Genomic DNA, 49,196 nt, shown 5'->3' on the forward strand with positions numbered 1-49,196 from the left:
CTCAGAAACCATCAAAGCCGTCAAAAAACAAGTTGCCCAAATCCAAGATGAAGTTAGCCAAAAGGCTTTATTGGAAAAATCTCAACAACTAGAAGCCGACTTCACCACAGGAAAACTGAAAGTAGCCGTATTCGGCACCGGTAGCGCAGGAAAAACATCCCTTGTAAATGCTTTAATGGGAGAAATGGTAGGGGAAATTCAAGCTAGTATCGGCACTACCACCGAGGGAGTCACCCACTCTCTAAAACTTCCTTCGGCTAACAGAGAAATACTCATCACCGATACCCCAGGCATATTAGAAATGGGCGCCCCGGGGGAAATTCGAGAGCAATTGGCACGGGAGTTAGCCACGGAAGCCGATTTATTGTTATTTGTTTGTGATAATGATTTGAGGGCTTCGGAGTTTAAACCCTTGGAGGCTTTAGCAACCATTGGTAAAAAATCCCTATTGATTTTTAATAAAATTGATTTATATTCGGAAGAAGAGCAGGAAATTATTTTAGGTAATCTTCAACAGAGGGTAGCGAGGTTTATTCCTAGTAATGATGTTATTAAAGCCTGTGCTAACCCTCAACCTGTACAGTTTTCGGCCGATGAAATGATTCGTCCTGATGTGGAAGTAAATGCTGTTATCAAAAGGTTAGCGGCTATCTGTCGGGCAGAGGGGGATGATTTATTAGCGGATAATATTTTATTGCAGTCTCAAAGGTTAGGGGAGGAAGCGAGAAGATTAATTGCCCAACAGCGCACCAGGGAAGCCGATAAAATCATCAGTCGTTATCAATGGATTGGGGCGGGGGTAATTGCCTGTACGCCTGTACCAGTGGTGGATATGTTGGCAGCGGCGGCCGTCAATGCTCAGATGGTGGTAGAAATTGGGCAGGTTTATGGTTGCGAAATTAATAGTGATCGTGGACGAGATTTAGCGGTATCTTTGGGTAAAACCCTCGTTAGTTTGGGGGTGGTTAAGGGCGCTGTGGAATTGGTGGCTAGGGCGCTACAATTAACCCTCGCTACCTATGTGGTGGGGAAGGGAATTCAGGGGGTGAGTGCGGCTTATCTGACTCGCATTGCTGGTAAAAGTTTTGTAGAATATTTTAGCCATGATCAAGATTGGGGTGATGGTGGTATCACAGAAGTAGTACAACGACAGTTTAAACTTAGTCGTAAGGATGAGTTTATTAAGGCTTTTGTCCAAGATGCGATCGCACGGGTAATCGAGCCGATAAAGGATACCCTTGAGGAAAATTTTGATGATGGTTACCAAGAGGAAAGTAATGACGGTTATTTTGACGATGATGGATGGGGCGATGGTGGTAAAAAAGATGATTGGTGGTAATTCAAGCCACAATTTCCCCATGGTTTTTACCCTGTCTGAAAAATTTCAGGTAAGATTGAAAGGGTAAATAAAATATTATGCTAAATACAAAAATTAGAAAAAACTATGTCTAGTGTCAGTTATTTGATTGTGAATACCGTTGTTAATTTTATTCAACTATATCTAGTGTTAATCTTCGTTAGAATCCTCTTAAGTTGGTTTCAGACGGCAGAATGGGCAGGAAAAGTTATCTCCTTTTTAGCACCAATTACCGACCCTTATCTTAATATTTTCCGCTCAATCATACCCCCCTTAGGAGGTATTGATTTTTCAGCGATTTTAGCTATTTTCGTCTTACAACTCATCCCCGGGCTGTTAACTTCCTTAGTGCGCACTGGCGGTGGTTTCTAGTAGGAATTAATTTTATTTTGACCTTTGAGTTTTTCAGTGAGGTTAAAAGGAGGGATAAACTTTACTAGAAAATCCTGTGGCTTTAAACTGCTTTAGTTTGAGGGGGGTAGGTTGATTGGAAGGCACACTAATTCTTAACTCAAACTCATTTACCCCAGGAAGTACTTCTGGTAATGCCCCTAAACGGGTTCGATTTTGTAGGGCTGGTTCGTTATTGGCATCATATACCCTACCAAATACATCGGCATCATAGAGGGTTTTTCCTGATGTGTTGTTGGTTTTTCCCGTGATGAGGTAACAGGTGGCAGGTAAGGCACTCCCCCCGCTAGTGACGCTCCCTTCTCCTACCCCTTCTGGGCAGTCTTTATAACCGATGTCGGTAATTTTTATTTGGATTAAGGCTTCCGCTGGACTAGGGGCGATCGCACTTCCCACTAAACAAAAAATGGTAATGGTGAAAATAATGAAAAGTTTTTTTAACATAAATGTTTTTAAATTAAGGTGAATATCAACTTCATCATAACTCTTGTGGAAAATTAGTATAAAGCCATCAAATTTTCAAATCTAGTAAACCTTCTTCCTTAAGTTTCGGGTTAAAACGCACCTCAAAAGTTACTCCCCGCTTATCTAACTCCTTTTTGATTACTTCTTCATATCTACGGGCTACTTTTTTGAGTAGTTTAATTTTTCCCAATTCATCCAAAGAATTATACTGCTGTATATCTTCCTCGGTCATGGTATTTTTAGCATCAATGGGCTGACTCCATAAATATTCTTCCCCTTCATTTCCTAGAGGAATCGAGCCATTTTCTTCTAACCATCGTTGTTTGATGTCCGTGAGAATACTCCGACTAGGACGGGTAATGAGGTAACATTTTAACCAATAACATCGTTGGGGTTGCCGAATGAGGTGTTGTTTTAAACTCAATAACAAATTACGAGAATAACCTACATATTCTAGTTTTTTACCATTATCAAAAATTGCATATACCCCTATTTTTCCTCCTAATTCATCATTTATATCTCCTTTTTCGTTTAAATAAGGAAGATAATCAAGATCATTTAATGTAACTTTTTCAGGATTAATAGTCATGTTTAAAAATAATAAAAAATCAGTTTTTAGCTTAACAAATTGCCAAACCAAAAACTGATCAATGCCATGGATAAATATTACTTGTTCATTTGAGATGCAATATCCTTAAAGGGTTTAAGACTACCCCCGGGGCGACGACGAGGCGTGGGGACATTATTACTGATATATTTTCCCGCAAAGGTTTCACTTTCTGAGATTACCCCATCACCATTATCAGGATTGGGGGTGCTATAGTTTTTAATGGCTTTTACCCAGTCAGGTTGGTCGTTGGAGGTGTTAGCACTGGGGGCGGGGCTTTTTTGAGCTTGTTTGGGGGTGTTAGAGGCTTCTTTTTCGGAGGATTGAGCTACGGGGGTTTCAGGAGCTTGATCTTTTACTTCTACTTCTAAAAAGTATTTTGGTTGACCTTTTTTTTTCGATAAAATCTTTTTTAATACCATAATTGCGTTAGATATATTTTGTTGAAAATTGATGATTTATGATTGATCTATGGGTGGGTTTATCCACTGGTAAAAATATATCAGAATATGACACAATCTACAATTTGATCATCAGATGATAGTTAGCTCTTAAGGGTTATTACCCTATAAGTAATTATACGCAGATATTGTCTAAAAACCTATTAGCTAATTGACAATAAATCCAAGATAATTGATAATAAACAACGACCATAAAAGGGGTAAATTTAGGAGTAATCTTTTCATGGCTTTTGGGGATGAAGTAAAAATAGTTTTGGTGGAAACCGCAGGGGAGCGTAATATCGGTTCTATTGCAAGGGTGATGAAAAATATGGGTTTAGGCTCTTTGGTGTTGGTGAATCCTCGCTGTGATCATTTGTCTGAAGATGCTACCATTATGGCGGTTCATGCCACGGAGATTTTGAAGGGAGCTTTGGTGGTGGATACCTTGCCAGAGGCTCTTAAGGATTGTCAAAGGGCGATCGCCACTACTGCCCGTCCTCGAGGTATTCCCACTAAATTAGAAACCCCTAGGGAAGCATTACCATGGTTAGTGGAAAAAAATACTTCTTCAGCGTTAATTTTTGGCCCAGAGGATAGGGGGTTAAGTAATCAAGAGTTGAGTTATGCCCAAAGATTTATATGTATTCCCAGTAATCCTGAATATCCCTCCCTTAATCTTGCCCAAGCAGTGGGGGTGTGTGCCTATGAGTTGTATCAGTATTATCACAGTCAAACCATTGAGCCAGAGAGTGAAGAATTAACCCCCGAATTAGCATCCCTGGAGGCGCTCGAAGGGTATTATCAACACCTTGAATCTGTGTTGTTGAAAATCAATTATCTCTATCCTCACACTGCACCTACTAAGATGGAAAAGTTTCGTCGTTTAATTAACCGTAGTAAACTACAACCCCAAGAAGTAGCTATGTTAAGGGGTATTCTTCGTCAAGCAGAATGGGCGATCGCCCATAAACCAGAACAAGAGTAGATTTCAAAGCACCGTCAAACCCCCATAAAAAAACCGACATTACTGCCGGTAAAATCTTTGTTGTCATATAATCTTGAGGAAACCTTTGCAACGATTATCCAAGTCGTCTTTAGATTTCTTTACATACAATTGTAACAAAAAGTACATAATTTGCCAATGTAGTTGTCATCATTTCCTCAAAATGTACGCAATAAACAAAAAAGATTAAGGGAAAAATTACCCCAAATTATTTTCAGGATCAAGACTAACAGAACTTCGAGGACTAGAGATCATATTTTCCTTACTACCATTAGAAGGCATATTCCGAGGCTTATTAACTAGCAAAGACTTATCATCAGGGCTAACAATTCCCCCAGAAATTAAGATTTTAAAAGCATCCTCAATGGAAATAGGGATAGTCTTAACCTCATCCTCCGGGGCGATGACATACCAACCAGAAGTAGGATTAGGGGTAGTAGGTACAAATACACTGAGCATCGTTGTGGGAAAATCTCCCTGAATTACAGTGCTCACCTTTCCTGTGACAAATCCCATTGTCCATAAACCCTTACGAGGATATTCTACCAATACCACTCGCCGAAACTTCGTTTGAGAATCTTGGAATAAGGTTTCCAAAATTTGTTTTAAGGTTTTATACACCGAACCTGCTAGGGGAATAGCCTGAAGAATGCGCTCCCCCACATCGAGCAACCACCTTCCCGCAATATTACGGGCCATCAACCCAATAATGAGAATAAACACCAAAGGGACGGTTAAACCGACCACAAAATTGAGAAAATTGGTCAAAATGGGGTTAAATCCATCAAAAGGGTTGATTTGTTTCGGTACTCTGGTAAGAAATTTAATCGCCCAATTAGCCATGAGATAGCTAAGCCAAATGGTTGTGGCTAAAGGAATAACCACCAATAGACCTGCGATTAAATCATTTTTTAAGTCTTGTTTTATGCGTTCTAACACAAACTACCTACTTATTTTTTGAGGGTTATCATAAATGATGGTATGAATCCATTATTGATCTTCCATTATCTACTCTTGCTCATACAGTGTCAACTAGAGGACTTTTTCGGACTTGCCCCCATAAAACCTTTAATCCCTAACCAACCTAATACGATATAACCCACTGATAACATAAAACTATTTATGCCTGTGCGCAGGGTTTGTCGTAGGGCTTGGGTTTGCGCCCTTTGTTTCTCTTGTCTTTGTAAATCCCTTAATTCGGTTTGTAAACGGGTGCGAGTTTCTTCTAGTCTGGTTTCTAGTTCGCTGGGGGTTTGGGATAATTGTAATAATTCTTGTAATTGATCTCTTTGGGAAGTGATGGCTTGTAATTCTTCGGGGCTTAGTTGTCTTCCTTGAATATTTCCCCCATTATTAATTACCTGGTTTCTTTGTTCAATTTCCCCTTGGATTTGTTGAGGATTACGGGCGATCGCATCTAGCTGTTCAATAAAACCCTGAATCTCATCCTCTTGAGCCGTCGCCCTTTGATCAATTTCTTGGATAAACTGAGCGCTCACACTACTAATATTACTCAAATGGATAGGTACAAGGAGTAAAAAAAGTAACCCCAATAAACTAGAAATAATAAACACAGGTAATCTGACCGCCTTTTGTGGTTGACCTGCATTGGGAATATTATCAGTAATCCACCATCCCAAAATTAATAATACCACCGCCAACAATGGCACTACTCCCCGATCTACCAAAGTATTCGTAAAATTAATTTGCCAGTTTCTGTCCGCAAGTTGAAGGGGAATAGCTAAAAATAAAAAGTCAATTAAAGCCGAGACTAAAATAATAAAGCCCACTAACTTAATTCCGAGTGCAGTAAAAGTTGAAGTAATTTTCATAAAAGTTTACGTAAGTATTTTTTAAATCAGCTAATATTATCATGACAGAGTATCCATCGCCATGGCAGAAAAAGCAAAGATTTACTAACCCTCTCAGAGCCAAAATAACCATGGTTTATACCTAGAGAAAATGACCCAAAATCAGAGTATTTCTTCAAAATATCGATGGAAAAGTAGTTTATGGACTAGGGTAAAAAAAATCATCTAAAAAAAGAACAATCTTTGATATATTTGCTAATATTAGTAAGTTCAATTCTAACCGAGAATAGATGTATGTTAGCTCCTGATAGACCCTCTCCACGGCAACAACTAAGTACAGTACCCCGAAAAAATCCCCTAGGTCACCAAAAAACTCAAGTTTCTGCCCGTAGAAATAATATTGCCAGTGGACAGAGGTTTAAAAACAGGCCTAAATCAGTAGTTAATCCCGTGGTTTTGACACCCCAAAAAGTAACTATTCCCTTTTGGCTCAAATGTTTTAACTTCATTACCCATACATCCACAGGATTATCCATCGCCACTGTCGTCGGTTGTTTCGTGGTTTATGCCATAACCGTGTCCGCCCCAAAGGAATGGACGAAAAGATATAGGAATTTACAAGATTTACAAAAGAGAGAAAGACAACTTACCTTTAATGATGAGGTTTTAAAAAATCAACTTGCCCAAGAAGCAAGGGAAGCTAATTCAGGATTAGTTAGCCCCGATTTAAGTCAACCCCCTATCTTTTTACCTAAAGTAGATGTTGATACCTTAGAAAAAGAACAAACCCCCACTTCTTCCCCTAAAAAGATTGAACCAATTTTCCCCATTGCCTATTAGTCTGATTTATATGGTATGAAATTTTTAAAGCCCACTTTCCTCAATGCCCTAGATTCCTACTCCTTGAGAAAAAAAAATTCTGGCAAAGTTAAGCCTAGAGTTAGAAGAGGTAGTTCTACCGTTACTAAATCTTGGGGAAATATTGCCCGAATTCTCCTCGTATGGTTGGTATTAATGTCAGGTATCATAGCCCTTAGCTATCGTTTATATCATTTACAGATTGTACAAGGCGAAAAATATTTTAATCGGGCTCAAGCTCAACAACAAACTAATCTAAGACCATATGTGCCGAGACGATCTATTATGGATGCTAATGGTAATGTGGTGGCGGCGGATCAGTTAGTTTATGATGTTTATGCCCATCGTATTCTCCTTGGTGAAAGTGTAGAAAATGTGGCAAGGGCTTTGGTGGAGGTAATTCCCAATGGGGATTTGAATGATCTGATTCAAAAAATTAATGGTCAGGAAACAGGGGTATTAATTGCCCGTGGTTTGAGTGAAGGTGAGGCAGATAGAATCGAGGCTCTTGATATTGTTGGGGTTGATTTGGATCAACGCTATGATCGTTATTATCCCCAAGATGATTTATTGGCGGATATTCTTGGCTATGTGGATATGGATCACAATGGTCAGGCGGGGATAGAATATAGCGGTGAGGATTTATTAGAGCGAGATTTATTTTCCCCTGAGGTGCGGAGTATGCTTCGGGTAAGACGTAATGCCCATGGGGCTATTATTCCTGCTAGTTTACCTGAAAAGGCAACGGATTTAGATGATTTGAGTCTTAAGTTAACGGTGGATTTACGTTTGCAAAGGGCTGTGCGCGATCGCCTCAGGGTACAGATGGAGCAGTTTAAGGCAAAAAAAGGAGCGGTGATTGTCTTAGATGCTCAAACGGGGGGGATATTAGCCTTAGCTTGTGAACCGACTTATAATCCTAATCGTTATTTTAACTATGATTTCGCCCTGTTTAAAAATTGGTCTGTTACTGATACCTATGAACCAGGTTCAACCTTTAAACCCATTAACGTGGCGATCGCCCTTGATGAAGGGGTAATTAACCCTAATTCCTACGTTTCCGATCCAGCCCAAGTCACCATCGACGGCTGGCCCATTGCCAATGCTTCCCGTACGGGTTTAGGTACTGTTACCATTACTAAAGCCTTGGATGTATCTAGTAATACTGCCATGATTGATATGATGCGTCGTATTCCCCGAGAGCGATATTTTCAAAGATTAGAGGAGTTAGGTATCAATCGGCCCATGGGCTTAGACTTACCCTTTGAGGGGGTGGGTTTCCTCAAATCTAAACAGGTATTTACTGCCCGAGACATTGAAATGGCAGTTTCTTCCTTCGGTCAAGGTTTATCTTTAACCCCCATGAAATTAGTACAAATTCACGGGGCGATCGCCAATGGCGGTAAATTGATCACCCCCCACGTAGTCGAAGGGTTAGTGGATGCTAACGGAGATATTCAAGTATTGCCCGACATCCAAGAAACTCAAGTTTTTAAAGAAAGTTCCGCCGATGCAGTAGTTAAAATGATGGAATCAGTGGTAGAAAACGGTACAGGGGCAGTGGCTAAAATCGAAAATTACAACATCGGTGGTAAAACGGGTACAGCTCAAAAACATGATGGTCAAGGTCGCTATTCACCCACCGCCAGAATTACCAGTTTTGTCAGTATTTTACCCACGGATAACCCCCGTTACGTGGTACTTGCGGTAATAGATGAACCCCAAGGGGATAGTCTTTTTGGCTCTACCGTAGCCGGCCCCATCGTCAAGGATGTGATCCAATCTTTGATTCGTCTTAAGGGCATTCCCCCTAGTCAGTAAATTGAATTAATATTAAATTTGATGTTTATGCCCCTTGCAATGAATTACAAGGCTAACCGTTTATCATTCAATAAATTGAACTAAGGTTTACTATTATCCACCGTGTAACCATTGATAATAAACAATAATTATCTTTTGTCTGTTACCTATTCCCCGTGGTTGATGAGTGAAGGTTCATCATGGTTATCGAGCAAAGTCGAGATGCCCTGTTCCCCACTCTAATTAATATATTGTTGAAACAGGATTTAGTATTATTGCCTCTATTGCTATAATATGCTTACAATACTCAAGAAAGTGACTCTCCTAGAGCTTAGTTTTTACCTCTAACCTTGAGGAATCAAAAAGCTAAGTTATTGAGGTTGGGCGCAAAGTCAACAGATTATATTGTTAAGGATAGATATTGTGGCGTTTAAAATTGGTTTATTAGGACTAGGTACTGTCGGAACTGGTACTGCAGAAATTATATATAATCCCCAAGGAAGACATCCCCTCCTGAATGACATTACCATTGCCAAAATAGGGGTTAAATCTTTAGAAAAGCAACGAACTATTGATATTCCCCCCGAAGTTCTCACCACAGATTTAGAATCCATTGTCACCGATCCCCATATCGATCTTGTTGTGGAGTTAATTGGTGGCTTAGAACCCGCCCGAACTCTTATTTTAAAGGCGATCGCCTCAGGGAAGCACGTTGTCACCGCTAATAAGGCAGTTATTGCCCGTTATGGTCAAGAAATATTTGAAGCGGCTAAAAAAGCTAAAGTATATGTCTTATTAGAAGCCGCCGTAGGTGGCGGTATTCCCATTGTTGAACCTTTAAAACAATCCTTAGGGGCAAACCGCCTAGAAACCATTATCGGTATTGTTAATGGTACAACTAACTATATCCTCACGGAAATGACAGAGAAAGGCTCAGATTTTGGAGAAGTATTACAAGAAGCCCAAGCCCTTGGTTATGCAGAAGCCGATCCCACCGCTGATGTGGAAGGTTATGATGCCGCCGATAAAATATCCATCCTAGCTTCCCTCGCCTTTGATCGTCAAATTAAAAGAGAGGATGTTTATAGTGAAGGTATTACCTCCATTACTAGCTCCGACATCGATTATGCTGATAAACTAGGTTATGTGATCAAACTATTGGCGATCGCCCAGAAACCAAGGCAAAATCAGGAAAATTTAGAATTAAGAGTACATCCTACCCTCGTGGAAAAATCTCATCCCCTCGCCAACGTTAATGGGGTATTCAACGCTATTCTGGTGGAAGGACAACCCCTCGGACAAGTGATGTTCTATGGACCGGGTGCAGGTTCTGGACCCACCGCTAGCGCTGTTGTTGCTGATATTCTTAATATTGTTGGAGTCTTACAAAGTAACCATGGAGCTAATTCCCTAGATCCCCTCCTCAGTAGCTCCCCCTCAAAAATAGCTCCCATTGCCCCCATCGATGATGTTTCCACCCGTTTTTATGCCCGTTTCCTCTGTGCTGACGTACCTGGGGTAATTGGTCATTTAGGCACTGTTTTTGGTGATTTTGGCGTTAGTCTTGCTTCAGTGGTACAAATTGGTTTTCAAGATAACTTAGCTGAAATTGTCGTAGTTACCCACCAAGTCAAAGAAGGTAGTTTTCACAGTGCGATCAAAAAAATACAAGAGTTAGAGGCCATTAAAAAAATCCCCAGTATGATTAGAGTTTTATAAAAATTTTAACTAATATGAAATCTAAAAAAAATTGCTATAAATAGAACTCGGCTGGGATGTAATTTTAGAGGCTTTATTTGTCGCAAACATTTAAGTATTTCATCTAATTTAACTAAAAAAATTTGAGTAAACGTTGATGGAAAACAACAAAAGAAATATTACTTCAAGATTTTGTTAATTATGTTGTTAATGTTTTTTCATTAATTATCAACTAGCCTACTTTGTATTATTTCGTGCCGTGTAAATTACACGGCTAATTGGTTGTTTTTAATAGATTTAGAGGTTATTCGCTATCCTTCTCGATAATTCCTCCCCCCAAGAGCATATCTCCATGGTATAAAACCGCTGCCTGTCCGGGGGTAATACCAAATTGAGGCTCAGGGAATATTAACCTTACCCTATTATCATCAAGGGGAATTACATTTACTAACTCAGGAGTACTACGATAACGAATTTTTGCTTCGGCTTGAATGGGTGCAGAAGGTTGCGCAATGGATACCCAATTCATCCGTTTAACCGTACATTCTTTTTTTCCTCCTTCATCACGGGTAGCCACTATGACACGATTCATTACCGTGTCTAACTGAACAACGTACAAAGGTTCAGAATAAGCTACTCCTAAGCCCTTTCTCTGCCCAATGGTGTAATGATGAACCCCTTCATGTTCCCCTAAAATATTGCCCTTAAGATCAACTATTTCCCCTTGTTTGGGTTGAATATATTGATCTAAAAAATTTTTCATTGAGCCATGGGCTTCTATCAAACACAAATCTTGACTTTCAGGTTTTTCAGCGGTACTTAAATTAAATTTATTTGCCATCTCCCTGGTTTGGGCTTTAGTTTGATTACCGAGGGGAAATACTAAATGAGCTAATAATTCTTGGGTTAAGTCGTAAAGAAAATAGGATTGATCTTTATTACCGTCAACGGCTTTGAGGAGTTGAAAACGATCGCCCTTACTATCATATTGAATCCTAGCATAATGTCCCGTGGCAATCTTATCAATACCAAGGGTTTCCTTTGCATAAGCTAACATCGGTGGAAACTTTACCGTGCGATTACACTGAGAACAAGGAAGGGGTGTAACACCATCTTCATAACCAGATATTACATAATCAATAATATGGGTTTGAAACAAATCCCGGGTATCCACCACATGATGAGGAATATTCAACTGTTCACATATAGAAGCAGCATCCACCATGCCTTCTGAGCAACATTGTCCCTTACCTTTCATCAACCATAGGGTTAAACCCTCCACATGATAGCCTTGATGGTGCAAGGTTGCCGCCGCAACGGAACTATCTACCCCCCCAGACAAGCCTACAACTACTTTATCCATAATAATTTTAATATAATAATACTTTCTTATAATATAACGCCACTGGTTATGGACATGGGAATATAGCTCACGGTTGATATGATTAGGTTATAGGTGACTGGTTGCAGGTATTCAGGATATGGGGAATAGGGGTGATAATAGTTTAATTATTCAATCTACCTTTAAACTTCATTAATTCATAAAGTTTCACGCCAATTTGATATTCATATTGACTGAGTAAACGTCCATAAATATAACCCGCTTTACCATCAAGAAATCCTAGGCGAATAATATAGAAAAGGACAAAACGTAACAATGGTTTAAAAGGAAGTCTTACCCATATTTTTTTTAAAAAACGTTTTCTTTGAACCGCATCACCAAATAAATTTGCCCCGATGGTGCCTTGTTCATCTTGCCCTGTGAGGAAATTATAATATACCCTAGCTTCCCAATTAGAATAACGATTGTGACGGGCTAACCACTGATATATATCCCTAAAATCAATATGTAACATATCATGGTCTAAATATCCTGCTTTACCGTCAAGAATTACGTGTTCATGAACTTCGTTATCCCCTGTGTTTTTGATGTCCTCGGTGTTCAAATTTTCATAACGCCCTAGTTTGTGTCTGAATAGTCGTAAATTCCAGTCGGGATATTTACCGCCATGTCTAATCCATTTACCTAGGAAAAACACTCTCCTATTCAGATAATATCCTTGATAGGTGTCGTCTTTTATTTTTTCGGCAATTTCTGCCCAAAGTTCGGGGGTAATTCTTTCATCACAATCAACAATTAATACCCAATCATTTTTGAAAGGTAAATTTTCCAATGACCAATTTTTTTTCTTTGGTGATTTGCCATTGTAGTGAAATTGTACGACCTTTGCTCCTTTTGCCTCAGCAATGGCTACGGTGCGATCGCCACTTTGAGAGTCAACCAAAAAAACCTCATCGGCAAGGGCAACGCTATCCATACAAGCCTCAATGTTAAATTCTTCATCCTTAGCCGGAATTAGAACAGAAACGGGGATTTTTTGTTGTTCCACACCCATAAAACAGCCTTATTTGTCTTGATAATTTTCTTCTCACATCTTATCCCAATTTAAATAAAAAACTTTTTTTTTTAGATTTTATTTAAAATAGTTTGCAATAAAATTGGTTTTATACTTATACTTATTGAATAGACTTATCAATAAAGTGTGAAGGAGCTTAAGTTTAAATGTCAAAAATATCATGGAAAAACCTAGGGGCGATCGCCCTTGCATCCTCCCTAACCATTATTATGGGAGAAGAAGCAAAAAGTAACGAAATAATCTTATCAGGAAATAATCAAAATAGTGTTGATTTCTTATCTTCATCAGATAATCAACTAGGACAAGTAACATCAGTAAACCAACTGAGCGACGTATCACCCACCGACTGGGCCTATGAAGCCCTAAGAAGTTTAGTTGAACGTTACGGCTGTATTGTCGGTTATCCCGATCGCACCTTCCGAGGCAACAGAGCCTTGAGCCGTTACGAATTCGCAGCGGGTTTAAACGCCTGTATGCAATCCATTGAAAGATTAATCGGCACTGGTGGCGTTAGCGAAGAAGACATCGCCGCCCTCAGAAGACTAATCAGCGAATTTGAAACCGAACTAGCCGCCCTAGGAGCAAGGGTAGATAACCTAGAAGGTAGAGTTGCATTTCTCGAAGATCATCAATTCTCCACCACCACCAAACTAAGCGGAGAAGTAATCTTCACCCTTGCCAACGCCTTCAACAATAACCCCGATAGTTTCCAAGGTTCAGGGGTAGATAGAGATCAAACCATGTTCGCCAACCGTGTTCGTCTCAACTTTGATACCAGTTTCACAGGCAGAGATCGCCTCCGAGTACGTTTACAAGCAGGAAACTTCGAGCGTTTCGGCAATAGCAATATGTTGCGCTTGGGCCATGATGCTGGTGGAGGTAATAACGTTGAAATTGACGATATATACTATCGTTTCCCTGTCGGTGATAGCATTACAGGGTATGTTGGTACAAGTGCCATGGACATAGACAACATATTTGAGATACATAATCCTTACTTAGAAAGTGGTAGTACAGGTTCATTAACAAGATTTTTACGTAGAGATCCTCTTACTCTGCGAGGACCAGAAGGCGTAGGAGGTGGAGCAAGTATCCAGTTAAGCGATAGCCTTACATTTAACGCCCTTTACCTAGCCACCGATGGTAATAACCCTGAAGATGGTAACGGACTCTTTAACGGTGGTTACAGTGCAGGGGGACAATTAAGTTTTACCCCCTCCGATAACTTTGCCCTCGCCCTTGCCTATTTGAGAACCTATGAACCAGAAAACTCCGTCAATATCGGCAGTAGCACCAGCACCAGCAACACTACCAACCCCTTTGGTGGTCGTCCTACCTCCGCCGACCGTTTTGGAGTACAAGCTAACTTCCGCTTTTCTCCTCGAGTTAACTTAGCTGCCTCTGGGGGTTATGTGTCCGCAGAAAACTTAGATCCTTTTGGCATTATCGGGGTTGACAACACCGCCAGAAGTGATGCTGATTTATGGACATGGGCTGCTAACCTTTCCTTTGTGGATGTAGGAAAAGAAGGCGCCGTCCTTTCCCTGGGTGGTGGTATGCCTCCTCGCTCCGAGTTTGAAAGGGATACTTCCTACATCGTCGAGTTACAATACCGTTATCCTATCAGTCGTAATGTAACTATTACCCCTGGGTTATTTGCCGTATTTAATCCCAACCATGACAGCCGTAATGACACTGTTTATGTGGGTGCTGTGCGTACTACTTTCAAATTCTAAGCTAATGGTTTAAAGATCAATTATGGGGGCGTAGTCAATGATTACGTCTCCTTTTTTTGTCTAATAATAAAAGATTGGGAAAAAACATCCCAAGTTTAAGCAAAAATACTCATCACAGTGTAGAATGTATGATTTAACACCAATAGAATTGAACATATCCGATAACCTGTAAACTAGACACACGAAAAAACCCTAGAAATCATCATGAATAACAACCCCTCAGCAAACAAAACTCCTCACATTGTGATCGTCGGTGGTGGCTTTGCTGGTTTATATGCCGCTAAAGAGTTGGGCAATGCCCCCGTAAAAGTTACCCTAGTGGATAAACGTAATTTTCATTTGTTCCAACCCTTACTCTATCAAGTGGCTACGGGTAGTTTATCCCCTGCCGAAATTTGTTCTCCCTTGCGCCTAGTGGTTGGTAGAAATCCCAATACCCGTGTTGTGTTAGATGAAGTGGTAGATATTGATCCTGACAAAAAACAGGTGATCATGAGAGAGGGTATTTTAGATTATGATAAATTAATTATTGGTACTGGAGTAAGTCATCATTATTTTGGGAATGATCAATGGGAAGAAGAAGCTCCCGGTCTAAAAAGTATTGAAAATGCCCTCGATATTCGTCGCAAAATTTTCCTCGCTTTTGAGGAAGCCGAAAAGGTTTCTTCCCCTGAGGAAAAACAAGAATGGTTAACCTTTGCCATCGTTGGTGGCGGCCCTACGGGAGTTGAATTGGCAGGGGCGATCGCCGAAATTGCCCACAAAATCATCAAAAATGATTTCCAAGAAATTGATACCACCCAAGCAAAAATTCTCCTCATCGAAGGAATGGATCGAGTATTACCCCCCTACTCCCCCGATTTATCCAAAAAAGCCCAAGAATCTTTAGAAGAATTAGGGGTAACAGTGTTAACCCAACGTATGGTAAATAACATTGAAAATAATACCCTAACCATGCGCCATGGAGAAAAAACCGAAGAAATCAAAGCTCGTACTATTCTTTGGGCCGCAGGGGTAAAAGCATCGGGATTAGCTAAAGTTATTGCCGAAAGAACTAACGCCGAAACCGATCGCGCCGGTAGAATTATCGTTGAACCTAATCTCAGTTTACCAGAATGCCCTGATATATATGTAGTGGGAGATTTAGCCCATTTTGCCCACCAAGGAGAAAAACCCCTCCCCGGTATCGCTCCCGTAGCCATGGCACAGGGTAAATACATGGCAAAATCCATTAAGGATGAGATCAAAGGTAAACCTGTCAATGCTTTTCAATATGTGGATAAAGGAAGTTTGGCGGTAATCGGTGATAATCATGCGGTGGTGGATTTAGGATTTGTGAAATTATCTGGCTTGGTGGCTTGGTTGGTTTGGGTATTTGCCCATATCTACTATCTCATTGAGTTTGATAATAAGTTAACGGTAATGCTTCAGTGGGGTTGGAATTATCTTACCCGTGGTAGGGGTGCAAGGTTAATTACTGGGGAAATTACTGAGAAAAATCTTATGACTAAATCTTTTAATAATCCCCATTATTCTTCTACGGAAAATAGCGATGGGAAGATAGAAAAGGAAACTCTCAGGGTTTCTTAGGAAAATATTGGGTGTTAGGTGTACCCCCATCATAGAAAAGATAAGTCTTTACCCTTCCATGGTGAAGGGTTTTTTTATTGTTGTAGAGGATTAAAGATGATACATTAGAGGCTTAGGTTATACTAAATTCTGTTTTATTTGACAAGGTACTGATTATAATGGGGAACAGTTTATATTAGTTTTTAGTTTAATGAACTAATCATTTCTATTTTAAGTCAATCAATAGGTATCTTATTTAAAAAAGATTTGGTATTAAATATATTTTTATAATCTCAACATCAATTTTTTATTCTCTAAAAGTAAATGGTAGATAATAATATTATTAATAATCCTCCTCAAATATCAGAATCTGAAAAACAAGAATTAGTGCGATCGCTCTTACACAAAGAAGGGTGTTGGGTTGATTGGGGCAAAAAATGTCAAATACTGCAAAAAGCAGGAATTAACCCCCAAGAAATTTTCGAGCAAACAGGATTACAAAATAGTCAACAAAACCTTGTCATCGTAGCTTCCCAAGTGTATCAAAGTTTAGTTGATAATCAGGTAGAAGAGAGTACCTTAAAATACTATCAAGGGCCACGTAGCGACGTATTATACGAATTAAGGGTATTAAATCATCAAGAGCGCCAACAAGCCGCCCTCTATTGTGAACAAAAAAAAATGGATGTGGATGGGGCAAAGGAAGTGGCTAAAAATATGAAATTATTTGCCCGTATCTCTCAACCCCCCGAAGGATTCACCAACCATCCTGGAGATACCGTAGCCTATCAGTATTGGAAAAGTGCTAGACAAAAGAAAACCTTAGCTGATAAAACCCGTCTCATTGCCGAAGGTTTGAAATATGCCCATTCTGAAGGGGCGAGAAATAAAATTCAACAACTATTAACCGAAGTTGCCACCGCCGAAACCGTTGGAAAAATGCCCCTTTTACCAATGTATCGCCTAGAAGCAGAAGAACAAATTCCCTGTATTTTGCCGATGGTTGGTACATTTCCCCTAGCCCTATCATCTTTGGAAAATATTCCTTCCCTATGCCCCCAAGGCCCTTTTGATGTGGTGCAAGTTTCCCAATCCATGAATTTGGTTTCTATTCCCACATGGCAACCTGTATTACAAGCCCAAAGCCCCGTGGTAGTAATGGCCACTACCCATGATTTACCCCAACAACAGGATGAAAAAAATGAACCGATTTTAGTGGTGGTAGATGTAGAGGATAGGCAGTGGAGTTCACAATATTATTTTTTAGTGGATAACCATGGAGAAGTGAAGTTTTCTTGGTTACCTACCGAAAATCAAGACAGGATTTTGGGACGGGTATTAGTGATTCTTAAGCCTCGTAAAATTTTAGATGAGAATAACTTAACTCAACCATGGCAAATGGATGATTGATTCACGTTACAATGGTACTATCAGTGGGCTGTTTCCTATAGAAAAAGCAATGACAGCAAAGACAAATAGAAGATTCGTTATTGGTGATGTTCATGGTCATTTTCAGGCTTTACTGGGGTTGTTAAGGGCGATCGCCCCTACTCCAGAAGATGAAATTTATTTTTTGGGAGATTTAATCGATAGGGGGGAAGATAGCGCCAAAGTCGTTAACTTCGTCATGGAAAATAACTATCAATGTATTTTGGGAAATCATGAAGCGATGCTCCTACAATCCTTCACCCCCAAGGGCTTAAATCATATGTCCTTTCAGTCGTGGCTACAAAATGGGGGCTATTCTACCATCACCAGTTATAACAACAAAATTCCCCCAGAACACCTAGAATGGATGCGTCAACTGCCCCTGAATATCGATTTAGGAGACTATTGGTTAGTCCATGCGGGGCTAGATCCCACCAAACCCCCTCAAAAACAAAACTCAGATCAATTCTGTTGGATTAGAAATGAATTCCACAGCATCCCTGAACCCTATTTTAAAGACAAAACTATTATTATCGGTCATACCATTACCTTTACTTTTCCGGGGGTAAAACCGGGGCAAATAGTCCAAGGAAACGGCTGGATAGGTATCGACACAGGGGCTTATCATCACAGCTACGGCAAATTAACTGCCCTAGAATTAAATGAATCCATGGTTTATCAAGTGGATAGTTTTGGAAGACATTTTTCCAGTAAAAAATTGGTCGATGCGGTTTATAAAATTGACCCCCAAAACCTCGCTTTTAGGAAGCCAAAAATATTTTTCTAAATTTACATTAAAACCCCCTTAACAATAGACATCTTATCCCTAATAATAGATCAAGTGTCTATGAGGATAAATGATGAGTTTCTCTATTTTGATTAGTTTTGCCTTGATCCTAACCGCTTATCTCCTAGGTTCGATCCCCACGGGTTATTTAGCGGGACGCATTCTTAAGGGTATTGATATTCGAGAACATGGTTCGGGTTCAACAGGTGCTACAAATGTACTACGTACCGTAGGGAAAGGAGCCGCCATCGGTGTTTTATTGGTGGATCTTGTTAAAGGGATGATGGCGATCGCCCTTATAAAAATGATCACCAATTCCCTAGGGGGAAACGTATTACAGTGGCAAGAATGGTTAGTAATGACCGGAGCGCTCCTAGCCGTATTAGGTCATAGTAAATCCGTATGGCTAAAATTTTCAGGGGGTAAGTCCGCCGCCATCAGTCTTGGGGTTTTGTTCGTAATGAATCCCTTCGTCGGTTTAGGAACATTGGCAACCTTTCTCATAGTCCTATACTTCTCCCGCATCGTTTCTCTTAGTTCCCTCAGCGGTGCGATCGCCGTTAGCGTATTTATGGCCATCTTCAACCCTTCCATCCCCTACCTAACCTTTGCCCTCCTCGCAGGTTTATACGTCATTATCCGTCACCGTACCAACATTCAACGATTAATGGCAGGAAAAGAACCCCGTATAGGTCAAGCTGTAACCCCATAAAATATTCTAAACCTTTTCCACCTACAAAAATGATTTTTTCACACAATGGAGGTCCTCTGTTTTTGATCCTAAAAACCTTGGATTTCCATTTTAATTCAAACTAAAGAAAGATTTTTAATAAAAATTAACACAAAAAAAAGCCCCTTTTCTGTTAAACCTTTAATATAGCCAAAAGATAAAATAAAATCATTGAAACCACTAATATAAAGCCTATCGGTTAATCCTCGAAATTTTTAACAACCTATTTTGTATCAAAAGAAAGTGAAAAGCTCTAGCCCTTTTGATATTTTAAACATAAATCCATAAAAGACCTTTTTTGCCCCTAATTTTCAGGGCAGAAATTCGTTTATCATATAGAAAAGCTGTATAGGTGCAAGTCCATGAGTGAAACTCAAGAATTCCGTCATATATTAGTCATAGAAGACCGTAAAGGAAGAAGAATTTTATCCCTAGAAGAAAATAACTATACCCTAGGGAGAGATTCCAACAATCCCATCGTCATTTACGATTATCAAGTTTCTCGCACCCATGCAACCCTCGTCAAAAAAGAAGACACCCAAGGCAGCACCTATCGCATCGTAGATGGAGACTTGCAAGGAAAAAGAAGCACTAACGGAATCTTAGTTAATGGTCATGCCACTCTTTCCCATGAATTAAAACATGGGGATACCATTCGTTTTGCCAACGAAGCCAAAGCCAACTACTATATAATCGCCACAGAATCAGGCATCGATTTATTTAATCCTGACGACTTAGGAAATCTCAACGCTAGAAGCACCCTCACTAGCCCCACCACTCAAACCATGATTTCCAAGCAAGAAGAACAAGAAAACCCCCAAGATCAAGAAGAATTAATCCGTCTGGCTTCCTTTCCCGAATTATCTCCCCATCCTATCATCGAAGTAGATTGGGACGGTAACATAACCTACCTCAACCCCGCTGCTAGCATCAAATTTGAAAATCTCTACGAAGAAAAATTAAATCATCCTATCCTTTCTGATTTATTAGTAGAATCAAATAACCGTCAGGGTAATCTTTTTTTGCGAGAAGTAAAAATAGGAACGGAAGTATTTGAGCAATATGTTCACTATCTTTCTGAGAAAAAACTAATTAGGAGCTATATTTTTGACTTTACCAAACGAAAACAAGCAGAAGCCCAGTTAAAAGAAAGTGAAGCCCGTTATCGAGCCATTTTACGTCAAACTTCCGAAGGAATTATCCTCGCCTATGCCCATAACAAAAAGATTATCGAAGTAAATGGAGCTTATGCAAAAATGATTGGTTATAGCCCTGAGGAAATCAGGGAAATGACTCTTTATAATCTCATTGCCAGTGATTTACAATTATTTAACCAAGATTTAGCCAGAATTGCTGAGAGGAAACAAGATACCCTTGCCCAATATATTCACCGTTGTAAAGATGGTACTTTGTTAAATTTAGAGTCTAATATCAGTTTAATTAGCTATCAAAATAAAGATATTTTTTCCATTGTTGTTAAAAATGTTCCTGAGGTAAATCAAGGAATTCATAATTCTAATTATCATAATTTTTATGATAGTTTAACTAATTTAGCTAACAAAAGATTATTAGAAAAACAATTAGATATTGCCCTCTCTTCGGCTAAAAGCTATCAACATTTTCTTGGTTTAATTACTCTAGAAATTAAAGGATTAGATAGTTTTAAAAGGGTGAGAGGGGAGGAAGAAACTAATAAGTTTTTGCAAAATTTTGCCCAAACTTTTGAGTCTTGTTTGCGTAGTTTTGATTTAGCAGCTAGATGGGATGAGAATAAATTTATAGCTTTATTTTCCCGTATTCGAGGACCTCGAGATCCTGCCAAAATTGCCAAGAGAATTTCCATGGTTTTTGAGCAGTATATTCAACAACAAAAGGGCAATACTGATTTAGATTTAAATATTAGTATGGTGGTTTATCCTCTCGATGGAGAAACGGCGGAACATCTTTTACAAAGTGCCTTAATTTCTACAGATCAAGGGAATTATGATGAATCTAATGTGGTGAGTTGGAGTGGTTTTAGAATTAGCCCCAAAACCGCTAGTTTGCTGAGGTTGGAAAATCTGATTGGTAGTGCTATTCAGGAAAAGCAGTTTTATCTTTGTTATCAACCCCAATTGAATCTTGCCGATCATAGTTTGATGGGGATGGAAACTCTACTGCGTTGGAATCATCCTGAGTTGGGGAAAATTACCCCGAAACATTTTTTAAGATTGGCCGAGGAGACTGATTTTATGTTGCCTTTGGGGGTTTGGATTTTGCAAACGGCGGCGGCTCAGATGAAACAATGGTCTAATCAGGGTTTATCCACATCTCCTGTGACGGTTAATATTTCTAGTCGTCAGTTTAATCAAGATAGTTTTGTGGATTTGGTAGCGACGATTTTGCGCGAAACTGGTTTACCTCCTCAATTGTTGGAGTTGGAAATCATGGAAAATGCGTTGTTACAAAATCCCACTTTGGCCGCTAGTAGTTTGAAGCAACTTTCTGATTTGAAGGTGCGTTTATGCCTGGATAATTTTGGGGTGGGTGGTTCTTCTTTGGGACATTTACAACAGTTTCCCTTTGATACGGTAAAAATTAGCCCTTCGGTGATTGCGAAGTTAGAGTCTAATCATGGTCTTAAGGCTTTTGTAAGGGCGATCGTGTCCTTTAGTCAAGGTTACAATCAAAGAGTCGTTGCCGTCGGGGTAGAAAAAAATACTCAGTTAGAGCTATTAAAGGGTTTGGATTGTACCCAGATTCAGGGTAATTTCTTCAGTAGTCCTTTAACTTCCCAAGAAGCCACAACATTTTTAGAAAAAGGTGATTTTCACCTCCCTAGATAAACGTATGAAAATAAATTTATGAAATTATTAATACAATAATATTTATTGAGATTAGTTTAAAATCTTAAGATTAGTTTTATACTTTTAGTAACGGGTAAATAATAGTCTTTTATGATTTTATATAACAACTCTTTTATTAACTATGAATAGTGATTACACTGCCACCGTCTTTAATAATAAATTAAGAAGTTTAATTCATGTCTTGGTAATTAAAGATAAAACTTCTCGTAATACAATTGTGTTGGAAGATCAAAGATACACTTTGGGCAGAGATCCGCGTAATAATATTCCTATTAGATCAAAAAAAGTATCCCGTGTTCATGGAACTATTTTGAGGAGAGAAGACGCTCAAAATAAAACTTTTTCTTATTGGTTATTGGACGGGGATTTAATGGGTAATCGTAGCACTAACGGTATATTCATTAATGATAAAAGATGTTTGGTACAAGAATTAAAACATGGCGATTTAATAACCTTGGGCATGGATGTTGAAGGGGAATATCATATCCTGTCGAATGTAGATGAGCTAGAGCTTTTACGAGAAGAAGACTTTGCACCTCCCACAAGGGTATCATCAACTCAAGGGAAAGGAAATGAAGAAGGTAAAAACTATGGCACAGGTGATGAGCGAGAAGATGCCCCCACATTAATCAGTAGTTCGGAAACACTGTTTATTTCTGAACCAACGGTAGAATCTTTTGATGAGAGTATTTCCGAATCGGCTCAAGTTTCTGAGGCACAGTCCGAGGAGTTGAGTAAATTGGCTTCTTTTCCTGAATGGAGTCCTAATCCTATTGTAGAGGTTGATTGGTCGGGGAGAATTACCTATCTTAATCCTGCCGCCGTGACTAAGTTTCCCGGTTTGAGATTAAATGAAACCAATTATGATCATCCTGTTTTAGAAGGGTTGGTTAAGGGTATTAAGAAAAATAGCGGTAGTACCAATCTTTTTGTTCGGGAGGTAAAAATTAAAAATCAAGTTTTTGAACAGTATATTCACTACTTATCTGAGCAAAAATTGGTTCGATCTTATATTTTTGATTTTACGGGTAGGAAGATTACCGCCACCCAAGTCAATGAAAGTGAACAAAGATATAAAACTGTTTTAAATCAAATTCGAGAGGGAATTTTTTTGGTGGATGCCAGTACAAAGAAGGTGCTAGAAGCTAATAGTGCTTTGGCTAATCTTTTGGGTTATCGTCTTGATGATTTACATAGTTTGAGTTTGAATAATTTATTATCTTTTAGTGTGGGGGAGTTAGAACAAAAAGTTGCTGGATGGTTGAGTCATCCTAATTCGGGGGTAGAGGTGTTAGGTTATCGTCGCAAAAATGGTTTTTCTTTGGATTTGGAGTCTAGCTATTCGGTGATTAGTTATGGCGATCAAAAAATAATCTCTTTTACCGTACATCCTGTTTCTGAAAATGTTGAACATCAGACTATAATTCAAGAAGAGGGTTTATTTGATTTAGAAACTAATTTACCTAATCGGCAGTTATTTTTGGAACAGTTAAACACTGCGATCGCCAATAGTTATCGCCTAGAACAACTGTTATGTGTCATTTTCGTTGAATTAGAGCTACAAAAAAACTTAACGGAAAATATAAGTAAAAAAACTCAATCAACCCTATTAGAAGGGTTTTCTAAAAGATTAAGATCATCTTTGCGTAGCGGTGATACCGTAGCCAGATGGCAAGGAAATCAATTTGTCTGTTTATTGCCCCAAGTCAGAAGCGTACGAGACATTGGCAAAGTATGCCATAGAGTCTTAGAAACCCTCAAACCTCCCTTTTTCCTTGAACATCAAAAAATTCATGTGAAAACTAGCATGGGTATTGCGGTTTATGACGATGAAAACAACACCAGAGAAGTAATCTTAACCAACGCTCAAAATGCCCTCAAAAAAAGCCAAGAATCTGGGAGCAATACCTATAAATTTATACAACCCCAAATCCAAGAAGAAATAGAAAGGCTATTAAAGCTAGAAAAACTTTTAAGCTCAGCCTTGGAAAAAAAAGAGTTATGCCTTCACTATCAACCAAGAATCAAGGTAGAAAGTCGGGAAATAACAGGAGTAGAAGCCTTTTTGCGTTGGAATCATCCCGAGTTAGGTTGTATGTATCCCAAGCAATTTTTACCCCTAGCCGAAGAAACAGGATTAATTATGGATATTGGGGAATGGGTGTTAGAAACTGCTTGTTTTCAACATCGAATCTGGTTAAAAAATAACGTTATTCAAAAACCTATTAGCATCAATATTTCTAACTATCAATTTCAACAACCTAACTTCACCAATGTTATCGCCAATGTTTTAGAAAAAACTGATTTACCCTCAGAATTTTTAGAACTAGAAATAACAGAAGAAACCATTGCCCAAGACTTAGAATTAGCACAAAAAACACTCTTACAATTAAAGGAAATGGGCATCAAAATATGTTTAGATGACTTCGGTAAAGGAATGTCTGCCTTAGGTTATCTCAAACAATTTCAGATTGATACCATCAAAATAGATCAAGATATTGTGCAAAACTTAGAAAATAACTCTCAAGATTTAGCAATAGTATCAGCTATAATTGGTGTAGGGAAAAACTTTAACATTGCCGTTGTAGCGGAAGGAATTGAGTCAAAAAAACAATTAGATCTCTTGTTAGAGCTAGGATGTGAAGAAATACAAGGTAACTTGTTGACAGAACCGTTAAAAATGGGTGATACTACCAATTTTCTGGCCAATCCAAATAACAGTTTGACCTTATCATAAATTTATATACTAATCATATTCCCCATTACATGAATAATAAGAAGACCAAATTAAATCATATTCTGGTGGTAGAAGAACTTGGTATTCAAAGAGTCTTTACCCTTGAATCAGAGGTCTATTCTGTGGGGAGACATTCTAGCAGCGATATAAAATTAAACTCTTCCCCTGTATCTCGTCACCATGGCACTCTAATTCGGGATGATTTAGGAAATAATGAATATGCTTATACTCTCATTGATGGAGATTTTAAAGGTCATAGAAGCCAGAATGGTATTTTAGTTAATGGAAAAAAAATAATTCGTCGTCGTCTCCAACATGGGGATCAGATTTTGTTTGGGGGGGAAGAAATTAAAGGGGTATATTATTTAGAATCCCAAGAAGAAGTTAACCGTAATACTGGGCCTAATGATAATTGGCGAGTGGAGAGAAATCGCACCAATACGGCCAGGGAGGAGTTACAAAACACCTTAATTCTTTCTGAACAAAATTTATCGGGTAATTTACAGAGTGATGAGATTAAAAGATTGGCTTCTTTTCCTGAGTTATCTCCCCATCCGATTATTGAGATCGATTTTCAGGGCAAGATTACTTATATGAATCCTTCGGCAAGGTTATCTTTTCCTGATCTATCTGATGATAATCAAAATAACTCTAATCATCCTTTGATGGTGGATGTTGAAATTCCCAAGGATAGGACTAATAGTCAGTTAGAACAAAGGGAGGTTCACGCCCACGATCGCCACTTTGAACAATACATCCATTATCTATCTAAATATAACGTAATTAGAAGTTATATTTTTGATATTACAGAACGGAAAATTTCGGAGGAAAAGTTACAATATCAAGCCTTCCACGATTCTTTGACGGGTATTGGTAATCGTGATTATTTTCACCGTCAACTTAATAATCGTCTTCGGGAAGTGGAGGAAAAAAATGAACATTTGGCGATATTATTCATTGATATAGATAGATTTAAGAATATCAACGATACTTTAAACCATTCCACAGGAGATAAATTATTAGAAAGTTTTTCCTATCGTATTCTTTCTTGTCTTTCCACCGACTGTATTTTCTCCCGCTGGGGGGGAGATGAATTTATTTTGGGTGTACCTTTGGGTAATGATCAGAATCATACCAACACCATTGATGATACTACCCAAGTAATTATGGATAGTCTCAAAAACCCATTTTTAATTGATAATTACACCATCTATGTTACCTGTAGTGTGGGGGTAGCTATTTATCCTCGGGATGGAAATACCCAAGAGCAATTAATTAAAAACGCTGATATTGCTTTATCTCGGGCGAAACAAATGGGTAAAAATAATTCCCAATATTATACGACTCAATTAAGCGAGGAACAAATGTTACTCTTTGAGTTGGAAACCAGTCTTTATGATGCGATCGCCCATAATCAACTATACTTAAATTATCAACCCCAATTAAACCTGGACACCAATAAAATAGAGAGTGCCGAAGCCCTTGTAAGATGGAAACATCCTACCCTTGGGGTAATCTCTCCAGGAAAATTTATCCCCCTGGCCGAAGAAACAGGATTAATTATTTCCATTGGGGAATGGGTATTAAAAACCGCCTGTATTCAAGCAAAAAAATGGATAGAATCAGGATACGGCTTAAAAACCATCGCCGTTAATATCTCCGTCAAACAATTTCGCCAAGAAAACTTTGTGGAAATAGTTAAAAACATCTTAGAAAGCGTTAACCTAGAACCAAAATATCTTGAATTAGAAGTAACCGAAAGCATTTTAATGCAAGATAGAGGAAAAACCGCCCTCATCATCAACGAATTATCAGAATTAGGGGTTAAATTTTCCCTCGATGATTTTGGCACAGGTTATTCATCCTTAAGTTATCTCAAAAAATTCCCCTTCCACACCATAAAAATTGACCAATCTTTTATCCGAGATTTAACCGTTAATCAACAAGATAGAGCCTTAATTGATGCAGTTATTACCCTTGGAAAAGGCTACAATATGCAAGTAGTGGCAGAAGGGGTAGAAACAGAAGCCCAACTAAGACTCCTAGAAAAATTTAACTGCGATATTATTCAAGGAAGATGGTTAAGTATGCCCATTTCTGATGTAGAATTTACCCAGTTTATTATCAACTTTGCCCTTGACAACCATGCTCAAAAATTGGGATAAGTTGTTATAAATAGATTGTATATTTGCCCACCGAATAACACTTGATCATAAACAATTATCGTCTTTTGTCTATTTTCTGTTTCTCACCCTAATCATCATCCTTAAGAGATAATAACTGTTCATTCAAAGTAGAAAGATAGTCTTGGGCTAAATCCTCCCCTAAAATTCCCTTACGCACCCCATCCCTTACCGCACCTTGTTCGGCTAAATATAATCTCCTCTTTAAACTATTAATATATTTATCTTCAGTAATAGTGGTACTGCGTTGATTATAAATATCCCTTAACTTTTTTTCCCCTTGGGCTATTTTTGCCTGATAACTAGCGAAAATTTCTTCATATAAAGAGCGAGATAAACTCCCTGACTGAAAGAGAATATCTAATTCCTTTTGAGCTGCCTTAGAAGCAATTAGGGTTAATTGTAAATGTTCTATTTCTTGCTTGAGGGGAGAAGGTTGGGAAAGCTGTAGTTTTTTTACCAACCAAGGTAAACTTAAACCCTGCCCCACTAAAGATATTAATACTGTGCTAAACACAATGGCTATTACTTGGGTTCTTTCTGGTAAGGTAAGGGGTAAACCAATGGCCAGGGCCATGGATAATGAACCTTTAACATTGCCTAAAATAAGTACGTGTTGCCACTTGAGGGGAATGGGGCGATCTAATTTTTTGAGTAAGTATAAAAGAGGATAAATGGATAATACTCTACCTATTTGATAACCGATGATGGCAAGGAGGGCAAGGGGAAACGTGGCGATGAGGGTTTTAGGTTCGATGACAATACCTACTAAGAGAAAAATAAAGGTATTTACCCCAAATCCTGCATATTCCCAAAAATTGAGCAATGTTAATTCTGTGGTGGCAGAGATTTTTTTAAATCCTGAATTACCAATAACTAATCCTGCGATCACAACTGCGATCGCACTTGAAACCTGCAATAACTGCCCTATTTGGAAGGTTAGTAGGGAAACAGCCACCGTCAATAAAATACTACTGAGGGCATCATCTAACTGTTGGAATAAACCCACACATAAATAACCTAACCCTAAACCTAATAAACCCCCCCCTAAAAAAGCGATTAAAATTTGAATGATACCATCTCCGAGAGAAAAAGAACCTTGAAGATGTATTCCTGCAAGAACATTTAATAATACAAGGGCGACAGCATCATTAAACAAACTTTCCCCCTCCACAATGGTAGCGAGTCGAGATGGCACAGATACCGTACGAAAAGCCACAATCACAGACACAGTATCCGTAATGGTTAAAATTACCGCCATGGCCGCCACCGTAATCCAAGGTAAACCCATGGAAAATTGATAAAAAGTAGCCGTAATGGTAGAACCAATTAACACTCCGGGTAAGGCCAATAAAGCAATGGGTTTGATGGTACTTTTAAGACGACTAATATCAGTGTTAATGGCGGCCTCAAAAATGAGAATCGGCAAAAATAGATTAAGAATCACATCAGGATTTAAACCGATAAAATCTGGTAATGCCCCTTGGGTAACAATTAACCCTGCTAAGACTAAGCCCACCACATAGGGAATTTTTAATTTTCTGCTGACTAAGGCAACAACGGTGGCAATGAGTAACAAAATGATTAAAGCATCTACTAATCCCGCAACGTCTGAGTTATTGTTGGCCAATGAATCGATGTCAAATTCTGTGATAGTTTCAGCAAACAAAAAGGCTTTAAACATTGTCATGGTGGTGGGTAGATGGGGAAATTAACTTTTATTGTCCATTGTCCATTGTGAATTGTCAATTATCCAATAAACCTAGGGGGGGATTGATTTCTAGTTTCTTGTTTTTAATGTCCACCATTGGAACTATTTGGGCAACGAAGGGTATTAAAACTGTTAATTCTTTGGTTTTTTTCGGTTTTACTTTTTTGCGTCGAGAAATGCGACTAATTTTTTCAATATTAACGGGAGGTGTGGTTTCTATGGTAGGTTGTTTGTGGAGTTTTACTTCTAGGATGTCATGGGCAGCACTAAACACATCAACTACAACACCGATATTTTCCCCATCTTGTTGGTTATAAACTTCTAAACCTATTAAATCCGCCACATGATATTCGTCTTCCTCTAAATGGGGTCGATCGCCTTTATGTACAGATAATATAGCACCTTTTAGGTTTTCGGCCTGGGTGCGATCGTTAACATGATCTAACTTCACCACATAAATATTTTTACCTGGAACTTTTCTCGCTCCCACAAATTCCACTGCTTGAGGAGATGAATTTTCGTTAATAGTTAACCATCTTTGCCCCTTTTTTTCAAATCTTTCAGGAAAATCCGTCGTAATATTTACCCTCACTTCTCCCTTTAATCCCGAAGCCCCTACAATAGTGCCAATCTCAATTAAATCATCAATATCCAAACTTTACTACTCCATGATCAATTCTTTTTTACATCATAATTTTAACCGATGAAGGAAAAGCAAATCTTTTCACTTTTTTCCATTCTCAACATTGAAAATTGATCCGCCCTTCCCCGATAATTAATAAAAAACCACTGTTATATTTACCCCAATGATTAAAACCTCCTTCCCATCTATCCCTAAAATATTTGTTCTAAGTGCGATCGCCCTTACCATAACAGGATGTAACCCCCCTCAAACCAACACCCCAGAAAACAACCCCCCAACCCCAGAAGTAGGCTTCCTACAACTAACCGCCAACGGACAAAACTATATTTTTCAAGAAATTCAAACCAAAGACGGTTGGAATATCAACCTAAATCATGTCTATATCACTATCAATAACGTCATCGCCCATCAAACCAACCCGCCCTACAACGCCTCCACAGAAAACCCCCTACAAGCCCAAGAATCAGTTAACCTCATCATCTCCCCCACCACCATCGACCTAATGTTAGGCACAATGGACAACCCCGCCGTATTAGTAACCGAAGTAGAAGCCCCCCCCGGAGACTATAACGCCCTATCGTGGCAAATGTACAACAATCCCGAATCTCCCCCTAGCTTAAGCCTTGAAGGCATAGCCCAAAAAGATAATCAACAAATTCCCTTCACCCTCCAATTACCCATGGACATTAACTACACCTGCGGTGACTTTGTCGGCGACGAAACCAAAGGTATCCTCAACCCAGGAGAAACCGCCGAAATAGAAATGACATTTAATCTAAACCATATCTTCGGTGACGCTAGGAAAGATAACAACGACGCGATAAATCTTACAGCCCTGGGATTTCAACCCATCGCCAACCTAGCCAACAATCAGCCCTTAGAAACCAACCTAGAAAACCTCAAAACCAACTTAACCCCCGAACAATATCAAACCCTAGAAAATAACATTCTTCAACTAGCACAAGTGGGAGAGGGACAATGTCGTTATCAACTATAATTATGATTGGCATCACTTAGTGATGATATAAAATATAGTTGAATTATACAAAAAACTAAGACTTCTAAATATTAGAACCATTCCCTATTCCCCATGGTTGATGAGCGAAGTCGAGATGCCCTGTTCCCTTCCTCAACGAGAAATCATACCTAAAATCAGCAACGCCCTATAATTAAACGATACAAAAGACACAAAAAATCAACCCTAACCCAATCTGGTAAGATAACTAACTCATTTGCAAAAATAAAGTTTTATTGCAAAAAGTAAAGAATAAATTGCCAAAATCGGCATCATCAGTAATGATCAATAGTGTTTAAAAGCATTTATATACTAATCCGTTCTCAAATTTTAATAAACAAAAGATGAATATTGTAGTAGTTGGTCTTTCCCACAAGACAGCCGCCGTAGAGGTAAGAGAAAAACTGAGTATTCCAGAAGCAAAAATTGAGGAATCCATACAACACCTGCTAAGTTACCCTCACATCGAAGAAGTAGCCATAATTAGCACCTGTAACCGTATGGAAATCTATGCAACGGTATTAGAAACAGAACAAGGAGTAAAAGAAATTACTCAATTCCTCGCCGAAATAGGACATATTTCCCTGCCCCAATTACGCCGCCATCTATTCATTTTGTTACACCAAGACGCCATCCGTCACCTTATGCGCGTGTCTGCAGGGTTAGAAAGTTTAGTCTTAGGAGAAGGACAAATCCTCGCCCAAGTCAAAACCACTCACAAACTAGCCAACAAATATAAAGGCATGGGCAGACTACTCGATAGACTCTTTAAACAAGCCATTAGCGCTGGTAAAAGGGTGCGTACAGAAACCAACATCGGCACAGGTGCAGTGTCCATCAGTTCCGCCGCCGTCGAATTAGTAGATACTAAAGTAGATAACCTTTCAGATCTAAAAATAGCCATTATCGGTGCAGGTAAAATGTCTCGCCTCTTAGTGCAACACCTTGCCTCTAAAGGAGTAAGCGCCATTAGTATCGTAAATCGCTCTGCCAGTCGAGCTAAAGAATTGGCCAAAAAATTTCCCCAAGTAAATTTAGCCATTCACAACCTTGATGAGATGATGGCCGTGGTAGAAACTTCTGATTTAGTATTTACCAGCACAGGGGCAACCCAACCCATATTAACGAAAGAGAATTTATCACCCCTCAATATTACCGATTCTTTGATGTTAGTAGATATTTCCGTACCTCTCAACGTGTCTGGGGATGTGGAAGAATTAGATTTTATTAAGTCCTACAATGTAGATGATTTAAAAGCCGTAGTAGCCCAAAACCATGCCTCTCGCCGAGAAATGGCACGAGAAGCCGAAGCCCTATTAGAAGAAGAAATCGAATCCTTTGAGCTATGGTGGCAATCCTTGGAAACAGTACCCACTATCAGTTGTTTACGTACGAAAATTGAAGGTATCAGAGAGCAAGAATTAGAAAAAGCCCTTTCTCGTTTGGGTAGTGAGTTTGGGGAAAAACATCAAGAGGTTATCGAAGCCCTTACCAGAGGTATTGTTAATAAAATTCTCCATGATCCCATGGTACAATTGAGAGCGCAACAGGATATAGAAGCAAGACGCAAGGCTTTACATACCCTACAAACTCTCTTTAACCTCGAAATTTCTGAACAGTTTAGCTAAAATCAACGGTTTGAGGTATTTAGTTGTTGCCCCCTAAATCCCCCTATTTTGGGGGAATTTTATTGTTACACTAAATCCTTGAGAGATTGTATCTCTATTTATTAATATGAAATCTAAAAAAAATTGCTATAAATATAACTCGACTGGTATGTCATTTTAGAGGCTTTATTTGTTGCAAACATTTAAGTATTTCATATAATTTAAAATTGGGCTTAAAATGATCCTTAAAACTTAATGTTTATAATCATTAGTAAAAAAATATTCCCCGTTCCCTGTTCCCCGCCCTAATTAGTATATTATTGGAGCAGGATTTAGTATTAAAACCTATTAGAACTTAATATTGATTGAGGTTAATTAAACTTTGGTAGCTCTGTTTACGCCCATATTCTCTCCCTCTCGTAAACGTTTACCACGCCAAAACAGTCTGAGGGGAGTTCCCTTAAAGCCCAATTGTTGACGGAATTGTTTTTCCATATAACGACGATAACCCTCATCTAAACGTTTAGGATCATTCACAAATAAAGCAATACTAGGGGGTTTAACCGTTACCTGAGTACCATAATAAATTCTCCCTTGTTTTCCTTGTCGGCTAGTGGGGGGGGAGTGCCATTTAACAGCTTCCTCAATGACTTCATTAATAACCGAGGTGCTAACCCGTTTACGATGTCCTTCCGCTGCTCTATCTACTAAGTCAAGGATATTATCTACCCTTTTGCCCGTCATCGCTGAAACAAAAACTCTTTCCGCCCATTCCATGAAGAAAAGGCGATCGTCTAACATTTTTTGATATTCATAAATAGTATGGGAATCTTTTTCCACCGCATCCCATTTATTAGCGACAATTACCGCAGCCCTTCCTTCTTCAATAATTCTCCCTGCTAGTTTTAAGTCTTGCTCAGTGACACCATCTAAAATATCAATGACAAACAAAACTACGTCCGCCCGTCTAATGGCCTTAAAAGCTCGGTTAATGCCAAAAAACTCCGCTCCATAATCAACATTTTTCTTACGTCTAATTCCCGCAGTATCGATAAGACGATAGGTTTTGTCCCCTCGACGAACAATCATATCGATCGCATCCCGGGTAGTACCAGACACAGGGCTGACAATGGCTCTACTTTCCCCGGTCAGAGCATTCAAAAGACTAGACTTACCCACATTAGGACGACCAATAATCGCTACCCTAATTTCTTCTTCTTGCTCAATTTCATCCACAGAAGGAATATGCTTAATTAACTCATCCAACATTTCCCCCGTACCATTACCATGGATAGCCGAAATGGGGAAAGGCTCACCTAAGCCCAAATTCCAAAATTCTGCCGCTTGGGCTAATCCTTGATTTTCTGACTCACACTTATTCACCACCAAAACAATGGGAACATTTTGGGTTCTTAACCATGAAGCGATTTCTTCATCCCCAGCGGTTAATCCTAACTTACCATCCACCACAAAAAGAGCTACCACCGCTTCACTCAGGGCCGCTTGGGCTTGTTCTCTGATGTAAGGCAAAAATTCTGTATCATCATCAAATACTAAACCCCCCGTATCTACGATTTGAAATTCTCTATCTTGCCAGAAACCAGGGCGATAGGTACGATCTCTTGTAATACCAGGTTCATCAAAAACGATCGCATCTTGTTCCCCCGATAAACGATTAACAAGGGCAGACTTACCCACATTAGGGCGCCCGATTACGGCAACAATAGGAAGCATAGCAGATTTAACGGTAAAAATAACCAACTTCTTATTATAACCTTTAAAGACCTTCGTTGAGTTGAAAAGATTAAATCAATACCATTAAAGATCCAAAAATAGCCCCCCTTAGAACTAAATCCCATGGGTGACTATAATGGGAGAAACCATAATATAAAAAATTTATAAAGGGGGAATCTCTCAATGGTTACAACTCCCATAAAAACAGCAAAACGTCTCACAACTCAGGTGGAAAACATCGCCCCTGATACCACTACTATTCGTTGTCTTGATTGGGATCGAGATCGCTTCGACATCGAATTTGGTTTACAAAATGGAACTACCTATAATTCCTACGTGGTAAAAGGGGAAAAAAATGCCTTAATTGACACTTCCCACGCTAAATTTAAAAGTCTTTATTTTGACGAACTAAAAAAAGTCATTAATCCCCAAGATATAGACTACTTAATTATCTCTCATACCGAGCCTGACCATAGCGGTTTAGTTAAAGATTTATTGGATATTGCCCCCCATATTACTGTGGTAGCTTCTAAGGTAGCCATCCAATTTTTAGAAGGTTTTGTTCATCAAGATTTTAAAAGGCAAATCGTCAAAAACGGTGACCAATTAGACATCGGTAATGGCCATATCTTTGAATTTGTCAACGCCCCCAACCTCCATTGGCCAGATACTATTTTTAGTTATGACCATGGTACTAATACTCTTTTCACCTGTGATGCCTTTGGTTTACACTATTGCAGTGCAGATATATATGACCAAGATTTAGATGCTATTTCCCCAGACTACCGTTTTTATTATGAATGTTTAATGGGGCCTAATGCTCGATCTGTACTTTCTGCCATGAAAAGGATGTCTGCGTTAGGGAATGTTAAAGTAGTAGCCAATGGTCATGGGCCTATCCTAAAACATAATGTTCAAGAATTATTAGATCGTTATCACCGTTGGAGTAGCGAACAAAGTAAGGGAGAAAAAACCGTCGCCGTTTTCTATATCTCTGATTACGGTTATAGCGATCGCCTTTCCCAGTCCATTGCTAAGGGTATCACCAAAACAGGGGTTACGGTGGAAATGATCGACATTAACGGCACCGACATCCACGAAATACCAGAAATAGTGAGTCGCAGTGCGGGAATTGTCCTTGGGATGCCCCCCTTGAGTGATAATGGCGATATTGCCAATAAGGTAGGAGCAATCCTTGCCACGGTTAACAGTAAACAAATTTTTGGTTTATATGAATCCTACGGCGGTGATGATGAACCCATTGACACCTTTTCTTCTAAGTTATCAGATCTTGGTTTAAATCAAATATTCGTCCCCATCCGCATCAAAGAAACTCCCCACGAAACTACCTATCAAACCTGTGAAGAATCAGGAGTTGACTTGGGACAGGTTTTGACCAAAAAAGCCAAAATTAGTAAAAGGAAAGCCTTAGACGTTGATTTAGACAAGGCTATGGGACGTTTAAGCGGGGGTTTATATATTATCACTGCCCAAAAAGGACAGGAAACCAAGGGGGCGATGTTAGCATCATGGGTGAGTCAAGCTAGTTTTGAACCCCCCGGATTTACCGTAGCGGTGGCAAAAGACAGGGCGATCGAATCTTTATTGCAGGTAGAGGATACTTTTGTTTTGAACATCCTTGAGGAAGGAAAATATCAAAACTTAATGAAACATTTTCTTAAAAGATTTCCCCCCGGTGCAGATCGTTTTGAAGGGGTGAAAACCACCGTAGCTACTAATCAATCACCGATTTTAGTAGATGCCCTTGCTTATCTTGAATGTGAGGTAGTTAGTCGCATGGATTGTGGAGATCATTGGATTGTTTATAGTAAGGTTACCACGGGCAGGGTTTCTAAGTCCGATGCTTTAACCGCTGTTCATCATCGTAAAGTCGGGAACTACTATTAAGAATTTTGGCGTTGGTGAATGAAGGTATGATTTTTAGTTTGGCAATAGATAATGGGCAATAGTAATAATAGTTTTAATACTATACATTTACTATGATTCAATAATGTTTAATACTCAAAATCAGTAATGCCAGAATTTTTTTTACGGCAAGGGTTTTAAATTCCTTGTCCAATTTAATTTACTAACCTATACCGAAGGAATTGGTCTTAATAAAAAATAATCTCAATAACATGGCTATAGTACAATAAAGAAAAGCTGTAATTTAAAGCACATTTAGGAGTAAAAATGACTCAGACATTAACCGCAGAAAATCTTTTTCGTTCTGCCTATGAAAACCGCTACACTTGGGATAGTGACTTCCCTGGTTATAGCTGTGATATTACTTTAAAATCTAAAGAGGGAACTTTCACCGCTCAGGCAAAAATTGGAGCGGACTTAAAGTTTGAAATTTCTGGTATTGAAGATGGCCCGGTAAAAAAAGCCATGGAACAACAGTTGTGGGAAATTACTATTCACCGTGTTAACCATAGTTTTGAAAAAAGCCATGGTGATAATACTTTTAGCTTTGGTGACAAGGACGAAAATGGCACGGTGGAAATTTTGGTAGGTGGTGCGTCTGAGGGCAACCGCTATAAAGTGAAGGATAACAATGTTTGTTTTGTTTATCGTCGTATGGGTAAGGGTATTGTTGCCATCAATACTTTTGGCTTGTTAAATACTGATCAAGGTTATCTTTCTACGGGTTATGATTCTGTTTATTTAGATGCGGAAACTCTACAACCTAGAGGGCCTAAAACAGTGTTTAATGATACCTTTGAAAATGTTGATGGTTATTATGTTTTAACTAATCGCACTATCACCACGGAGGAGAATGGTGAGCCTGTTACTACGGAGTATCAATTTTCTAATGTAGTTTTGGGTTAAATAATCCTAGGTTAATGGTGGGCTATGCCCACCCTACGGGGTTATTTTATAGCTTGTTTTAATTCCGCACAAAAATCAGCGATCGCCTTTAAACCCGCTTCAGGCTCTTGGTTAGCTAACCGCTTCACAAAGGCACTACCGACTATGACTCCATCGGCCCCCCATTCCTTAATTTGGGTTGCCTGGGAAGGCTCAGAAATGCCAAAACCAACCCCTACAGGTTTATCCGTGGCACTATTTAACTGGGCAATCAAATCTTTTACCCTAGTTTGAATTTCGTTTCTCATGCCCGTAACCCCCGTCACACTGACAAGATAGATAAACCCTTGAGACTTAAGGGCGATCGCCTTTATCCTCTCCATGGGGCTTGTGGGTGCTACCAACAAAGTTACCTCAATATTATTATCCTCTGCTAACTGCAAGAAATTTTCTGCTTCTTCTAAGGGTAAATCAGGCACTACCAAACCCTTAACCCCTGCTTCGGCAATCTGGGAGAGAAAATTTTGCGCCCCACGATGAAAAATAGGATTATAGTAAGTAAATAAAATGATGGGCGTAGATACCTTATTTACCACCCTTTTAACCAAATCTAACACCTGATCAAGATTTACTCCCTTTTGCAAAGCACGGGTAGCCGCCGCTTGAATCACAGGGCCATCGGCCAAAGGATCAGAATAAGGCACTCCTAATTCAATCATATCCGCCCCATTTTCAGCTAAAAGGGCGATCGCCCTTTCCGTGGTAGCCAAATCAGGATCACCCGCCGTAATAAAAGGAATTAAAGCACATTCACCCCGTTCCTTGAGGTTAGCAAAACATTGAGAAACTGAACTCATTTAAACTATTAATATAAAAATTTTCTTAGCATTAAAATCATACATTAACCTGAGTTGCCTTTAGAGATTTATTGCTTATCTCCCATTAACTTCTCAATTTCCTCGGGGGACATTTCTTCCAACTGTTTAGCAAAAAAAGCATCATCATAATCCTTCACCTGCTTATGATAGGTCATATCATTGGTAAACACCCGAATTAGATAAGTAGAAACCCAACCAATTAAACCCAACACCAACACCACCTGACTCCAGATACCAGCATCCGCCGCATCTAAACCCAAAACTTGAAATACAAAATAAATTACACCCCCAGCCAGAAAAACACCGAGGGCGATTAGAATAGCGTCAATTCTTCTCATAACAATTAAAAATTTTAAGTTAACTCTCGACGACGGGGGCGAAAATTAAGAAATGGACTCAATAACAACATCCCAGGAAATGAAAAGAATACTAAAAAATACATAAATCCCCGTTCAAAAGAACTTGCCACATACCAGCGTTTATTAAGATAAAAATAAACCCCCCCAGGAAGAATTAATAGGTATAAGCCACTTAAACTAAGATATAAAGCCGCCGTGATAATTGTTTCTAGGTCAATGTTTTCAATACTTAACAGATTTTCCATCACTAAATTTTTAGATACTAGATAAAATTACTTACCGTGTGTCACGGCTGACATTATTATAAAACAAACAGACCATCACCCACCGTGTAATTTATCGGGCGTTGCCTATGTTATATGAAATCTAAAAAAATTGCTATAAATATAACTCGGCTGGGATGTCATTTTAGAGGCTTTATTTGTCGCAAACATTTAAGTGTTTCATATAACTTAGTATTCAAAATATTTATTATTACCATTGCCCATTGCCTATTCCCCATTGCCCATCTCCATGACCAATCATACCTAAAATCAGCAACGCCAATTTCATTTGTGATGAGGAGTATGGGTGATAATCATTAAACTATATCTTCACCGTTGCCCCACCTTGTAAACAATTGACAATGAATAATTAAGTACAGACGTACTATGGCACGTCTTTATTACCTGAAACCTCATTTTAATGATTAAGCGAAATAGATATTAATATTAATGGTTTCCATGTCGGAGTTGATGCCACTTCCAAGCGTGTTGAATGATGGTTTCAATGTCTGGGTATTGTGGTTGCCAATGGAGGATATTACGGGCTTTATCACTACTACCTACTAATATAGGTGGATCTCCTGCTCTACGATCGCCTTTAACCACATTAAAATCAATTTGGGTAATTTTTTTACTAGCCTCAATCACTTCTTTCACAGAAAAACCATTACCATTACCAAGATTAAAAATTTCACTCTTACCCCCTTGCAAAAGATAATCTAACCCTAAAAGATGGGCTTGGGCTAAATCACTTACATGGATATAATCTCGAATACAAGTACCATCGGGGGTGTTATAATCATCACCAAAAATAGTGATACTATCCCTTTGCCCTAAAGCGGTGTATAGAATAAGGGGAATTAGGTGAGTTTCCGGGTGATGATCTTCTCCGATGATACCATCAGGGTCTGCCCCCGCCGCATTAAAATAACGAAAAGCAACATATTCCCAACCATATGCCCGTTGAAAATCTGCCAACATTTTTTCGATGACTAATTTAGTATAACCATAGGTATTGATGGGGTTTTGAGGATGGGTTTCAGGAATAGGGATAATTTCAGGCACACCATAACTAGCACAAGTAGAAGAAAATACCATTTTTCTTACCCCCGCCGACTCCATGGCTTCTAAAAGATTGAGGGTAGAAACCACATTATTTTGATAATATTTAGCAGGGTTTTTCATGGATTCTTCCACATAGGCATAGGCCGCAAAATGAATTACCCCTTCAATGTCGTAGTCTTTAAATAATTGATCGAGTAAAGGGCGATCGCCCAAATCCCCTAAAATAAAATTAACATCAAGTTTTTCTACTATATCTTGATGACCATATACCAGATTATCAAGAACAATCAAATCATAACCCTTATCTTTCAATAACTTTACCGTATGAGAACCAATGTAACCAGCCCCCCCTGTCACCAAAATTGCCATAGGATTTTTACCCTTAGTTAAATAACCTTCCCATTTTACCTTCATCGTTCATTAAATTCATCATAGTTAATACTATGATTAAGCAACCCTCACCCTTGATATGGTCATCAAATGAGTAAGATTTTATCTTGTTATAACTGTCATAAAGGATTACTCTGAAATTCATCTAATCTGTCTCTTTAAAAAAAATGGCAAAAGTAAAACTAGATAATATTAGCCGTAAAATAAACCAAACTACCATCGTCGAAAATATCAGTTTTGAAATTCCTGACGGTGAATTATGGGTATTGGTAGGGCCATCAGGTTGCGGAAAATCCACCATTTTAAGGTGTATTTCTGGTTTAGAAACCATAAGCGGTGGAAATTTATACTTTGATGATAAATTAGTCAATCAAATACCTGCAAGACAAAGAGACGTGGCCATGGTATTCCAAAACTATGCCCTATATCCCCATTTAACGGTGGCTCAGAATTTAGGATTTGGGTTAAAAATGCGCAAAACTAACCCATCGATAATTGAAGAAAAAGTTAACTTTGTTTCTCAAATTCTTAATATCAACCATCTTCTACAACGTAAACCCAAACAACTATCAGGGGGGCAACAACAAAGAGTAGCCCTCGGGAGGGCAATCATTCGTCAACCCCAAGTATTTTTATTAGATGAACCCTTATCAAATCTTGATGCTAAATTAAGGGAACAAACTCGCACGGAATTAAAAAAACTTCATCATCAAGTGGGTATTACCACCATTTATGTTACCCATGATCAGGTAGAAGCTATGACTTTGGGCGATCGCATCGTAGTATTAGACCAAGGAATAATACAACAAATCGGCACTCCCCACCAAATTTATAACCATCCCGCTAACCGCATGGTAGCAACCTTTTTAGGAAGTCCCCCCATGAACATTATCCCCGTGAGTTACGGTGAAGATAAATTATGGATTGGTGAAAGACAATTTTTACCCATAACCCCTAACCTATTACAAAAATACCCTTTAATTCAATCCCAAAAAAATTTGGATCTTGGTATTCGCCCCGAATATATTACCATCAACAACCAAGGTAATTATCCCCACAATTTAAAAATTGCCATCGAGATTATCGAACCATTGGGCAAAGAAATGTTAATCAGAGGAACTATTATAGATAGTAATATCCCCCTTACCTTCCAACTACCCATTAACTATGCCATTGATAACCAAGATATTATTTCGGTTCAACTAGAAGAAGATAAAATAACCTTTTTTGATGCTATTACAGGGCAAGTAATGGGGTGATAAAAGATAATTAAAACAGTTTTTCATCAAGCCCTAATTATGGAATTGCCCCATGAATTAACATCTACCGTGCTACGATCTGTAAATGATAGAGAAATGAAGAATAAGGACAAACTTGAATGGAAGAATATGATAAGTCAATATCTTTTTTTGAAGGAAGAGATATAAAAATAAAAGTAGGATTGTTAGCCCCTCAGGCAGGAGGCTCAGTATTAATCGAAGCAGGAGAAACATCCGTTTTCGTTACCGCCACTCGTTCTCAGGGCAGAGAGGGCATAGATTTTTTACCTTTAACCGTTGATTATGAGGAGAGATTATATGCTGCCGGACGTATTCCTGGAGGTTTTTTGCGCCGTGAAGGAAGACCCCCAGAAAAAGCGACTTTAACCAGTCGTTTAATAGATCGCCCCATGCGCCCCCTGTTTCCTTCTTGGTTAAGGGATGACTTACAAATTGTCGCTACCACTTTATCCATGGATGAGGATGTACCCCCAGACGTTTTAGCCGTTACAGGGGCATCTATCGCTACCCTAGTGGCACAAATTCCCTTCGCCGGCCCCATGGCAGCGGTGAGGGTTGGTTTAGTCAAGGATGAATTTATCATCAATCCTACCTTTGAGGAAATAGATAATGGTGATTTAGATCTTGTGGTGGCTGGTACTCCCGATGGGGTGGTAATGGTGGAAGCAGGGGCAAATCAACTTCCTGAACAAGATATTATCGAAGCCATTGACTTTGGTTATGAGGCAATTTTGGAACTGATTCAGGCTCAGAAGGATTTAATCCAAGAATTGGGTATTGAATTAATCGTAGAGCCAAAGCCTGATACTGATTCTAATGCTGATTTAGAAAAACTCATCGCCGATAAAAGTACCGATGAAATTAAAAAAGTTCTTTCTACTTTTGATTTAGATAAAAAAGGTCGAGATGATGCTTTAGATGTCATTAAGGCTAGTGTAGTGGAGGAGGCGATCGCCTCTTTACCTGAAGAAGATCCCATCAAGGTAGCCACCAGCGAAAATCCTAAATTAGTGGGCAATCTCTTTAAGCAGTTAACCAAAAAATTGATGCGTCTGCAAATTATCGAGGATGGAGTTAGGGTAGATGGTCGTAAACTAGACCAAGTACGCCCTATTTCTTCTCGAGTGCGTCTTTTACCTCCTCGGGTTCACGGTAGCGCCCTTTTCCAAAGGGGTTTAACCCAAGTGTTATCCATTGCCACCCTAGGTACTCCGGGAGATGCCCAAGATTTAGCAGATGACCTCCATCCTGATGTGGAAAAACGCTATCTCCATCACTACAATTTTCCTCCCTATTCCGTGGGTGAAACTAAGCCGTTGCGATCGCCCGGTCGTCGGGAAATTGGCCATGGTGCTTTAGCCGAAAGGGCGATCGTTCCCGTATTACCTCCCAAGCAGGAATTTCCCTACGTCATCAGGGTTGTATCTGAGGTGTTATCTTCCAACGGATCGACCTCCATGGGGTCTGTGTGTGGCTCTACTCTAGCTCTGATGGATGCAGGAGTACCCCTAAGCAAACCCGTTAGCGGAGCCGCCATGGGCTTAATCAAAGAGGGTGACGAGGTGCGCATCTTAACCGACATTCAAGGAATTGAAGATTTTCTTGGGGACATGGATTTTAAAGTAGCAGGAACAGATGAAGGTATTACCGCCCTGCAAATGGATATGAAAATCACTGGTTTGGAATTAGAAACCATTGCCAACGCCATCAGACAGGCAAAAACCGCCCGTTTACACATCCTCGAAGAAATGCTTAAGCCCATCAACGAACCTCGCAAGGAATTATCTCCCTTTGCCCCTCGTTTGATGACCATGAAAATCGATCCTGAAATGATTGGTTTAGTCATTGGGCCTGGGGGTAAAACCATCAAAAGTATTACCGAGCAAACTGGCTCTAAAATAGATATTAGCGATGATGGCACCGTTACAATTTGTGCGGTACAAGCAGAAAGAGCTAGTCAAGCTAAGCGTATCATCCAAACCATGACTCGTAAGTTAAATGAGGGGGATGTTTATTTAGGTAAAGTAACCCGTCTGATTGATATTGGTGCTTTTGTGGAAGTGTTACCCGGTAAAGAGGGTATGATTCACATTTCCCAATTGGCTGAACATCGAGTAGGTAAGGTAGAAGATGAAGTGGCTGTGGGTGATGAAATTGTGGTGAAAATCCGTGGTTTTGATAACCGTGGGCGTTTAAATCTCACCCGTTTGGGTATTCATCCCGAACAAGCTGCGATCGCCCGTCAAGAAGCTGAAGCCTAATAGTTAAGGTTCAGTTATCAAGGGTAAAGCACCCTAAATAGTTAGATTTTAAGGGTTGAATTTTTGTTCAACCCCTGTTTTTTTAAGGGAAAATTTCCATGGATGAGACGCAACAGTTAAAAAAAGGAATTGAGCAATTAAACACGGGGCAGTTTTATGCTTGTCATGACACCCTTGAGGAAATTTGGATGGAAGCGCCAGAAACAGAAAAAAAGTTTTATCAGGGTATTTTACAAATTGCGGTGGGTTGTTATCACCTTAGTAATGGTAACTGGCGCGGTGCGGTAATTCTTTTGGGGGAAGGTATTCGCAAGTTAGGGGAGTTTGAACCTAGTTATTATGATTTAGATATTATTGGTTTTACTGATGATAGTTATGCTCTTTTATTGGCTTTACAAAAAATCGAACCTGAAGGGGCAAAGGATTTTTATCAACAGTTACTCGAACAAGGGGATATTGATGGAGTTAAGTTACCAAAAATTTATGCTATTTAACTTAAGTTCGGATAATTCGTTATAAATAAATTATATGAAATAGAAAAAAGATTGCTATAAATATAATTAACTTCAGTGAGGGATAATTGTTTATGGAAAAAAATAGCCCTTTGAGTATTTCCCGCCTTGTAATTCATTACAAGGCTACGGATTTGTCGTTCAATGAATTGAACTTTTATGTTTGGAAATAAATGGATTCAGCGCCCATAAATCTATACAAGGAATGGTCAAGGGTTTTAACCTAAATTGAGGTTAATTGGGCTGGAATTTTATTTGTCGTAAACATTTAAGTATTTCATATTATATCTTCGTACCCCCACCGTATAATGAATTACACGGCTAACGGTGGTTAATTCAATTTATTGAACTAAGGAATATTTTGATTCACGGATTTAATATAAACTATTATCACCCTCACTCCCCATCACCTGTACTCTCCATCACCTGTAACCTGCAACCAGAAGCCTGAAACCTAATCATGGTGATAGCTACTATGTCGAAACTGAGGTTAATTATTATCCCAAAATTTATATTGTGGCTTGTGATGATACCATCTGATCAGGGTTTTACTTAGTAAATCTGGATCGTGACGAATGCAAAAATTATCAGGGTTTTCATTCATCACATTACCTTTAACTATTCTTCTGCCCAATTTTTTTACTTCTTCTCTATCTAAAAAAACGGGATGGGATTTTTCATCGGCATAGATTCTTAAGGCTTGGGAGGATGGTTGTCTTCCCTGTACTAATACCGCATCAAATAATTTTACCCCGCAAATAGTATCTATGGCTCGAATATGATCCGCTACGGTGTAGCCGTCGGTTTCCCCCGGTTGGGTCATAATATTACATACATATATTTTAGGGGCAGAACTACGGGCGATCGCCCTTCTAATTTCAGGTACTAATAAATTAGGAATCACACTGGTATATAAACTCCCTGGCCCGAGGATAATATATTCCGCCTGTTCAATGGCTTTTAATACCGAAGGCACAGCCTTAGGGGCTTGAGGAGTACAACCAAAATCAATTATTTTGTCTCCTTTTTCGGGGATTTGTGATTCTCCATGTACCACCGAGCCATCGGCATATTTTGCCCATAACACAACATTATCTAAAGTAGCGGGTAATACTCGCCCTGTAATGGCTAGAACTTTGGCACTAGCGGCAATCCCTTTTTCTAAATCATGGGTAATGTCCGTCATTGCCGTCAAAAAAAGATTGCCAAAACTATGATTTTTTAAACCCTCCCCATCCCGAAAACGATATTGAAATAATTCCGTTAATAGGGTTTCCTCGTTAGCTAAAGCCGCAATACAATTACGAATATCCCCCGGGGGTAAAACCCCCAATTCACGGCGTAAAATACCCGATGAGCCTCCATCATCTGCCACCGTCACCACGGCGGTAATATTACCGCTATACTTTTTGATGCCTCGCAATAGGGTTGATAAACCTGTACCGCCTCCAATGGCAACAATTTTCATACCTTTATTGCGTTGACGACGATTCCATAACACATCGATTAATTCTTGATCATTTTCAGGTTGTAGCACATCAGTAATTGATCCAAAGGTGCGAGTTTGTCCCCAATAGAGCAGAAAAATGCCGATAAAAAAAGCTAGAGGCCCTGAAATATAACTAGGAATGATGTTGGTAATACGGTTAAGAAAATCAATCAGAAATTCGATTAGACGATTGATAGGGGTTAGTTTCACCCAAATAGCCAATCCTAAGAGGGTGAATAGTACACCGAATAAACTGGTAATTAACCAACGTTTGACGAAGATACCAGGGGTTAACCATTTGTACCAGCGATTAATTTTGTTGCGATCGTTGTTTTTACCCATATCAGTTTATATATTCGGTGATGAAAGGCTTTTATCATGCCCAAGGAAAAAAATTATTTTCCCCCTAAACATCTTCTTGAGAGTCAGAAAAGTTTTCTGCTTCAGAATTTATAGTAGCCGATAAATGAGAATCTCCCAAATATATACCTAATGATAGGGCAGTGCGCACCATAAAACCTTCGGGGTCCACAGGAGATGGGCAGGTTTTTTCTTGGTGACACCATTTTATTAAGGGCATAATCTGCTCTAGGGATTTACTTTCTACGGTGCCATTTTGCCAAATTACAAGGCGATTGTATCTTTCTTCCTCAATTAAGTGTAGGGCTTTAATGCCGAAAAGGGTGGCTAAGATGCGATCGAATGAACTAGGGACTCCACAACGTTGCAAATGCCCTAAAATAGTCGCTCTGGTATCTACTTGGTCTAAACCACAATAACGCTCATCCCCCGTGGCACAGAGGCGATGACTGGCTTCTTTAAGTAAATGGGCAAGGGTTTCGGCAATGTAAGCATCTTTTTCTCCCTTTAATCCCCTTACCCCTTCTGAAATGACCACTAGGGCAAATTTACGCCGATCGCACCTTAATTTGGCGATATACTGTGTCATACCATCAATAATATTATTGGTTAACTGGGGGGTTAATTCAGGAATTAAAATACAATCTGCCCCCCCCGCAATACCCGAATGGAGTGGTAAATGTCCAGCATCACGGCCCATGACTTGCACCACCATAATGCGCTCATGACTAGCGGCGGTAAAAGTTAAATCATAGAGGGCTTGGGTGACAGTATTTCGGGCAGTATCAAAACCCACTGAACGTTCAGTAAATGCCACATCATTATCAATGGTTTTAGGAATTACCACCAAATTCCACTCACCTTTTTTCGCCAAATCATAAATAATATCTAAACTACCATCACCCCCGATGGCAATGAGTGCATCTAACCCCAATTGACGATAACCCGCCAAAATAGAATCGGTTACATTCTCGTTTTTTACGTTACTACGACTAATAGAGCCTAAAACACTACCGCTCATAAATTGCAAAATGTCTAATCCTTGCAATACTCCAGGTACATCATAACCATGATCTTTTAATCGTAGATCTTCAATTTCTAAATCTCCTTTGACTATATCAACAAATCCATCCGTACCCCTAGGAATACCAAACACCTCCCAACTTTTTCGGGTGGCATACTTCACCACGGCGCGGATGATAGCATTTAATCCTGGGCAATCTCCGCCACTGGTTAAGATACCAATTCTTTTTTTCTGAGTCATTTTTTATTTATTTTTAAGAGATTCACAAATTAAGATCATTCTAAATTGTGTTCAAATATAAAACTCAAAAAAATTGATGGAAGATGGATAAAATAAAGTATCTTTGTACCCCCACCGTGTAATTCATTACACGGCTAATAATTTATCGTTCAATAAATTGAACTAAGATTATCACCCCCATTCCCCCATCTTCTCATCCCCTCGTCTCCCCATTACCTAAGACTAGAGATGTTTTAAAATGCTTGTATCCACTCTTTCACTTCGTAATCTGTCCAAATACCATTTTGCCAGTAGGGATCAGATTCAATTAAATTTTTAACAATGGCTTCATTTTCTGCCTCATAAATACCAAATACTTTACTATTGTCTTTTGTTGGGCCAAGGGTAATTAAAACCCCTTCTTCTTTTTGTTTTGCTAAACCATCTAGGTGAGCTTGGCGATAGGGAGTCCTTTTTTCGATCGCATTTTCACAGTAACTACCGAATAAAATATATTTTGCCATAGTTAATTAGTTAAATTCATGACTAGAAAACTAATTCTATCATTGCTGATTCTCCATTTTGAACCTAAAACGATAATGAAACCATGAGAGGGAAATATTATTTTCTGGCTAAGGGGTTAAAAATTCCGATAAAATAGCCTAAAGGCAACCATACAAATAATTTATCATGACTTCTGCAGAAGTTAATAACCCTAATACCTTAGAAAGCATCATTAAACTATTACGGTGGGATAAACCAGCGGGGCGACTGATTTTGATGATTCCAGCCCTTTGGGCAATCTTTTTGGCAGGGGAAGGAAAACCCCCCTTTAGTCTGGTGTTGATCGTTATTTTGGGTAGTCTTGCCACCAGCGCGGCGGGGTGCGTAATCAATGATTTATGGGATCGTAACATTGATGATAAGGTAGAAAGAACCAAAAAACGTCCCCTCGCTTCTCGGGCGTTATCTGTAAGGGTTGGTATTGCGGTTTTTATTATTTCCCTTGGTTGTGCGGCAGGATTGGCTTTTTTTCTTAATGCCCTCAGTTTTTGGTTATGTGTGGCTTCTGTGCCTGTTATTGTTTGTTATCCTCTGGCGAAAAGGGTTTTTCCTGTGCCTCAGTTGGTGTTATCCATTGCGTGGGGTTTTGCGGTGTTGATTAGTTGGAGTGCGGTGACGGGGGATTTGAGCAATAATGCTTGGATTTTGTGGGGGGCAACGGTGTTATGGACTTTGGGTTTTGATACGGTTTATGCCATGTCTGATAAAAAGGATGATTTAGAGGTGGGCATTAATTCTAGTGCGATCTTTTTTGGGGATTTTGTGGCGGATGCAGTGGGTTTATTTTTTGCTCTGACGGCTGGTTTATTTGCTTATCTTGGTACTATAAATGGTTTTTCCTTCATTTTTGGGGTAACATGGGCGATCGCCGTTATCCTTTGGGTTGGACAGTATATCGAATTGAGAAAGCCTAACCCTGATACCATTAACTATGGTGGTATTTTTGGGCAAAATGTGACCATCGGCTTTATTTTATTATTGGGTATTATTGTAGGCATTCGTTAGGGAAAAAAGGCATTGAGTCATGAAAATTGGTTAGGTTTAATGATTGGCAATTCCCGCTTACACTGGGCTTATTTTGCTGATAATCAATTACAAGAAACATGGAACACTATTAAGAGAGATTCTTTACGAGAATTAGAAGATATACTCCCCCCCGTGGTTAGTAATTACTTAAAAACAGCAATTCCCCTTTATGTGGCTTCGGTAGTGCCTTCTGCCACTCGTTTATATCTTCAATTACCCCAAACTATTATCATCGATGTTCGATCAATTCCCATTCAAGGTATTTATAAAACTATGGGGTGCGATCGCACCTTAGCCCTTTGGGGGGGCGGTTGTAAGTATCAATTTCCTTGTCTCGTCATTGACAGTGGCACAGCGTTAACTTTTACAGGGGCAAACGAAAATCAAGAATTAGTGGGCGGCGCCATTTTGCCGGGGGTAAAGCTACAAATGGAAACCTTATTTTTCAATACTGCGGCCTTACCTGAAGTGGAAATCTTAGAAGATTTTATTCCCCGTTGGGCAAAAAATACCCCCAATGCCATCCAGAGCGGTATTATTTATAGCATCCTCGGCGGTATTAAAGGATTTATCGATGATTGGTTAGAGCAGTACCCATCTTCTTCTATCATTTTAACGGGGGGAGATACTATCTTATTAAAGCAATATTTTGCTAAAATATATCCCTTTTTAGCAGATAAAATTATCTTTGATTCTGACCTTATTTTTTATGGCATGAAAGAGTATAAATTGAATATCTAAGGTGCGCTGGAAAAAATAACCATAACTTAAAATAATTGTGAGTAATATTTTTTGTAACGTTTGACATTAACTAAATCTGATAATCTTAGTTAGGAATAATCAGAGTTAGAGTAGTTAACAATAATGGATATAAGTACCCATAACAAATTAGTATCGTTCATTTGGTCTATTGCCGATGACTGTTTACGAGATGTATTTGTGCGGGGAAAATATAGAGATGTCATCTTACCTATGTTTGTCTTAAGAAGGTTAGATTGCCTTTTGGAAGAAACCAAAGACAAAGTAATGGAAGAAGTGAGATTTCAGAGGGAGGATGTGGGCTTAGTTGACTTAGAAGCAGAAGGTTTGAGGGAGGCTT

At 39.1% G+C, this 49,196-nt stretch carries 41 protein-coding genes; 24 read left to right on the forward strand and 17 right to left on the reverse strand.

Annotated elements, in window-relative coordinates:
* Both IQ215_RS11195 and IQ215_RS11200 read left to right on the forward strand, forming a co-directional pair.
* Positions 1–1,339, forward strand: a 1,339-nt coding sequence (locus IQ215_RS11195; RefSeq protein WP_193801405.1) for a YcjF family protein, incomplete at its 5' end; no start/stop codon positions are given.
* A gap of 105 nt (positions 1,340–1,444) precedes the next feature.
* Positions 1,445–1,729 carry a YggT family protein gene (locus IQ215_RS11200; RefSeq protein ID WP_193801410.1) on the forward strand — a complete coding sequence of 95 codons (285 nt, stop codon included), beginning with the start codon at positions 1,445–1,447 and terminating at the stop codon, positions 1,727–1,729.
* A 42-nt stretch (positions 1,730–1,771) separates the two neighbouring features.
* Here the strand turns inward: IQ215_RS11200 and IQ215_RS11205 are convergent, their stop codons facing one another.
* The 3 genes from IQ215_RS11205 to IQ215_RS11215 all read right to left on the reverse strand — a co-directional run bounded on the left by IQ215_RS11205 (position 1,772) and on the right by IQ215_RS11215 (position 3,262).
* Positions 1,772–2,212, reverse strand: coding sequence for a hypothetical protein (locus IQ215_RS11205; protein WP_193801412.1), 441 nt, complete (start codon positions 2,210–2,212; stop codon positions 1,772–1,774).
* A gap of 67 nt (positions 2,213–2,279) precedes the next feature.
* A complete protein-coding gene (locus tag IQ215_RS11210) occupies positions 2,280–2,822 on the reverse strand; it encodes a GIY-YIG nuclease family protein (protein WP_193801413.1) in 543 nt (180 codons plus the stop codon).
* A gap of 77 nt (positions 2,823–2,899) precedes the next feature.
* A complete protein-coding gene (locus tag IQ215_RS11215; RefSeq protein WP_193801415.1) occupies positions 2,900–3,262 on the reverse strand; it encodes a hypothetical protein in 363 nt (120 codons plus the stop codon).
* A gap of 262 nt (positions 3,263–3,524) precedes the next feature.
* Here IQ215_RS11215 and IQ215_RS11220 point away from each other — a divergent pair, with 262 nt between their 5' ends.
* A complete protein-coding gene (locus IQ215_RS11220; protein WP_193801418.1) occupies positions 3,525–4,268 on the forward strand; it encodes an RNA methyltransferase in 744 nt (247 codons plus the stop codon).
* A 216-nt stretch (positions 4,269–4,484) separates the two neighbouring features.
* Here the strand turns inward: IQ215_RS11220 and IQ215_RS11225 are convergent, their stop codons facing one another.
* Positions 4,485–5,225, reverse strand: coding sequence for a DUF502 domain-containing protein (locus IQ215_RS11225; protein WP_193801420.1), 741 nt, complete (start codon positions 5,223–5,225; stop codon positions 4,485–4,487).
* Between the two features lie 89 nt (positions 5,226–5,314).
* On the reverse strand, positions 5,315–6,118 hold the full coding sequence (locus tag IQ215_RS11230) for an HpsJ family protein (RefSeq protein WP_193801422.1): 804 nt from the start codon (positions 6,116–6,118) through the stop codon (positions 5,315–5,317).
* Between the two features lie 273 nt (positions 6,119–6,391).
* Here IQ215_RS11230 and IQ215_RS11235 point away from each other — a divergent pair, with 273 nt between their 5' ends.
* The 3 genes from IQ215_RS11235 (at position 6,392) to IQ215_RS11245 (ending at position 10,474) form a co-directional block, all read left to right on the forward strand.
* Entirely contained in the window at positions 6,392–6,937 is a 546-nt protein-coding gene (locus tag IQ215_RS11235) for a hypothetical protein (protein WP_193801423.1), read from the forward strand.
* Between the two features lie 15 nt (positions 6,938–6,952).
* Entirely contained in the window at positions 6,953–8,776 is a 1,824-nt protein-coding gene (locus IQ215_RS11240; protein ID WP_193801425.1) for a peptidoglycan D,D-transpeptidase FtsI family protein, read from the forward strand.
* A 402-nt stretch (positions 8,777–9,178) separates the two neighbouring features.
* Entirely contained in the window at positions 9,179–10,474 is a 1,296-nt protein-coding gene (locus tag IQ215_RS11245) for a homoserine dehydrogenase (protein WP_193801426.1), read from the forward strand.
* 283 nt (positions 10,475–10,757) lie between these two features.
* Here IQ215_RS11245 and mnmA read toward each other — a convergent pair whose 3' ends face one another.
* Both mnmA and IQ215_RS11255 read right to left on the reverse strand, forming a co-directional pair.
* The gene (mnmA, locus tag IQ215_RS11250) at positions 10,758–11,816 is read right to left on the reverse strand and encodes a tRNA 2-thiouridine(34) synthase MnmA (protein WP_193801428.1); all 1,059 of its coding nucleotides are present in this window, start codon (positions 11,814–11,816) and stop codon (positions 10,758–10,760) included.
* A 142-nt stretch (positions 11,817–11,958) separates the two neighbouring features.
* Complete coding sequence (locus tag IQ215_RS11255; protein ID WP_193801429.1) at positions 11,959–12,849, reverse strand: glycosyltransferase family 2 protein; 891 nt, start codon at positions 12,847–12,849, stop codon at positions 11,959–11,961.
* Between the two features lie 167 nt (positions 12,850–13,016).
* Between IQ215_RS11255 and IQ215_RS11260 the strand changes: the two genes are divergently transcribed.
* From IQ215_RS11260 to IQ215_RS11295, 8 genes are all read left to right on the forward strand, one after another.
* Positions 13,017–14,606 (forward strand): iron uptake porin, encoded by a 1,590-nt coding sequence (locus IQ215_RS11260; protein ID WP_193801430.1) that lies wholly within the window; start codon positions 13,017–13,019, stop codon positions 14,604–14,606.
* Between the two features lie 204 nt (positions 14,607–14,810).
* Positions 14,811–16,196 carry an NAD(P)/FAD-dependent oxidoreductase gene (locus IQ215_RS11265; RefSeq protein WP_193801432.1) on the forward strand — a complete coding sequence of 462 codons (1,386 nt, stop codon included), beginning with the start codon at positions 14,811–14,813 and terminating at the stop codon, positions 16,194–16,196.
* A gap of 303 nt (positions 16,197–16,499) precedes the next feature.
* Positions 16,500–17,585, forward strand: coding sequence for a RuBisCO accumulation factor 1 (locus IQ215_RS11270; protein ID WP_193801433.1), 1,086 nt, complete (start codon positions 16,500–16,502; stop codon positions 17,583–17,585).
* Positions 17,586–17,634: 49 nt separating this feature from the next.
* On the forward strand, positions 17,635–18,390 hold the full coding sequence (locus tag IQ215_RS11275; protein WP_193801435.1) for a metallophosphoesterase family protein: 756 nt from the start codon (positions 17,635–17,637) through the stop codon (positions 18,388–18,390).
* A 73-nt stretch (positions 18,391–18,463) separates the two neighbouring features.
* Complete coding sequence (gene plsY, locus IQ215_RS11280) at positions 18,464–19,102, forward strand: glycerol-3-phosphate 1-O-acyltransferase PlsY (RefSeq protein WP_193801468.1); 639 nt, start codon at positions 18,464–18,466, stop codon at positions 19,100–19,102.
* A 380-nt stretch (positions 19,103–19,482) separates the two neighbouring features.
* Positions 19,483–21,945, forward strand: coding sequence for an EAL domain-containing protein (locus IQ215_RS11285; protein ID WP_193801437.1), 2,463 nt, complete (start codon positions 19,483–19,485; stop codon positions 21,943–21,945).
* A gap of 142 nt (positions 21,946–22,087) precedes the next feature.
* Entirely contained in the window at positions 22,088–24,703 is a 2,616-nt protein-coding gene (locus tag IQ215_RS11290) for an EAL domain-containing protein (protein WP_193801439.1), read from the forward strand.
* 29 nt (positions 24,704–24,732) lie between these two features.
* On the forward strand, positions 24,733–26,868 hold the full coding sequence (locus tag IQ215_RS11295) for an EAL domain-containing protein (protein WP_193801440.1): 2,136 nt from the start codon (positions 24,733–24,735) through the stop codon (positions 26,866–26,868).
* Positions 26,869–26,956: 88 nt separating this feature from the next.
* On the opposite strand, the gene IQ215_RS11300 is transcribed toward IQ215_RS11295, so the two are convergent.
* Positions 26,957–28,570 (reverse strand): cation:proton antiporter, encoded by a 1,614-nt coding sequence (locus IQ215_RS11300; RefSeq protein ID WP_193801470.1) that lies wholly within the window; start codon positions 28,568–28,570, stop codon positions 26,957–26,959.
* Positions 28,571–28,631: 61 nt separating this feature from the next.
* Positions 28,632–29,252, reverse strand: coding sequence for a ribosome maturation factor RimM (gene rimM / locus IQ215_RS11305; protein WP_193801442.1), 621 nt, complete (start codon positions 29,250–29,252; stop codon positions 28,632–28,634).
* Positions 29,253–29,403: 151 nt separating this feature from the next.
* Here rimM and IQ215_RS11310 point away from each other — a divergent pair, with 151 nt between their 5' ends.
* Entirely contained in the window at positions 29,404–30,237 is an 834-nt protein-coding gene (locus tag IQ215_RS11310; protein ID WP_193801444.1) for a DUF4382 domain-containing protein, read from the forward strand.
* 362 nt (positions 30,238–30,599) lie between these two features.
* A complete protein-coding gene (locus tag IQ215_RS11315) occupies positions 30,600–31,883 on the forward strand; it encodes a glutamyl-tRNA reductase (protein WP_193801446.1) in 1,284 nt (427 codons plus the stop codon).
* A gap of 354 nt (positions 31,884–32,237) precedes the next feature.
* On the opposite strand, the gene der is transcribed toward IQ215_RS11315, so the two are convergent.
* Complete coding sequence (gene der, locus IQ215_RS11320) at positions 32,238–33,596, reverse strand: ribosome biogenesis GTPase Der (protein WP_193801448.1); 1,359 nt, start codon at positions 33,594–33,596, stop codon at positions 32,238–32,240.
* Between the two features lie 183 nt (positions 33,597–33,779).
* On the opposite strand from der, the gene IQ215_RS11325 reads away from it, so the two are divergent.
* Both IQ215_RS11325 and IQ215_RS11330 read left to right on the forward strand, forming a co-directional pair.
* Positions 33,780–35,504 (forward strand): diflavin flavoprotein, encoded by a 1,725-nt coding sequence (locus IQ215_RS11325; RefSeq protein ID WP_193801450.1) that lies wholly within the window; start codon positions 33,780–33,782, stop codon positions 35,502–35,504.
* 285 nt (positions 35,505–35,789) lie between these two features.
* The gene (locus IQ215_RS11330; RefSeq protein WP_193801452.1) at positions 35,790–36,428 is read left to right on the forward strand and encodes a DUF3386 domain-containing protein; all 639 of its coding nucleotides are present in this window, start codon (positions 35,790–35,792) and stop codon (positions 36,426–36,428) included.
* A 41-nt stretch (positions 36,429–36,469) separates the two neighbouring features.
* Here IQ215_RS11330 and trpA read toward each other — a convergent pair whose 3' ends face one another.
* The 4 genes from trpA to galE form a co-directional block, all read right to left on the reverse strand.
* Entirely contained in the window at positions 36,470–37,264 is a 795-nt protein-coding gene (trpA, locus tag IQ215_RS11335; RefSeq protein WP_193801453.1) for a tryptophan synthase subunit alpha, read from the reverse strand.
* Positions 37,265–37,332: 68 nt separating this feature from the next.
* On the reverse strand, positions 37,333–37,623 hold the full coding sequence (locus IQ215_RS11340; RefSeq protein WP_193801455.1) for a DUF3007 family protein: 291 nt from the start codon (positions 37,621–37,623) through the stop codon (positions 37,333–37,335).
* A 14-nt stretch (positions 37,624–37,637) separates the two neighbouring features.
* On the reverse strand, positions 37,638–37,889 hold the full coding sequence (gene ndhL, locus IQ215_RS11345; protein ID WP_193801456.1) for an NAD(P)H-quinone oxidoreductase subunit L: 252 nt from the start codon (positions 37,887–37,889) through the stop codon (positions 37,638–37,640).
* A gap of 465 nt (positions 37,890–38,354) precedes the next feature.
* Positions 38,355–39,341, reverse strand: a complete 987-nt coding sequence (gene galE / locus IQ215_RS11350) for a UDP-glucose 4-epimerase GalE (RefSeq protein ID WP_193801472.1) — start codon at positions 39,339–39,341, stop codon at positions 38,355–38,357.
* A gap of 188 nt (positions 39,342–39,529) precedes the next feature.
* Between galE and IQ215_RS11355 the strand changes: the two genes are divergently transcribed.
* The 3 genes from IQ215_RS11355 to IQ215_RS11365 all read left to right on the forward strand — a co-directional run bounded on the left by IQ215_RS11355 (position 39,530) and on the right by IQ215_RS11365 (position 43,397).
* A complete protein-coding gene (locus IQ215_RS11355; protein WP_193801457.1) occupies positions 39,530–40,621 on the forward strand; it encodes an ABC transporter ATP-binding protein in 1,092 nt (363 codons plus the stop codon).
* Positions 40,622–40,740: 119 nt separating this feature from the next.
* On the forward strand, positions 40,741–42,903 hold the full coding sequence (locus IQ215_RS11360; RefSeq protein ID WP_193801458.1) for a polyribonucleotide nucleotidyltransferase: 2,163 nt from the start codon (positions 40,741–40,743) through the stop codon (positions 42,901–42,903).
* Positions 42,904–43,001: 98 nt separating this feature from the next.
* Entirely contained in the window at positions 43,002–43,397 is a 396-nt protein-coding gene (locus IQ215_RS11365) for a DUF309 domain-containing protein (protein ID WP_193801459.1), read from the forward strand.
* Positions 43,398–43,905: 508 nt separating this feature from the next.
* Here the strand turns inward: IQ215_RS11365 and IQ215_RS11370 are convergent.
* From IQ215_RS11370 to IQ215_RS11380, 3 genes are all read right to left on the reverse strand, one after another.
* Complete coding sequence (locus tag IQ215_RS11370) at positions 43,906–45,246, reverse strand: gluconeogenesis factor YvcK family protein (protein WP_193801460.1); 1,341 nt, start codon at positions 45,244–45,246, stop codon at positions 43,906–43,908.
* A 64-nt stretch (positions 45,247–45,310) separates the two neighbouring features.
* A complete protein-coding gene (locus IQ215_RS11375; protein WP_193801461.1) occupies positions 45,311–46,528 on the reverse strand; it encodes an ATP-dependent 6-phosphofructokinase in 1,218 nt (405 codons plus the stop codon).
* A 233-nt stretch (positions 46,529–46,761) separates the two neighbouring features.
* Positions 46,762–47,031 carry a YciI family protein gene (locus tag IQ215_RS11380; RefSeq protein WP_193801462.1) on the reverse strand — a complete coding sequence of 90 codons (270 nt, stop codon included), beginning with the start codon at positions 47,029–47,031 and terminating at the stop codon, positions 46,762–46,764.
* Between the two features lie 166 nt (positions 47,032–47,197).
* Here IQ215_RS11380 and IQ215_RS11385 point away from each other — a divergent pair, with 166 nt between their 5' ends.
* From IQ215_RS11385 to IQ215_RS11395, 3 genes are all read left to right on the forward strand, one after another.
* Positions 47,198–48,076 carry a 4-hydroxybenzoate solanesyltransferase gene (locus IQ215_RS11385; protein WP_193801464.1) on the forward strand — a complete coding sequence of 293 codons (879 nt, stop codon included), beginning with the start codon at positions 47,198–47,200 and terminating at the stop codon, positions 48,074–48,076.
* Positions 48,077–48,088: 12 nt separating this feature from the next.
* Positions 48,089–48,838: a pantothenate kinase gene (locus tag IQ215_RS11390; RefSeq protein WP_193801465.1), complete on the forward strand. Its 750-nt coding sequence runs from the start codon at positions 48,089–48,091 to the stop codon at positions 48,836–48,838.
* 123 nt (positions 48,839–48,961) lie between these two features.
* A partial coding sequence (locus IQ215_RS11395) for a type I restriction-modification system subunit M N-terminal domain-containing protein (RefSeq protein WP_193801467.1) occupies positions 48,962–49,196 on the forward strand: 235 nt, incomplete at its 3' end.

This window comes from Cyanobacterium stanieri LEGE 03274 (assembly GCF_015207825.1).
Classification (GTDB): Bacteria; Cyanobacteriota; Cyanobacteriia; order Cyanobacteriales; family Cyanobacteriaceae; genus Cyanobacterium; species Cyanobacterium stanieri_B.

What these genes read in the sequence shown, in the direction of transcription:
- IQ215_RS11200 (WP_193801410.1), top strand. Translation starts at nt 1,445, where the DNA reads ATGTCTAGTGTCAGTTATTTGATTGTGAATACCGTTGTTAATTTTATT.
- IQ215_RS11205 (WP_193801412.1), bottom strand. Translation starts at nt 2,212, where the DNA reads ATGTTAAAAAAACTTTTCATTATTTTCACCATTACCATTTTTTGTTTA.
- IQ215_RS11210 (WP_193801413.1), bottom strand. Translation starts at nt 2,822, where the DNA reads ATGACTATTAATCCTGAAAAAGTTACATTAAATGATCTTGATTATCTT.
- IQ215_RS11215 (WP_193801415.1), bottom strand. Translation starts at nt 3,262, where the DNA reads ATGGTATTAAAAAAGATTTTATCGAAAAAAAAAGGTCAACCAAAATAC.
- IQ215_RS11220 (WP_193801418.1), top strand. Translation starts at nt 3,525, where the DNA reads ATGGCTTTTGGGGATGAAGTAAAAATAGTTTTGGTGGAAACCGCAGGG.
- IQ215_RS11230 (WP_193801422.1), bottom strand. Translation starts at nt 6,118, where the DNA reads ATGAAAATTACTTCAACTTTTACTGCACTCGGAATTAAGTTAGTGGGC.
- IQ215_RS11235 (WP_193801423.1), top strand. Translation starts at nt 6,392, where the DNA reads ATGTTAGCTCCTGATAGACCCTCTCCACGGCAACAACTAAGTACAGTA.
- IQ215_RS11240 (WP_193801425.1), top strand. Translation starts at nt 6,953, where the DNA reads ATGAAATTTTTAAAGCCCACTTTCCTCAATGCCCTAGATTCCTACTCC.
- mnmA (WP_193801428.1), bottom strand. Translation starts at nt 11,816, where the DNA reads ATGGATAAAGTAGTTGTAGGCTTGTCTGGGGGGGTAGATAGTTCCGTT.
- IQ215_RS11255 (WP_193801429.1), bottom strand. Translation starts at nt 12,849, where the DNA reads ATGGGTGTGGAACAACAAAAAATCCCCGTTTCTGTTCTAATTCCGGCT.
- IQ215_RS11260 (WP_193801430.1), top strand. Translation starts at nt 13,017, where the DNA reads ATGTCAAAAATATCATGGAAAAACCTAGGGGCGATCGCCCTTGCATCC.
- IQ215_RS11265 (WP_193801432.1), top strand. Translation starts at nt 14,811, where the DNA reads ATGAATAACAACCCCTCAGCAAACAAAACTCCTCACATTGTGATCGTC.
- IQ215_RS11270 (WP_193801433.1), top strand. Translation starts at nt 16,500, where the DNA reads ATGGTAGATAATAATATTATTAATAATCCTCCTCAAATATCAGAATCT.
- IQ215_RS11275 (WP_193801435.1), top strand. Translation starts at nt 17,635, where the DNA reads ATGACAGCAAAGACAAATAGAAGATTCGTTATTGGTGATGTTCATGGT.
- plsY (WP_193801468.1), top strand. Translation starts at nt 18,464, where the DNA reads ATGAGTTTCTCTATTTTGATTAGTTTTGCCTTGATCCTAACCGCTTAT.
- IQ215_RS11285 (WP_193801437.1), top strand. Translation starts at nt 19,483, where the DNA reads ATGAGTGAAACTCAAGAATTCCGTCATATATTAGTCATAGAAGACCGT.
- IQ215_RS11290 (WP_193801439.1), top strand. Translation starts at nt 22,088, where the DNA reads ATGAATAGTGATTACACTGCCACCGTCTTTAATAATAAATTAAGAAGT.
- IQ215_RS11295 (WP_193801440.1), top strand. Translation starts at nt 24,733, where the DNA reads ATGAATAATAAGAAGACCAAATTAAATCATATTCTGGTGGTAGAAGAA.
- IQ215_RS11300 (WP_193801470.1), bottom strand. Translation starts at nt 28,570, where the DNA reads ATGTTTAAAGCCTTTTTGTTTGCTGAAACTATCACAGAATTTGACATC.
- IQ215_RS11310 (WP_193801444.1), top strand. Translation starts at nt 29,404, where the DNA reads ATGATTAAAACCTCCTTCCCATCTATCCCTAAAATATTTGTTCTAAGT.
- IQ215_RS11315 (WP_193801446.1), top strand. Translation starts at nt 30,600, where the DNA reads ATGAATATTGTAGTAGTTGGTCTTTCCCACAAGACAGCCGCCGTAGAG.
- der (WP_193801448.1), bottom strand. Translation starts at nt 33,596, where the DNA reads ATGCTTCCTATTGTTGCCGTAATCGGGCGCCCTAATGTGGGTAAGTCT.
- IQ215_RS11325 (WP_193801450.1), top strand. Translation starts at nt 33,780, where the DNA reads ATGGTTACAACTCCCATAAAAACAGCAAAACGTCTCACAACTCAGGTG.
- IQ215_RS11330 (WP_193801452.1), top strand. Translation starts at nt 35,790, where the DNA reads ATGACTCAGACATTAACCGCAGAAAATCTTTTTCGTTCTGCCTATGAA.
- trpA (WP_193801453.1), bottom strand. Translation starts at nt 37,264, where the DNA reads ATGAGTTCAGTTTCTCAATGTTTTGCTAACCTCAAGGAACGGGGTGAA.
- IQ215_RS11340 (WP_193801455.1), bottom strand. Translation starts at nt 37,623, where the DNA reads ATGAGAAGAATTGACGCTATTCTAATCGCCCTCGGTGTTTTTCTGGCT.
- ndhL (WP_193801456.1), bottom strand. Translation starts at nt 37,889, where the DNA reads ATGGAAAATCTGTTAAGTATTGAAAACATTGACCTAGAAACAATTATC.
- galE (WP_193801472.1), bottom strand. Translation starts at nt 39,341, where the DNA reads ATGGCAATTTTGGTGACAGGGGGGGCTGGTTACATTGGTTCTCATACG.
- IQ215_RS11355 (WP_193801457.1), top strand. Translation starts at nt 39,530, where the DNA reads ATGGCAAAAGTAAAACTAGATAATATTAGCCGTAAAATAAACCAAACT.
- IQ215_RS11360 (WP_193801458.1), top strand. Translation starts at nt 40,741, where the DNA reads ATGGAAGAATATGATAAGTCAATATCTTTTTTTGAAGGAAGAGATATA.
- IQ215_RS11365 (WP_193801459.1), top strand. Translation starts at nt 43,002, where the DNA reads ATGGATGAGACGCAACAGTTAAAAAAAGGAATTGAGCAATTAAACACG.
- IQ215_RS11370 (WP_193801460.1), bottom strand. Translation starts at nt 45,246, where the DNA reads ATGGGTAAAAACAACGATCGCAACAAAATTAATCGCTGGTACAAATGG.
- IQ215_RS11375 (WP_193801461.1), bottom strand. Translation starts at nt 46,528, where the DNA reads ATGACTCAGAAAAAAAGAATTGGTATCTTAACCAGTGGCGGAGATTGC.
- IQ215_RS11380 (WP_193801462.1), bottom strand. Translation starts at nt 47,031, where the DNA reads ATGGCAAAATATATTTTATTCGGTAGTTACTGTGAAAATGCGATCGAA.
- IQ215_RS11385 (WP_193801464.1), top strand. Translation starts at nt 47,198, where the DNA reads ATGACTTCTGCAGAAGTTAATAACCCTAATACCTTAGAAAGCATCATT.